55 protein-coding genes and 1 pseudogene (1 of these 56 only partly in view) are annotated in these 56645 nt (G+C 69.3%); 39 read left to right on the forward strand and 17 right to left on the reverse strand.

Annotated elements, in window-relative coordinates:
* On the forward strand, positions 1-122 hold the end of the coding sequence (gene aspS, locus NE2_RS06625) for an aspartate--tRNA ligase (RefSeq protein ID WP_063025022.1). Its footprint begins 1663 nt before the window's first position; the window shows 122 of its 1785 coding nt (coding positions 1664-1785); the start codon falls outside the window, past its left edge; the stop codon is at positions 120-122.
* A gap of 138 nt (positions 123-260) precedes the next feature.
* Positions 261-1235: a DUF389 domain-containing protein gene (locus NE2_RS06630; RefSeq protein ID WP_063024823.1), complete on the forward strand. Its 975-nt coding sequence runs from the start codon at positions 261-263 to the stop codon at positions 1233-1235.
* A 14-nt stretch (positions 1236-1249) separates the two neighbouring features.
* On the opposite strand, the gene NE2_RS06635 is transcribed toward NE2_RS06630, so the two are convergent.
* Positions 1250-2317: a DUF2189 domain-containing protein gene (locus NE2_RS06635; protein ID WP_063024825.1), complete on the reverse strand. Its 1068-nt coding sequence runs from the start codon at positions 2315-2317 to the stop codon at positions 1250-1252.
* Between the two features lie 249 nt (positions 2318-2566).
* Here NE2_RS06635 and NE2_RS06640 point away from each other — a divergent pair, with 249 nt between their 5' ends.
* Entirely contained in the window at positions 2567-3736 is a 1170-nt protein-coding gene (locus NE2_RS06640; RefSeq protein WP_030513960.1) for a phosphotransferase family protein, read from the forward strand.
* A gap of 1 nt (position 3737) precedes the next feature.
* Here NE2_RS06640 and NE2_RS06645 read toward each other — a convergent pair whose 3' ends face one another.
* A complete protein-coding gene (locus tag NE2_RS06645; protein ID WP_084493847.1) occupies positions 3738-4697 on the reverse strand; it encodes a TauD/TfdA dioxygenase family protein in 960 nt (319 codons plus the stop codon).
* 67 nt (positions 4698-4764) lie between these two features.
* Between NE2_RS06645 and NE2_RS06650 the strand changes: the two genes are divergently transcribed.
* The 7 genes from NE2_RS06650 (at position 4765) to NE2_RS06680 (ending at position 13143) form a co-directional block, all read left to right on the forward strand.
* On the forward strand, positions 4765-5355 hold the full coding sequence (locus NE2_RS06650) for a TetR/AcrR family transcriptional regulator (RefSeq protein ID WP_063024827.1): 591 nt from the start codon (positions 4765-4767) through the stop codon (positions 5353-5355).
* Between the two features lie 29 nt (positions 5356-5384).
* Entirely contained in the window at positions 5385-6728 is a 1344-nt protein-coding gene (locus NE2_RS06655) for a replication-associated recombination protein A (protein WP_084493848.1), read from the forward strand.
* A gap of 63 nt (positions 6729-6791) precedes the next feature.
* Complete coding sequence (gene alaS, locus NE2_RS06660) at positions 6792-9458, forward strand: alanine--tRNA ligase (protein WP_063024831.1); 2667 nt, start codon at positions 6792-6794, stop codon at positions 9456-9458.
* Positions 9458-10066: a Holliday junction resolvase RuvX gene (gene ruvX / locus NE2_RS06665; protein ID WP_084493849.1), complete on the forward strand. Its 609-nt coding sequence runs from the start codon at positions 9458-9460 to the stop codon at positions 10064-10066. The genes alaS and ruvX overlap by 1 nt, the downstream gene beginning before the upstream one ends.
* On the forward strand, positions 10059-11789 hold the full coding sequence (locus tag NE2_RS06670; protein ID WP_063024833.1) for an endolytic transglycosylase MltG: 1731 nt from the start codon (positions 10059-10061) through the stop codon (positions 11787-11789). Before ruvX ends, NE2_RS06670 begins: the two co-directional genes overlap by 8 nt.
* A complete protein-coding gene (locus tag NE2_RS06675) occupies positions 11779-12621 on the forward strand; it encodes a shikimate dehydrogenase (RefSeq protein WP_063024835.1) in 843 nt (280 codons plus the stop codon). Before NE2_RS06670 ends, NE2_RS06675 begins: the two co-directional genes overlap by 11 nt.
* Positions 12622-12669: 48 nt before the next feature.
* Positions 12670-13143 (forward strand): B-4DMT family transporter, encoded by a 474-nt coding sequence (locus NE2_RS06680; protein ID WP_167356711.1) that lies wholly within the window; start codon positions 12670-12672, stop codon positions 13141-13143.
* Between the two features lie 60 nt (positions 13144-13203).
* Here NE2_RS06680 and aroB read toward each other — a convergent pair whose 3' ends face one another.
* The 4 genes and pseudogenes from aroB to NE2_RS06700 form a co-directional block, all read right to left on the reverse strand.
* Complete coding sequence (gene aroB, locus NE2_RS06685; protein ID WP_063024839.1) at positions 13204-14340, reverse strand: 3-dehydroquinate synthase; 1137 nt, start codon at positions 14338-14340, stop codon at positions 13204-13206.
* Positions 14341-14999: 659 nt separating this feature from the next.
* Positions 15000-15515, reverse strand: a pseudogene (locus tag NE2_RS36965) (shikimate kinase); the annotation flags it as partial.
* Between the two features lie 56 nt (positions 15516-15571).
* Positions 15572-16792: a chorismate synthase gene (aroC, locus tag NE2_RS06695; protein WP_063019646.1), complete on the reverse strand. Its 1221-nt coding sequence runs from the start codon at positions 16790-16792 to the stop codon at positions 15572-15574.
* 44 nt (positions 16793-16836) lie between these two features.
* On the reverse strand, positions 16837-17409 hold the full coding sequence (locus NE2_RS06700) for a prepilin peptidase (RefSeq protein ID WP_063024841.1): 573 nt from the start codon (positions 17407-17409) through the stop codon (positions 16837-16839).
* Between the two features lie 172 nt (positions 17410-17581).
* Between NE2_RS06700 and NE2_RS06705 the strand changes: the two genes are divergently transcribed.
* The 5 genes from NE2_RS06705 (at position 17582) to NE2_RS06725 (ending at position 20895) form a co-directional block, all read left to right on the forward strand.
* Complete coding sequence (locus NE2_RS06705; protein WP_063024843.1) at positions 17582-18718, forward strand: M24 family metallopeptidase; 1137 nt, start codon at positions 17582-17584, stop codon at positions 18716-18718.
* An 80-nt stretch (positions 18719-18798) separates the two neighbouring features.
* Positions 18799-19362, forward strand: coding sequence for an elongation factor P (efp, locus tag NE2_RS06710; RefSeq protein ID WP_030513974.1), 564 nt, complete (start codon positions 18799-18801; stop codon positions 19360-19362).
* A 99-nt stretch (positions 19363-19461) separates the two neighbouring features.
* Entirely contained in the window at positions 19462-19971 is a 510-nt protein-coding gene (gene nusB / locus NE2_RS06715) for a transcription antitermination factor NusB (RefSeq protein WP_063013411.1), read from the forward strand.
* Complete coding sequence (locus NE2_RS06720) at positions 19971-20228, forward strand: YciI family protein (protein ID WP_030513976.1); 258 nt, start codon at positions 19971-19973, stop codon at positions 20226-20228. Before nusB ends, NE2_RS06720 begins: the two co-directional genes overlap by 1 nt.
* Before the next feature lie 109 nt (positions 20229-20337).
* On the forward strand, positions 20338-20895 hold the full coding sequence (locus NE2_RS06725) for an LppU/SCO3897 family protein (RefSeq protein ID WP_106958471.1): 558 nt from the start codon (positions 20338-20340) through the stop codon (positions 20893-20895).
* A 14-nt stretch (positions 20896-20909) separates the two neighbouring features.
* On the opposite strand, the gene NE2_RS06730 is transcribed toward NE2_RS06725, so the two are convergent.
* Positions 20910-21887: a quinone oxidoreductase family protein gene (locus NE2_RS06730; RefSeq protein ID WP_063024845.1), complete on the reverse strand. Its 978-nt coding sequence runs from the start codon at positions 21885-21887 to the stop codon at positions 20910-20912.
* A 91-nt stretch (positions 21888-21978) separates the two neighbouring features.
* On the opposite strand from NE2_RS06730, the gene NE2_RS06735 reads away from it, so the two are divergent.
* On the forward strand, positions 21979-22551 hold the full coding sequence (locus NE2_RS06735; protein ID WP_233429695.1) for a TetR/AcrR family transcriptional regulator: 573 nt from the start codon (positions 21979-21981) through the stop codon (positions 22549-22551).
* On the opposite strand, the gene NE2_RS06740 is transcribed toward NE2_RS06735, so the two are convergent.
* Together NE2_RS06740 and NE2_RS06745 are read right to left on the reverse strand one after the other, a co-directional pair.
* On the reverse strand, positions 22541-23785 hold the full coding sequence (locus NE2_RS06740) for an ArsB/NhaD family transporter (protein ID WP_063024849.1): 1245 nt from the start codon (positions 23783-23785) through the stop codon (positions 22541-22543). The genes NE2_RS06735 and NE2_RS06740 overlap by 11 nt on opposite strands.
* Before the next feature lie 65 nt (positions 23786-23850).
* Positions 23851-24993 (reverse strand): serpin family protein, encoded by a 1143-nt coding sequence (locus NE2_RS06745; RefSeq protein WP_063024851.1) that lies wholly within the window; start codon positions 24991-24993, stop codon positions 23851-23853.
* A gap of 294 nt (positions 24994-25287) precedes the next feature.
* On the opposite strand from NE2_RS06745, the gene NE2_RS06750 reads away from it, so the two are divergent.
* Entirely contained in the window at positions 25288-25839 is a 552-nt protein-coding gene (locus NE2_RS06750) for a DUF4334 domain-containing protein (protein ID WP_030513982.1), read from the forward strand.
* A 4-nt stretch (positions 25840-25843) separates the two neighbouring features.
* Here the strand turns inward: NE2_RS06750 and NE2_RS06755 are convergent, their stop codons facing one another.
* From NE2_RS06755 to NE2_RS06765, 3 genes are all read right to left on the reverse strand, one after another.
* Positions 25844-26584 carry an HD domain-containing protein gene (locus NE2_RS06755; protein ID WP_063024852.1) on the reverse strand — a complete coding sequence of 247 codons (741 nt, stop codon included), beginning with the start codon at positions 26582-26584 and terminating at the stop codon, positions 25844-25846.
* Positions 26585-26630: 46 nt separating this feature from the next.
* Complete coding sequence (locus tag NE2_RS06760; protein ID WP_063024854.1) at positions 26631-27257, reverse strand: alpha-ketoglutarate-dependent dioxygenase AlkB; 627 nt, start codon at positions 27255-27257, stop codon at positions 26631-26633.
* Positions 27258-27338: 81 nt separating this feature from the next.
* The gene (locus tag NE2_RS06765) at positions 27339-28205 is read right to left on the reverse strand and encodes an alpha/beta fold hydrolase (RefSeq protein WP_030513985.1); all 867 of its coding nucleotides are present in this window, start codon (positions 28203-28205) and stop codon (positions 27339-27341) included.
* 208 nt (positions 28206-28413) lie between these two features.
* Between NE2_RS06765 and pyrR the strand changes: the two genes are divergently transcribed.
* The 14 genes from pyrR (at position 28414) to NE2_RS36675 (ending at position 44795) form a co-directional block, all read left to right on the forward strand.
* Complete coding sequence (pyrR, locus tag NE2_RS06770; protein ID WP_082856957.1) at positions 28414-29076, forward strand: bifunctional pyr operon transcriptional regulator/uracil phosphoribosyltransferase PyrR; 663 nt, start codon at positions 28414-28416, stop codon at positions 29074-29076.
* On the forward strand, positions 29073-30038 hold the full coding sequence (locus NE2_RS06775; protein ID WP_063024856.1) for an aspartate carbamoyltransferase catalytic subunit: 966 nt from the start codon (positions 29073-29075) through the stop codon (positions 30036-30038). The genes pyrR and NE2_RS06775 overlap by 4 nt, the downstream gene beginning before the upstream one ends.
* 109 nt (positions 30039-30147) lie before the next feature.
* On the forward strand, positions 30148-31488 hold the full coding sequence (locus NE2_RS06780; protein WP_063024858.1) for a dihydroorotase: 1341 nt from the start codon (positions 30148-30150) through the stop codon (positions 31486-31488).
* A complete protein-coding gene (locus NE2_RS06785) occupies positions 31488-32003 on the forward strand; it encodes a PH-like domain-containing protein (RefSeq protein ID WP_063024860.1) in 516 nt (171 codons plus the stop codon). The genes NE2_RS06780 and NE2_RS06785 overlap by 1 nt, the downstream gene beginning before the upstream one ends.
* 37 nt (positions 32004-32040) lie before the next feature.
* On the forward strand, positions 32041-33159 hold the full coding sequence (carA, locus tag NE2_RS06790; RefSeq protein WP_063024862.1) for a glutamine-hydrolyzing carbamoyl-phosphate synthase small subunit: 1119 nt from the start codon (positions 32041-32043) through the stop codon (positions 33157-33159).
* On the forward strand, positions 33159-36485 hold the full coding sequence (carB, locus tag NE2_RS06795) for a carbamoyl-phosphate synthase large subunit (RefSeq protein WP_063024864.1): 3327 nt from the start codon (positions 33159-33161) through the stop codon (positions 36483-36485). Before carA ends, carB begins: the two co-directional genes overlap by 1 nt.
* Before the next feature lie 14 nt (positions 36486-36499).
* Positions 36500-36895, forward strand: coding sequence for a hypothetical protein (locus tag NE2_RS06800; RefSeq protein WP_063024867.1), 396 nt, complete (start codon positions 36500-36502; stop codon positions 36893-36895).
* Positions 36892-37716 carry an orotidine-5'-phosphate decarboxylase gene (gene pyrF, locus NE2_RS06805; RefSeq protein ID WP_063024869.1) on the forward strand — a complete coding sequence of 275 codons (825 nt, stop codon included), beginning with the start codon at positions 36892-36894 and terminating at the stop codon, positions 37714-37716. The genes NE2_RS06800 and pyrF overlap by 4 nt, the downstream gene beginning before the upstream one ends.
* 612 nt (positions 37717-38328) lie before the next feature.
* Complete coding sequence (mihF, locus tag NE2_RS06810; protein ID WP_030513994.1) at positions 38329-38649, forward strand: integration host factor, actinobacterial type; 321 nt, start codon at positions 38329-38331, stop codon at positions 38647-38649.
* Between the two features lie 7 nt (positions 38650-38656).
* A complete protein-coding gene (gene gmk / locus NE2_RS06815; protein WP_063013381.1) occupies positions 38657-39238 on the forward strand; it encodes a guanylate kinase in 582 nt (193 codons plus the stop codon).
* 64 nt (positions 39239-39302) lie between these two features.
* On the forward strand, positions 39303-39578 hold the full coding sequence (gene rpoZ / locus NE2_RS06820; RefSeq protein WP_025350704.1) for a DNA-directed RNA polymerase subunit omega: 276 nt from the start codon (positions 39303-39305) through the stop codon (positions 39576-39578).
* 53 nt (positions 39579-39631) lie between these two features.
* A complete protein-coding gene (gene coaBC / locus NE2_RS06825) occupies positions 39632-40849 on the forward strand; it encodes a bifunctional phosphopantothenoylcysteine decarboxylase/phosphopantothenate--cysteine ligase CoaBC (RefSeq protein WP_063024872.1) in 1218 nt (405 codons plus the stop codon).
* A gap of 200 nt (positions 40850-41049) precedes the next feature.
* Complete coding sequence (metK, locus tag NE2_RS06830; RefSeq protein ID WP_063024874.1) at positions 41050-42264, forward strand: methionine adenosyltransferase; 1215 nt, start codon at positions 41050-41052, stop codon at positions 42262-42264.
* 290 nt (positions 42265-42554) lie between these two features.
* Positions 42555-44795, forward strand: coding sequence for a primosomal protein N' (locus tag NE2_RS36675; RefSeq protein ID WP_373862226.1), 2241 nt, complete (start codon positions 42555-42557; stop codon positions 44793-44795).
* Between the two features lie 47 nt (positions 44796-44842).
* Here NE2_RS36675 and NE2_RS06840 read toward each other — a convergent pair whose 3' ends face one another.
* On the reverse strand, positions 44843-45682 hold the full coding sequence (locus tag NE2_RS06840; RefSeq protein ID WP_063024876.1) for an NAD(P)H-binding protein: 840 nt from the start codon (positions 45680-45682) through the stop codon (positions 44843-44845).
* Between the two features lie 73 nt (positions 45683-45755).
* Between NE2_RS06840 and NE2_RS06845 the strand changes: the two genes are divergently transcribed.
* From NE2_RS06845 to NE2_RS06870, 6 genes are all read left to right on the forward strand, one after another.
* On the forward strand, positions 45756-46337 hold the full coding sequence (locus NE2_RS06845) for a TetR/AcrR family transcriptional regulator (protein WP_063024878.1): 582 nt from the start codon (positions 45756-45758) through the stop codon (positions 46335-46337).
* A 99-nt stretch (positions 46338-46436) separates the two neighbouring features.
* Entirely contained in the window at positions 46437-47093 is a 657-nt protein-coding gene (locus NE2_RS06850; protein WP_369817501.1) for a PadR family transcriptional regulator, read from the forward strand.
* A gap of 55 nt (positions 47094-47148) precedes the next feature.
* Positions 47149-48171 (forward strand): esterase/lipase family protein, encoded by a 1023-nt coding sequence (locus NE2_RS06855; protein WP_084493850.1) that lies wholly within the window; start codon positions 47149-47151, stop codon positions 48169-48171.
* Between the two features lie 67 nt (positions 48172-48238).
* Complete coding sequence (def, locus tag NE2_RS06860) at positions 48239-48799, forward strand: peptide deformylase (protein WP_063024880.1); 561 nt, start codon at positions 48239-48241, stop codon at positions 48797-48799.
* Positions 48800-49723, forward strand: coding sequence for a methionyl-tRNA formyltransferase (gene fmt, locus NE2_RS06865; protein WP_063024882.1), 924 nt, complete (start codon positions 48800-48802; stop codon positions 49721-49723).
* Between the two features lie 428 nt (positions 49724-50151).
* Positions 50152-51483 (forward strand): RsmB/NOP family class I SAM-dependent RNA methyltransferase, encoded by a 1332-nt coding sequence (locus tag NE2_RS06870; RefSeq protein ID WP_063025034.1) that lies wholly within the window; start codon positions 50152-50154, stop codon positions 51481-51483.
* A 13-nt stretch (positions 51484-51496) separates the two neighbouring features.
* Here NE2_RS06870 and NE2_RS06875 read toward each other — a convergent pair whose 3' ends face one another.
* Positions 51497-52702 (reverse strand): YeiH family protein, encoded by a 1206-nt coding sequence (locus NE2_RS06875; RefSeq protein ID WP_084493852.1) that lies wholly within the window; start codon positions 52700-52702, stop codon positions 51497-51499.
* Between the two features lie 103 nt (positions 52703-52805).
* On the opposite strand from NE2_RS06875, the gene NE2_RS06880 reads away from it, so the two are divergent.
* Positions 52806-53735 (forward strand): LysR family transcriptional regulator, encoded by a 930-nt coding sequence (locus NE2_RS06880; protein ID WP_063024884.1) that lies wholly within the window; start codon positions 52806-52808, stop codon positions 53733-53735.
* Between the two features lie 9 nt (positions 53736-53744).
* On the opposite strand, the gene NE2_RS06885 is transcribed toward NE2_RS06880, so the two are convergent.
* Both NE2_RS06885 and NE2_RS06890 read right to left on the reverse strand, forming a co-directional pair.
* The gene (locus NE2_RS06885; protein WP_063013420.1) at positions 53745-54476 is read right to left on the reverse strand and encodes an RNA polymerase sigma factor SigF; all 732 of its coding nucleotides are present in this window, start codon (positions 54474-54476) and stop codon (positions 53745-53747) included.
* A gap of 194 nt (positions 54477-54670) precedes the next feature.
* Positions 54671-55084, reverse strand: coding sequence for an ATP-binding protein (locus tag NE2_RS06890; protein WP_227462764.1), 414 nt, complete (start codon positions 55082-55084; stop codon positions 54671-54673).
* Between the two features lie 132 nt (positions 55085-55216).
* On the opposite strand from NE2_RS06890, the gene rpe reads away from it, so the two are divergent.
* Positions 55217-55882 carry a ribulose-phosphate 3-epimerase gene (gene rpe / locus NE2_RS06895; RefSeq protein WP_030514010.1) on the forward strand — a complete coding sequence of 222 codons (666 nt, stop codon included), beginning with the start codon at positions 55217-55219 and terminating at the stop codon, positions 55880-55882.
* On the opposite strand, the gene NE2_RS06900 is transcribed toward rpe, so the two are convergent.
* On the reverse strand, positions 55851-56321 hold the full coding sequence (locus NE2_RS06900; RefSeq protein ID WP_063024886.1) for a hypothetical protein: 471 nt from the start codon (positions 56319-56321) through the stop codon (positions 55851-55853). The two genes, rpe and NE2_RS06900, sit on opposite strands and share 32 nt — an antisense overlap.
* Positions 56322-56645: the final 324 nt, after the last annotated feature.

Genomic DNA, 56645 nt, shown 5'->3' on the forward strand with positions numbered 1-56645 from the left:
CGAAGTCCGGCGGCGGTGTGGACCCGCTGACCGACGCGCCGGCCCCGATCACCGCGCAGCAGCGCAAGGAAGCCGGCCTCGACGTGGTGCTCGACGAGCACGGCAAGCCGAAGACCACGTAGGTCCGATCCGCGAACCGATTCGATCCGAACCCGTGAGCGCCGCCGTGGTTGGGGGCAGCCGCGGCCGCGAACCGGTTAGTCTGCAGATCGTCCGGCGCCACCCGGTGCCGGACGATCTGCAGACGACAGGGGATTGAGGTGCTGCACCTGCGGGCGGTGTGCCCACCGGAGTCGACCGACGCCGCGGTGACCGCGCTGCGGTCCGAGCCCGGCGCCACGCTCATCACCGTGCAGCGCGGCGCCTCGGTCGAACCGCCCGGTGATCTCGTGCAAGCCGATATCGCGCGCGAGTCGGCCAACGACGTGCTGGCCGGTCTGCGCGGGCTGGGCATCGGCGACTACGGCGGCATCATGCTCTCCCCGGTGGAAACGGTGCTGTCGACACCGGCCGACCGCGCGGTCGAGGCGGCGCCGGGCGATCCGTCGGATGCGATCGTCTGGGAGGAGTTGCTCGCCCAGACCCACGAGGAATCGACGCTCAGCCCCACATTCCTGTCGTTCATCACGATCGCGTGCCTGCTGGCCGTCGTCGGTGTGGCCACCGATTCGCCGGTGACGGTCGTCGGCGCCATGGTGGTCGGCCCCGAGTTCGGGCCGCTGGCCGCCATCGCGGTCGCGGTGGTGCGCAGGAACTTTCGCCTCGCCCGCCGCTCGATCCTGGCCTTGCTGATCGGCTTCCCGGTGGCGATGGGGATCGCGACACTGGCCTCACTGGTGTGGGAACAGTTCGGCTGGATCACCGTCGACCGCATCCACGCCATCCGCAACGTGGACTTCATTTACGAGGTGGGGCCGTTTTCGCTGGTGGTGGCCCTGCTCGCGGGTGCGGCGGGGATGATGTCGCTGGTGACCGCGAAGTCGGCGGCGCTGGTCGGCGTGTTCATCTCGGTGACGACGATTCCGGCCGCGGGTTTCGCCGCGGTGGCCGCCACCGTCGGCGAATGGCACAAGGCCTTCGAGTCGATCGGCCAGCTGGGCGTGAACATGGTCGGCATCGTCGTGGCGGGCATCATCGTGCTGCAACTGCGTCCCCATCACGGGCACGCGCTGGGCCCGCCACGTCCGAAGCGGCTGAATGTGCTGGCGCGCTGGTGGTCCGGCGACGACCGCTGAGGCCGGCGGCCGGCTCAGGCGATCAATCCGCCGGTGAGCATCCGGTAGGAGTAGGTGACCGCGATAACTGTGAGCGGTCCCACCACCAGCAGGCCGATGCCGCACAGTGCGGTGGCGACGATCGTCAGCGCGGCGACGGTCAAAGCCAGCAGCAGCGTCGGGACGAAATTCGAGACCACCAGTTGCACACTGGATTTGATCGCGCTGAACGGATCGAGGTCCTGGTCGATGACGTAGTGCAGCGAGAACATGCACAGATAGCCGACTATGAGTGCCGGCACGATACACAACACCGCGCCGACGCAGGCCGCCACGAAGACGAGCAGCGCGGTGATCAGCACGTTGCCGGCGTTGACGAAGCCGAAGAACGACGCGAAATCCGGTGGTGTGCCGTCGGTTTCGTACAACGCGCCGCGAATCATCGCCGCCTGTAGCAGCCAGACCACGACCGCCGCCAGCAAGCCGATCAGCATCACCGGCATCAGCGAGTTCATATGCGTGACGTTCACCACCACCGTCACCATCAGGTAGGCGACGAATCCGACGAGCGTGATCGCGACCCAGGGAATCGGATTGGCGCGGAAGCGATCCCACGCGAAGCTGAGCGCCCGGCCGATATTGAGGCCCGGTGCCGCGGCGTAACCCGGTCCGCCGGGGTATCCCTGCGGTGCGCCGTAACCGGGCGCCCCCTGCGGCGGCATGCCGGTATCCGGTGCGCCCCAGGTCGGATCGGCGGGCGGCGGATAGGCGCCCGGCGGGACGCTGCCGGGAGGACCGTAGGTGGGTCCGGGCTGTCCCTGCGCTCCGGGCGCCACGGGGGGCACCCCGCTCTGGCTGACCGGCGGCGGCTCGCCCGGCGCCCCGCCGTACTGGGAGGCGCCGTACTGCGGTGCCCCGGTGCCCTCGAACTGCGGATATCCCGTGGCTCCGGCCATTTCGGGCCGGCCCGGCGTTGCGGGATGTTCGCCTGTTCCGCCGACGGGCCGTGCGGGACCGGTGGGATGCTGCCCGGGCCGGCTCTCCGGTCGCCGTTCACCGCCTTCACCGGTGTCGCGGGGTGCGGACTGCGGGGAGTCGGTCATCGTCGGACCTTTCGAATCACCTGGGTTCTGGTGCGGCACACTGCAGTTGAGATTTCGACACAACCGGACACGGCCGGGCGTGTCAAGCGACGGGCCGCGGTATCCGGCCGGATCCGCGACCCGGCCGACGATGAGCGTAATGAGCATCTCGGTCCGGTCGCAGCCGCTCGGCGGGGACACGCCGACGACGCGCGAAAGGTTGCCGAACCGCTCGCTGAAAGTGACCTGGAGCGAGTAACTTGGTTTGCGATGACCGCACTATTGGCCGAACGCGCCGCCGAAGTCGTGTCCGCGGCACAACAGTTGCTCACGAAGCGCATGGGTGCTGCGGTGAAGCTGAGCGATCCGATCGAACTCAGTGGCAGTGGCAGGACGACGGTGCTGCGCGTACGCGTAGCGGAGAACTCGTTCTCACTTCCCCGTACCCTGATCGTCAAGCAGGTCCGTGGCGCCGCACAGGAGCGCCGGATCGGCGGTTTGGCGCCCGGGGTCGCGAGTATCGATTCGGCGTTTCTGCGTGAGGCGGTGTCCTACCAGTTCACCACCGCGCTCAGCAGCGAGCACCGTCCCGGCGCCTATCTGCTGGCGCACAGCCTGCCGGATCGGCTGCTGATCCTCAGCGATCTGGGCGAGAACATGTCGCTCACCTCGGTGCTGCAAACCGGCGCCGAACCCGCCACCCGCAACGCCCAGATGGCGTTCGCGCAGGCACTGGGCCGCATGCACGCCGCAACGGTCGGCCGGGAGGCCGATTTCGTGGCGCTGCTGCGGCGGGTGGAGGTGGTGCACCGGGTCGACGGCATCGCCCAGCAGGCCGAGGCCGCCATCGGTGAGGTCCCCGGAATGCTGGCGCGTGAGGTCGGCATCGACGTGCCGGGCGAGATCGCGGAACGCATCGTGCGGGGCAATCGCCTCTTCTCCGCGGGCCGCTTCCGCGCGTTCAGCCCCTCCGACCTGTGCCCCGACAACGTGATCCTCAACGACGAGGGCGCTCGGTTCCTCGACTACGAATGGGGCGGTTTCCGCGACGCCACGCTCGATATCGCCTACGCGCTGGTGTCGTTCCCCGGCTGCCTCTGCGACTTCGAGCTCTCTCGCGAGCGGGCGCATCAGATGGTCGAGGCCTGGCGCTCGGAGGTCGTCGGCGTGTGGCCGGCCCTCGCCGACGACGATCTGCTCGCCGAACGCATCCTCGAGGCTCGGCTCATCTGGGTCTGGCTGACGACGTTCTGGTTCCTGCCCGCCGATCACACCCGCATCGCCGCGGCCCGCGAACACGGACTGTCGGTGCCGCGCTCGGCCGCCCTGATCAATCGCTGGGCCGCCCTCGCGGAGGACGCGCGCTGCACCGGCGACGACACGCTCGGCGACTTCGCCGAGCATGTCTCCGCCACCCTCGAGGAACTCTGGGAGGAGTGACTCAGCGGGCCGGACGCGGCCCGACGATCGAGGCTCGTTCCATGATCCGGGTCTGCGGCCAGTAGTCGCTGGCGGCATAGTGCTGCACGGCCCGGTTGTCCCAGAACGCGACGGTGTCGGGCTCCCAGTGCAGCCGCACCTGGTGTTCGGGGTAGTCGGCCTGGCGGCAGAGCCGGTCCAGCAACTCGCGGCTCGCCTCGGGATCCATGCCGTCGATGCGGTCCACGAAGATCCGGTTGACGTAGAGGTGGCGGCGTCCGGTCGCCTCGTGCGTGCACACCACCGGGTGGCTGACCGGCGGATGTTGTGCTCGCATCGCCTCCTGCGCCTCGGGCGTCTGCCCGCGGCCGAATGCCCGGGTGTAGTCGTGGGTCGCGGTGAGGTCGTCGATCTCGGCGCGGGTGTCGGCATCGAGCGCCTCGTAGGCGGCGTACATATCCGAGAACAGGGTGTCGCCGCCCATCTCGGGAACGGCGACGGCGTGCAGGATCGCGCCCATGGACGGCTGCGGCCGCCACGTCACGTCGTGATGCCAGATGTTCTCGACCCCCGCGATGGTCGGCGTCTTCTCGAAGCGGACCAGTTCCGGCTGTTCGGTGTTGGACGGAATGAACGGATGCACCTCGAGCGTGCCGAAGCGCGCCGCGAACGCGACATGCTGCCCGGCCGTCAGCGGCTGATCGCGGAAGAACAGCACCTTGTACTCGTGCAGTGCCCGGCGCAGTTCGGCGATCACCTCCGCGGGCAGCTCGCGGGTCAGGTCCACGCCGCTGATCTCCGCGCCGAGGGTGACGCCGGCCTGCCGGGCGTCGAAATGCTGCCAGCGCAGCGCGGCCAGGCGGTCACGCTCGGCGACCAGATGGGTGAACGGGCCCGCGATCAGCGGAAATCCGGGCAGTTGGAAAGAGCTCACGCCGTAGTGGGCGACCGGTTCGGTCTCCGTGGCGGTGGTGTGCGTCATGACGTTTCCTTCGGCGATCGGGCGACTGTAGTCAATTGACTACACCGGTATTCGCTACTGTAGCCCGATGTCCGAGAACCCGCCATCGACTCCGCGTCGCGACGACTCCGGCGCCGGACCGGTCGGTCGTGCGGCGGTCGTCGCGGCGGTCACGGAGGCCGCCGCCGACCTGTTCGCCGAGCGCGGCCCGGCCGCGACCTCGATCCGGGACATCGCCGACCGCGCGGGGGTGAACCACGGCCTGGTGTTCCGGCATCTCGGTGCGAAGGACAAGCTGGTCGGGGCCGTGCTGAGCTATCTCGGCGAACAGTCGGGCGCACTGGCCGCCGTCGGACAGCTCACCGCCACCGATCCCCGGCTGCGCCGGCATCTGACCGTGCTGGCCCGCTGCATCCTCGATGGCTATCCGGTCGGTGAGCTGCAAGAACAGTTCCCGGTGATGGCGATGCTCATCGAGAATCTCCGGCCGCAGATGGCCAGCGACCGCGCCGCCGGACTGGCGGTGGCACATCTGGCCGCGTTCGCCATGGGCTGGCAACTGCTCGAGCCTTTCCTGCGCAGCGCCGCGGGCCTGCGCGAGCTGACCGACGCCGAACTGCGCGCGTCGATCGAGGCGCAAGCCGCGCGGATTCTGCGTCCCGACCCCGCCTCGTCCTGAATGTCGGTGCTCATCGGTACCGTCGAGGCGTGAGCGAAGGGTTGTTCGATGCGCCGGAGGTGGAGGAGTCGTCCGGCATCTCCACCGCACTACCGCCGGCGGGCCGGATGTCGCCGCTGGCCGTGCGCATGCGGCCGGCGAGCCTGGACGAGGTGGTCGGCCAGCAACATCTGCTCGGCCCCGGATCACCGCTGCGCCGGCTGATCGAAGGATCGGGCGCGGCATCGGTGCTGCTCTACGGCCCACCCGGGACGGGCAAGACGACGTTGGCCGCTCTCATCTCGACCGCCACCGGCCGTCGCTTCGAGGCGCTTTCGGCGTTGTCGGCGGGTGTGAAGGAAGTGCGGGCGGTCATCGACCTGGCGCGCCGGCGGCTGCTCGCGGGGGAGCAGACCGTGCTGTTCATCGACGAGGTGCACCGGTTCTCGAAAACCCAGCAGGATGCCCTGCTGGCCGCGGTGGAGAACCGGGTGGTGCTGCTGGTCGGGGCGACGACGGAGAACCCGTCCTTCTCGGTGGTGTCGCCGCTGCTGTCGCGCTCTCTGGTGCTGCAGCTGAAGTCGTTGTCGGACAACGATATTCGCACCGTGCTGCGTCGCGCGATCGACGACGAGCGAGGCTTGGCCGGGCAGTACACCGTCACCGAGGCGGCGCTCGACCACATCGTCCGCATCGCCGGCGGCGACGCGCGCCGATCGCTCACCGCCCTGGAGGCCTCGGCGGAATCGTCGCTCGACGGCACGGTGGACGTGGATCTGGTGGAGGCCAGTGTCGACAAGGCCGCGGTGCGCTACGACCGCGCCGGCGACCAGCACTACGACGTGATCAGCGCGTTCATCAAATCGCTGCGCGGGTCGGATGTCGACGCGGCGCTGCACTACCTGGCCCGGATGATCAGTGCGGGCGAGGATCCGCGCTTCATCGCGCGGCGATTGATGATCCAGGCGTCCGAGGACGTCGGCATGGCCGATCCCACCGCCCTGCAGACCGCGGTCGCCGCCGCGCAGGTGGTCCAGCTGGTCGGTATGCCGGAGGCGCAGCTGGCGCTCGCGCACGCGACCATCCACGTCGCCACCGCACCCAAATCGGGTGCGGTCGCGGCGGCCATCGGCACGGCCATGTCCGACATCGCGGCGGGAAAGGCCGGCGCGGTGCCGCCCCATTTGCGCGACGGGCATTACGCGGGCGCGGCGAAACTCGGGAACGTGCAGGGTTACAAATACCCGCACGATCACCCGGACGGGATCCTCGCGCAGCAGTACCCGCCCGACGAACTCGTCGGCGCCGACTACTACACCGCGACCGATCACGGCTACGAGCGCGAGATCGGGCCGCGGGTCACCAAGTTGCGCCGCATCGTCCGAGGTCGCTGAGCCGGGTGCGCGCCGCACGACCGCTGAAAACCGGCTGGACCGCGCCCGGTAGGCTGGATATTCGTGCAGACCCACGAGATCCGACGGCGTTTCCTGGACCACTTCGTCCGTGCCGGCCACACCGAGGTACCGAGTGCCTCGTTGATCCTGCCGGACCCGAACCTGCTGTTCGTCAATGCGGGCATGGTGCAGTTCAAGCCGTATTTCCTGGGCCAGGAGGCGCCGCCGTTCTCGCGCGCGACCAGCGTGCAGAAGTGCGTGCGCACCGGCGATATCGAAGAGGTGGGCGTCACCACCCGCCACAACACGTTCTTCCAGATGGCGGGCAACTTCTCCTTCGGTGACTACTTCAAGGAAGGTGCGATCACCTTCGCCTGGGAGCTGATCAGCAAATCTCAGGAGGAGGGCGGATTCGGCTTCGATCCGGAGCGGATCTGGGTCACTGCCTACGAGAGTGATCCCGAGGCCGCCGAGATCTGGCATCGCGTCGCCGGAATCCCGAAGGAGCGCATCCAGTTCCGCGACGGCAAGGACAACTACTGGGACATGGGCGTGCCCGGTCCCGGCGGGCCGTGCTCGGAGATCTACTACGACCGGGGACCGGAATACGGCGCCGAGGGCGGTCCGGTCGCCGACGAGGATCGCTACCTCGAGATCTGGAATCTCGTATTCATGCAGGACATCCGCGGCGAGCAGAGCCCCAAGCTGGGCTATCCGCCGGTCGGATCGCTGCCGAAGAAGAACATCGACACCGGCATGGGCATCGAACGCGTGGCGATGCTGCTGCAGGGCGTGGACAACGTCTACGAAACCGATCTGCTGCGCCCCATCATCTCCAAGGCCGAGGAGCTGACCGGCAAGAGCTACGGCGTCGAACACGCCGACGATGTGCGCTTCCGGGTCATCGCCGATCACGCCCGCACCTCGGCGATGCTGATCGCCGACGGCGTCAATCCCGGCAACGACGGCCGCGGCTACGTGCTGCGCCGGCTGCTGCGCCGGATCGTGCGCTCGGCCCGGCTGCTGGGTGCCGACAAGCCGGTGATCGGCGAATTCATGAAGGTCGTCAGCGAGCTGATGTCGCCCTCGTACCCGGAACTGGCCACCGATTTCACCCGCATCGAGACCGTCGCCGTCGGTGAGGAGACCGCCTTCCTCAAGACGCTGAGCACCGGGTCGAAGCTGTTCGACGACGCGGTCGCCGAGGTGAAGGCCACCGGTGGGCGCACGATCGCGGGCAGTGAGGCGTTCACCCTGCACGACACCTACGGTTTCCCGATCGATCTGACCCTGGAGATGGCCGCCGAAGCCGGGCTCGAGGTCGACGAGTCGGGCTTCCGCACGCTCATGGCCGAGCAGCGGCAGCGAGCCAAGGACGATGCGCAGGCGCGCAAGCACGCGCACGCCGATCTGTCGATCTACAAGGAACTGGTCGACCGCGGCGCCACCGAATTCACCGGCTTCGACGAACTCGCCACCGAGGCACGGGTTCTCGCCCTCATCGCCGATGGTGTCCGGGTGCCCACCGCGACCGCCGGGCAGGACGTCGAGGTCATCCTCGATCGCAGTCCCCTCTATGCCGAATCCGGTGGTCAGATCGCCGACCGCGGCACCCTCACGGCATCGGGCACAGAGTTGCGCGTCAACGACGTGCAGAAGATCGCCAAGAAGTTGTGGGTGCACAAGACCACCGTCGAACGCGGTCAGATCACCGAGGGCGATGCCGTACTGGCCCAGGTCGATCCGGCGTGGCGGCGTGGCGCCACCCAGGGACACTCCGGCACGCACATGGTGCATGCCGCGCTGCGGCAGGTGCTGGGCCCGAACGCGGTGCAGGCCGGTTCGCTGAACAAGCCCGGCTATCTGCGCTTCGACTTCAACTGGCAGGGCCAGCTCTCCGAGTCGCAGAAGGCCGATATCGAGGCCGTGTCCAACGATGCGGTGGGCTCGGACTTCCCGGTGAACACCTTCGTCACCGATCTGCCCAAGGCCAAGGCGATGGGCGCGCTGGCGCTGTTCGGCGAGAACTACGGGTCCGAGGTGCGCGTCGTCGAGATCGGCGGGCCGTTCTCGATGGAACTGTGCGGCGGTACCCACGTCGAACACTCGTCGCAGATCGGGCCGATCACGCTGCTCGGCGAATCGTCGGTCGGTTCCGGCGTGCGCCGCGTGGAGGCCTTCGTCGGGCTGGATTCCTACAAGTACCTGGCCAAGGAGCGAGCCCTGCTGGCCGGCGTGGCCGCCTCGCTGAAGGTGCCCTCCGAAGATGTGCCGGCCCGGGTCGAGCAACTGGTGGAACGGCTGAAGGTCGCCGAGAAGGAACTCGAGCGCACCAAGGCCGCGGCCGTGCTCTCGCAGGCGGGTACCTACGTCGAGCAGGCGCAGCGGGTCGGCAAGGTGCTGCTGGTCGCGGCCGCCGCCCCCAAGGGCGTCGGCGCGGGCGATCTGCGGACCCTGGCCACCGATATCCGCGGCCGCTTCGGCAGCGAGCCGGCGGTGGTCGTTCTGCTCGGAAATGCCGACGGAAAGGTGCCGTTCGTGGTCGCGGTGAACAAGCCCGCCCAGGAGCTCGGCGTCAAGGCCGGTGAGCTGGTCGGCAGTTTCGGCGCGAGTATCGCGGGCCGCGGCGGCGGTAAGCCGGAGATGGCGCAGGGCGCCGGCTCCGATCCGTCCGGTATCGAGGCCGGCCTGGCCGGCGTGCGCGCACGGGTGGCCGAGATCGCCGCCTGATGGACCATTCCGAGAATTCGGAGCCTTCGGAACCGGAGCCGTCCCGATCGGGGGCGGCTCCGGAAGCCGGGGCCGCCCGGCCGGACGACATCCCGGCCGAACGCCCCGACGCGCGGACCGATCCCGGCCGTGGCCGGCGGATCGGCATAGACGTGGGGACCGTGCGCATCGGAGTCGCCGCGAGTGACCCGGACGGGATTCTGGCGACCCCGGTGGAGACGGTGCCGACCGTCAAGGGTGGAAAACGCGGTCCGGCAACCGATCTGCTCCGGGTAGCCGAGATTGTGCGGGAATACGAAGCGGTCGAGGTTATCGTCGGTCTACCACGCACATTACGTGGGGCCAGCGGCTTGTCGGCGCAGCTGGCCGCCCGGTTCGCGCGACGTTTGCGGGACATGATTCCTGGTGTGCCGATACGACTTTCCGACGAACGTTTGACTACGGTGTCAGCTGCACGTGCATTGCGGGACAGTGGAGTTCGCGCGCGCGGCCGGCGGCAGGTGATCGACCAGGCGGCCGCCGTGTCGATCCTGCAAGGGTGGTTGGACGAACGGAGTGCGGTGTTGAACTCGGCCGGTGCAGACGAGGCCAGGTGGTCGGATGAGTGACCGCTGGTCCCGGGCCGGAGAACGATCGCGCCGGCGCGCCGACGAGCAGCAGCGGCGCTACCGGCGTGGCGGTGCGCATCGCAGCGCCACCGACGAGTGGGACGACTACGAGGACGACGACACCGCCGTCATCCCGCGGTACGTCGATGAGGACGAGCCGGCCGCGCACGACGCCGACACCGCCGCCGGGTACGACGCTCGCTACGATCACGAGCTCGCCGACGCCGGATACGCGGATCCCGATTACGCCGATCCGGAGTACGCCGACGACTACGCCGAACCGGGGTACGAGCGGACCGGCGGCAGCGGCCATCGGTATCGCCGCGACGAGTACGACTCCGAAACCGATATCGAACCGATCTCCGACGACGAGCCGGAACCTGCGCCCACGGCCGCCAGGCGCGGCGCCCGGGCGAGTGCGGCCTCGCTGCAGCAGGCGCAGCGGGGAAGCCGGCGCGGTTCCGGCGGCAAATCCACGGGCAGAGCTCAGGCTCGCGCCTCGGGCCGACCGGCACGGTCGGGCTCGTCCGGTGGGCGCAGCCGCCGCACCCGCGTGGCCTCCCGCAAGGCGGCCGAGCGGCAACGTCGTCGCCGGAATCTGCTCGTCCTGGGGTGTGTATTCGTCGTCTTGTTCGTGGTGGCCGGTGGTTACGCCGGATACAAATTCATCCGCTCGATGGGCGGACCCGAGGATTTCGACGGACCGCCCGGCCCGCTGGCCGTGGTCCAGGTGCACACCGGTGACACCGCCGAACAGATCGCGCAGACCATGGTCGAAAGGGGTGTCGTCCGTAGCAGCGGGGCCTTCTACCAAGCGGCCGTGCGGAATTCGGGCATCACCTCGGTGCAGCCGGGCTACTACGCGGTGCCGACGCACAGCAAGGGTGCCGACGCGGTCGCGGCCCTGCTGAAGAAGACCTCCCGGGTGGGCAACGTGGTGGTCTCCGAAGGACGGCGGCTGCACGACTCCACGGATGTGAACACCGGCGCCCGCAACGAGGGCATCTACCGCAAGATCGCCGACGCCAGTTGCGTCGGGACCGGTGCGGACAAGAAATGCGTCACCTACGAGCAACTCGATGCCGCCGGGGCCACGGCCGACGCGACCGCGCTGGGGGTTCCGGCCTGGGCCGTCGACGCGGTGCGCAAGGTGCCCGATCGCACCCGCCAGCTCGAGGGCATGATCGCGGCGGGCACCTGGGATTTCGATCCGTCCGGCACGCCCGAGCAGATTCTGGCGCAGCTGGTGAGCGAGAGTGCCGCCGGTTACGAGACGACCGGGCTGCTGCAGTCGGGGGCGACCAACAAACTGAATCCCTACCAGACGCTGATCGCGGCCTCGCTGGTCGAACGGGAAGCGTTGCCGCAGGACATGTCGAAGGTGGCTCGGGTGATCGTGAACCGGCTCGCGGTCGATCAGCCGCTGCAGCTCGATTCCACGGTCAACTACACCCTCGACCGCACCGAGGTCGCCACCACGGATGCCGACCGTGCCCGCAAGACTCCGTGGAACACCTACGCCATGCCGGGGCTGCCGGCCACGCCGATCTCCTCGCCGTCGCTGGATGCCATGCGCGCGGTGGAGAATCCGGCGCCGGGACCGTGGCTGTACTTCGTCACCGTCGACAAACAGGGCACCACCATGTTCGCCGAAAGCTACAGCGAACATCTGCGCAATATCCAACGCGCCCAGCAGAGTGGAATTCTCGACAGTGGCCGATAACGGAGCGGGATCGCCGGACTCGGGACGTAAAGCGGCGGTACTGGGCAGCCCCATCGCGCATTCGCGGTCCCCGCAATTGCATCTGGCCGCCTATCGTGCGCTGGGGCTGGACTGGACCTACGAGCGCATCGAATGCACCGGCGAGCAACTGCCCGCTCTCGTCGACAGCTTGGATTCGTCCTGGGTCGGGCTGTCGGTGACGATGCCCGGCAAGGTCGCGGCCCTCGACTACGCCGGTGAGCGGACCGAGCGCGCCGTTCTGGTCGGCTCCGCCAACACCTTGGTGCGCACCGCGACCGGGTGGCGAGCCGATTGCACCGATGTGGACGGCGTGCGTGGCGCGCTACAGGGCGGCGGCGTGGAGACTGTGCGCCGATCGGTCGTGCTCGGGGCGGGCGGTACCGCGCGACCGGCACTGCTGGCGCTGTCGGAACTCGGCGCCGAGACGGTCACTGTGGTCGCCCGCGACGCCGAGCGGGCCGAGCCGACCCTCGCGCTGGCTCGCCGGCTCGGGATGGAGACCGAATTCTGTGGTTTCGACGCCGATCGGGTGCGCGCGGCGTGTGCGCGCGCCGACGCGGTGGTCAGCACGGTGCCGGCCCCCGGTGCGGCGGTGGTGGCCGATGCGGTCGCGGCGGCGCCAGTGGTGCTGGACGCGATCTACGATCCGTGGCCGACCCCGCTCGCGACGGCCGTGCGGCGTGCGGGGCATACCGTCGTCAGCGGGTTGCAGATGCTGCTGAATCAGGCTTACGGCCAGGTCGAGCAGTTCACCGGCCGGCCCGCGCCACGGGCGGCGATGGCGGCGGCTGTGGATCTCCGTGACTTCTAGAACCGGTTCCAATTCGATGACGTCACAACACAGGCTAAGGTGATCGACATGAATTCGTGGGTGTTGCGCGCCATAGTGCTCGGTGCGCTGACCGTCGTACTGCGAACCCTGCTGGGTTTCGGCATGATCTACTGGCCGACCAACGGCTCGTGGATGCGCATCCTGTGCTTGATCGTGCTGGTCGTCGCGGGCGTCGCCTGGGGGCTGATCGACGGTCGCAGTGATCGGCAGGCCAATCCCGACCCGGAGCGCGGCGGTGCCGACCTCACCATGCGCTGGCTGAAGGCCGGTGTGGTCGGTGGTGTGGGCAGCGGGCTGGTGGCGTGGCTGCTGGATTTCGTGCCGAAGTTCGATCTCGGCGACAACGGTCTGCTGTTCGAACTGACCGCCGGCGCCTCGTTCATCGTGCTGATGATCTTCATTCCGGCGATGGTCGGCGTGGCGATCGGCCGTTTCCTGGTGGGCCGGGATCGGCGCAAGAGCGAATCCTCGGTACCCCCGGCGGCGGCCTCCCCGGCCTGATCGCCGAATGATCGGCTCATCCGGGCCGCGGATCCTGTCCGCGGCCCGGATTTTCGTGTTCTAGAGCAGGATCCCGCCAGCGGGGCTGTCCTCGCGGGCGATGGTCGCATACGCCGCGGCCAGAAGCGACGGATCGGGACCCTCCAGGCGGCCCGGCTTGGCCAGACCGTCGAGAACGACGAATCGAACGATGCCCGAGCGGGTCTTCTTGTCGGTCTGCATGGTTTCGAGCAACTGCGGCAGCGCATCGGCGTCATAGGTGGTCGGCAGACCGACGCTTTCCAGAATCGCGCGGTGCCGGTCGGCGGTCGCGTCGTCGAGGCGCCCGGCCAGCCGGCCGAGTTCGGCCGCGAAGACGAGGCCGACCGAGACCGCCGCACCGTGGCGCCACCGGTAGCGTTCCCGCCGTTCGATGGCGTGGCCGAGGGTGTGGCCGTAGTTGAGGATCTCGCGCAGGCTCGCCTCCTTGAGATCGGCGGCCACCACGTCGGCCTTCACCTGGATCGCCCGGCGGACCAACTCCGGCAGCACGTCGCCCTTCGGGTCCAGTGCGGCGGCGGGGTCGCGTTCGATCAGGTCGAGGATGACCGGGTCGGCGATGAATCCGGCCTTGATGATCTCGGCCATTCCGGCGACGATCTCGTTGGGCGGCACCGTCTCGAGGGTGACCAGATCCACCAGTACCGCCGACGGTTCGTGGAAGCAGCCGACCAGGTTCTTCCCGGCCTCGGTGTTGATTCCGGTTTTGCCCCCGACCGCCGCGTCGACCATCGCGAGCAGCGTGGTGGGCACGTGGACGACCTTCACGCCGCGCATCCAGGTGGCGGCGACGAACCCGGCCAGATCGGTGGCCGCACCCCCGCCGAGGCTGATCACGACGTCCTGGCGGGTGAGGCCGATGCGGCCGAGCACCTCCCAGCAGAAGCCGGCGACCGGCAGATCCTTCCCGGCCTCGGCATCCGGGATTTCGATGCGGTGCGCGTCGAGGGTGTCACCGTGCGAGCCGACGACTTGCTCGGCGAGCGCCTGCCGCACCACCTCCGCGGTCTCGGTCAGCGGCGGCTGATGGAAGATCGCCACGGTCCGCACGCCGGGATGGCGGGCGACCTGCTCGACCAGTTCGCCCAGCAGCCCCCGGCCGATGATCACCGGATACGGATCGGCGGTTCGGACCTCGATGCGGGTGGGCTCGCTCATGTGTGCTGCTCCGATTCCTCTAGTGCTCGTCGTAGGCGTGCCCGGCGGGCGCGGGCGCGGCGGGACCGACCGGCCCCGGGTGCCGCTTCGTGCGCGGTCTGCGCGGCGTCACCCGCGAGACGTCCAGCGGGCGAAGGTGTTTCGTCGGGTGCGGGCACCGGCCGCGGCTCCGGTCCGGAGCCGACCGGGCGCACCGGTTCCGGATGTGGTGCCGCCGCCGGGCCGGGATTCCGACTCGCGGCGGGTGGGCCGGCGGCGCGGGTGGCGGTGCGCCGGATTCGTCCTGGTCGTGCATTCGGCTGTGCGGCGGATGGTTTCGCGTCGGTGTCGGCCGCCGCCGGTTCGGGCGTGCGGGCGGGACGCTCGGCGGCGGGGTCGCTGGGCGGCGTGTCGGCCGAGGTGCCGGTCCGGTGGCGGGAGTGCCTGCGGCCGCCGCGACGGGACCGCCGGGCTCGGCGGCGCGGCTGGGTACGGTCCGTCTCGGTCGAATCCGGTTGCGCGGCTTCGGTTTCACCGGGCTCGGGTGCGGTCAGGGGGCCGCTGTCGGCCGCGGCGCGGGTGCGGCGACGGCGCCCGCGCGGGCGGGAACGGCGAGTGCCCGTGGGCTCGGCACTCGTCGAATCCGGTTGCGGCGCCGGTGTTTCGGCCGGTTCGACACCGAGTTTGGCGAGGATGGCACGGACGACGCGGCCGGGACTGCGGCCGTCGGTGCGGATGCGGATGGAGGCCACCTCGCGATACAGCGGGCGGCGCACGCGCATGAGTTCGCGATACTTGGCGCTCGGATCGTCGCCGTTGAGCAGCGGCCGATTCGTCGACGCCCCGGTCCGGCGCAGTCCCTCGGACACGCTGATCTCCAGGTACACCACCGTGCGCCCGCGCAACAACTCCCGGGTCGCCGCAGACAGGATCGCACCGCCGCCGAGGGATACGACGCCGTGTTCGGCGAGGATCGCGCGGCGTACCACGCGTTCCTCGATGCGCCGGAATTCCGGTTCGCCGTCGGTGGCGAAGATGTCGGGGATGCTGCGACCGGTGTCCTGTTCGATCCCAGCGTCGGTGTCGTAGAGCGAGACGCCGAGTTCGCGAGCGAGCTTGCGCCCGATCGTCGACTTACCGGCCCCGGGCGGGCCGATGAGGATCACGCTGGGCCGGCTGGGGTCGCTGCGGACGATCACGACGGCTGTCCCGGGCGCCGGACCCGGGCGGTGCCGCGCGCGGGATCAGCCATTCATGCCTCCGACGCCACGACGCCCGGGATGTGCGGGCGGGTCTGGATGCGCTTCTGGTACGTCGTGAGGTTGTCGACGGTCTCGGCGAGGGAATCGCCGCCGAACTTCTCCAGAACCGCCTGCGCGACGACGAGCGCGACCATGGCCTCGGCGACCACGCCGGCGGCGGGCACCGCGCAGACGTCGGAGCGCTGATGGATGGCCACCGCCTCGTCGCCGGTGGCCATATCCACGGTGGACAGCGCGCGCGGAACGGTGGAGATGGGCTTCATCGCCGCGCGCACGCGCAGGGCTTCACCGTTGGTCATACCGCCCTCGAGGCCGCCGGCGCGGTTGGTGGAGCGCAGCACCCCGTCGGGACCGGGGCGCATTTCGTCGTGGGCGGCGCTGCCGCGCCGCCGCGCGGTCTCGAATCCGTCGCCGACCTCGACACCCTTGATGGCCTGGATCCCCATCAGGGCAGCGGCCAGCCGGGAATCCAGACGCTGTTCACCGCTGACGAACGAACCCAGTCCGACCGGCAGTCCGGTGACCACCACCTCGACGACGCCGCCGAGGGTGTCGCCGTCCTTCTTGGCGGCCTCGATCTCGGCGATCATCGCGGTTTCTGCCTCGGGGTCGAATGCGCGGACCGGGCTGGCGTCGACGGCCTCGAGATCGGCGGCGGACGGCACGAAACCCGGGCGCGCGGCCGCGGTGCCGATCGAGACCACGTGGGAGACGACCTCGACGCCGAGGGCCTGGCGCAGGAACTGCCGTGCCACGGTGCCCGCGGCGACCCGAGCGGCGGTTTCGCGGGCACTGGCGCGTTCGAGCACGTTGCGGGCGTCGTCGAAGCCGTATTTGAGCATCCCCGAGTAGTCGGCGTGGCCGGGACGGGGGCGCGTCAGCGGGGCGTTGCGGGCCAGCTCGGCCAGTTCGGCCTCGTCGACGGGGTCGGCGGCCATGACCTCGGTCCACTTCGGCCATTCGGAATTGGCGATCTCGATCGCGACGGGGCCACCCATGGTGCGGCCGTGGCGGATCCCGCCGATCACGGTGACCTTGTCGGCCTCGAACTTCATCCGCGCGCCGCGGCCGTAGCCCAGTCGTCGCCGCGCCAGTTGCGCGGCGATATCGGCCGAGGTCACCTCGACACCGGCCACCATCCCCTCGACGATGGCGACAAGAGCGGGACCATGAGACTCACCAGCAGTAATCCAGCGCAACACGACCTCCATCTTTCCACGTCACAACGGTTCCCCGGACATCGGTGTCCGCGCGGCTACACCGTGGGCCACAGTGCCGCAACGGTAGCCAGGCACATCGCGGGCCCGTGTGGCACCGTGATCGAGGCGCCGAACACACCATGGCGACGGTCCGAATCTCCGGCCGCGGCCGGGCGGTCGCCGGGATGCGCGGCACGGATCGCGGTGCCGTCTCGGGCGCGCGCGATCGGCTTGCCGTCGGCGCCGGCCGCGCGGGAGGCGCGAGCGGCGACCTGCATCGCGACCAGCGCGCCGACTCCGGCCGAAGCGGTCAGCAGGGGCGCGCCGATCGCGGCCCACACCCAGCAGGACGGCCCGCCCGCCGCCGCGGCAGCGCCGGTGCCGAGCGCCAGTTTCACATCTCCCGCCCCGCACGCCGCCGGCTCGACGAGATGTACCAGTAGGTACGGCACGGCGAGCAGCAGCGCGCCGGCGATCGCCGCGCCGGCACGGCCGGTCGATGCCGCGAGCATCGACACCACCGCCGCACCCGGCAGGGTGAGCACGTCGGGCAGTCGACCGGTCCGGATGTCGATCACGCTGAGTGCGACGCACCAGACGGTCAGTACGAGATAGGCGGTGGTGGTCATGCACTCATCGTCGCTCGCGGCACGCGCCCGCCCGGCCCCGCGAACCTGAAATGTGGACAACCGCAACAGTTGTGAACACGCGACGAGTAACACCGGCTCGCCGCCGGTCGTGGATAGGGTCGCGGGTGACGGCGTGACGGCCTCGCAATACGACAGCGGTAGCGTGGCAGCCATGTCTGCTGATGACGGTGCCCGGCGCCCCGACCACGCTGCGCGTCGGGCCGGGTTGCGAGACCTGTTGGTGGAGAACGGGGTCGATGCCCTGCTGGTGACCGATCTGGTGAATATCCGGTACCTGACCGGCTTCACCGGCTCCAACGCCGCCCTGCTCGTGCACTCCTGGGACGGCACCCAGGTGGGCGAGGACGGGGAGCGGACCGTCATCTGCACCGACGGCCGCTACATCACCCAGGTCGGCGAACAGGTACCCGACGTGCACGCCGAGATCGCTCGCGCCAGTGCGCGCCGGTTGGTCGAACTGGCCGGGGAATGGCAGATCGGCCGCGTCGGCTTCGAAAGTCACGTCGTGACCGTCGACCAGCACCGCGGCTTCGTCGAGCAGGGCAGCGGCCTCCAATTCGTCCCCGCGCCCGGTCTGGTCGAACAACTGCGCACGGTCAAAGACGACTACGAGATCGAGCAGCTGCGGGCGGCGTGCGCGGCCGCCGACGCCGCGCTGGCCACCCTGCTGGAACGAGGGGGACTGCGTCCTGGCCGCACCGAGCGCCAGGTCGCTCGCGAGCTGGAATGGCTGATGTTCGAGCACGGCGCCGACGCGATCGCCTTCGAGACCATCGTGGCCGCCGGCACCAATTCCGCAGTGCCGCATCATCGCCCGACCGACGCGGTGCTGGCCGCGGGCGATTTCGTGAAGCTCGATTTCGGCGCGGTGGTCGGCGGCTACCACTCGGATATGACGCGCACCCTGGTCCTGGGCGAGCCGACAGATTGGCAGCGCGAGATCTACCAGCTCGTATACGAGGCGCAGCGGGCCGGCCGCGAGGCGCTGGCACCCGGTGTGCCGTGCGCGGCGGTCGATGCCGCGGCCCGCTCGGTGATCGCGTCGGCCGGGCACGGCGACCTGTTCGTGCACGGCCTCGGACACGGCGTCGGACTGCAGATCCACGAAGCGCCTCCGGTCGCCAAAACCGCGACCGGTACACTTCTGGATGGCGTGGCGGTGACCGTCGAGCCAGGTGTGTATTTCCCCGGCCGCGGCGGAGTTCGCATCGAGGACACGCTCGTGGTTCGTGCGGGGGGTCCGGAGTTGCTCACCCACACCACCAAAGACCTCACCGTGGTCGACTGACCCCGGCTGCCCCACCGGGCCGGTCCCTACGGCCCGGCCTACAGAACGTCGAACAGTACTAACAAGGAGATCCGAGGACAGTGGCGGACACCAGCGACTTCAAGAACGGCCTCGTGCTGAAGATCGACGGTCAGCTCCAGCAGATCGTCGAGTTCCAGCACGTCAAGCCGGGTAAAGGTCCCGCGTTCGTGCGGACCAAGCTGAAGAACGTGCTGTCCGGCAAGGTGGTCGACAAGACGTTCAACGCCGGCGTGAAGGTGGAGACCGCCACCGTGGACCGCCGGGATATGACCTACCTGTACCACGACGGGTCGGACTACATCTTCATGGACGGCGAGACCTTCGACCAGATCGGTATCGACGAGCAGACCATCGGCAAGGGCGCCGGCTTCCTGCTGGAGAACATGACCGTGCAGGTCGCCACCCACGAGGGCGCGCCGCTGTACGTCGAGCTCCCGGTCACCGTCGAACTCGAGGTCACCCACACCGAGCCCGGCCTGCAGGGCGACCGCTCCAGCGCCGGCACCAAGCCCGCGACGCTGGAGACCGGTGCCGAGGTGCAGGTGCCGCTGTTCATCAACGTCGGCGACAAGCTGAAGATCGACTCGCGCGACGGCGGCTATCTGGGCCGGGTCAACGCCTGATCCTCCGGATCCACCGGCCCGGCGCCGGAACCATGGGCGGCGCGCGCGTATCGGCATTTCGGTATCGCTCGCGCCGCCGTCGACACTGCGAACGGGATAATGGTGATCGTGGCTGATCAGCCCGTGGACAAGAAGTCCACCCACAAGAAACTCGGAGCCCGGCACAAGGCCCGCCGCCGGGCCGTGGATCTGCTCTTCGAGGCCGAGGCGCGCGACATCGACCCGGCCGACCTGGTCGCCGAGCGCCTGGACCTGGCCGGTCGCGACGAACAGGTCGCGCCCGTGAATCCCTACACCCGCACCCTCGTCGAAGGCGTCGCCGACGATCTGGATCGCGTCGACGGCACCATCGAGTCCTATCTGCAGGACTGGACCCTGGGCCGGCTGCCCGCGGTGGACCGCGCCATTCTGCGGGTGGCGGTGTGGGAGTTGTTCCACGCCAACGATGTTCCGCCGGTGGTGGCGGTCGACGAGGCCGTCGAGCTGGCGAAGGAACTGTCGACCGACGATTCGCCCGCGTTCGTCAACGGCGTCCTCGGCCGCATCGTGACGCTGGCCGACCAGGTGCGTGCCGCCGCGGCCGCCACCCGCCGCGACAGCGGGGCGTGATGATCAAATATCTCGTGCTCGCGATGCGCACCTCGGCGTGGTCCGACGCGGTCATCGAACCGCACCGCGAATGGCTGGCCGATGTGCGCGCGCGTGGACAGCTGGACTGCACCGGCCGATTCACCGACGGCAGCGGCGGCGCCTATCTGGTGCTGGCCGAGAACCTCTCGGCCGCACGGGAATTGGTGTTCACCGACCCCATTCACACCACCGGCGCCTCCGAGCTGACAATCCACGAATGGGAGATCACGGGCTGAGTCGTATTCGCGACACACCCGTTGGATTCGGACAAACCCGTTAAATTTCCCGGATGCCCGCCGCGCCCGCATACTGTTCCGGTCACTTGACCTAGAAAAGGTGGAACGGATGCGGTTCAATTCGGCGACAGTGCGTACGGCACTGCGTCTCGCCCCGGCGATCGTCGCGGCGGCGACCCTGGCCACGACCGGTTGCTCGGCGGTGGAAAAAGGTGTCGACAAGGGTGTTCAGGTCGCCAAGGACCACAACAAATCCGACACCGCCCGGGCGAAGGTGGGCGACTGCATCAACGTGATCAACGCCTCGGCCGTCGATTCCGATACCGAACCGGTCGCCTGCACGTCCGACAAAGCCGTCTACAAGGTGGCGCAGGTGCACGATGCCAAGGTCGAGTGCGGGGCAGATTTCACCTCGTACGAGGAAACTCTCAACGGTGGCACGCTGGCGTATCTGTGCCTGGCGCCGAATTTCAAAGCTGGACTGTGCTATGCGGATTCGCCGCTCAGCGGCTACAAGTACGCCGACTGCATGTCCTCGGAGGCGAGTTTCCGGGTCGCCCAGCGCATCGACGGACAAGCCGACGACACGCTGTGTGGACCGGAGTCCGACAGCGTGATCACACTGTCGGACCCGCAGACGACATTCTGTCTGGCACAACCGAAATAAGCCGGGTCCTCCGCTCAGACGGTCCCGGGGCGCAAGACGATCGTGCCGAAGGTCGTGCGCTCGTCGACCCGTCGATGGGCCTCGGCCGCATCCGCCAGCGGTAGCACACTGTCGATCAGCACGGTGAGATCACCGGTGGCGGCGAGTTCGAACGCCGCCGCCCGCTTCGCCGCCACCCCGGCCAGCCACTGCGGGCCGGAGCATCCGGTGAACGTGAGCCCGCGCATGATCAGGTCCATCGTCGTGACCTGGGCGGGAGCGCCGGACAGCCAGCCGTATCCGAGCATCCGGCCCCGCAACGGGGTCATGACATCGAGGACGGCCGCGGAGCTTTCGCCGCCGATCGAGTCGAAAACCACGTCCACCGTGGCATTTTCGAGGCGTTCGCCGAGCCGGCGCGGCCAGTCCGCATCGCGGTGGTCGACGACCGTGTGCGCGCCGAGTTCGCGGGCGCGCTCGGTTTTGGCCGCGCCGCCGGCGGTGGCGATGATGTGTGCGGCGCCGGACCGGGCGGCCAATTGGGTGAGGTAGCCGCCGATTCCGGTGGCCGCGGCCTCGATCAGGACGGTTTCGGTGCCGGTGAGTGCCGCCGCCTCGAGCAGGGCCAGTGCCACCGATCCACTCATCGCCACGGCCGCGGCGGCATCGCTCGCCAATCCGTCCGGTACGCGGACCGCGGATTCGGCGGGGGCGCACATCCATTCCGCGTAGCTGCCGAAGTCGTTGCGCGCCAACAGGACCCGCTGCCCTTTCCAGTCCGGGTCGACGTCGTCGGCGACGGCGGTGACGACCCCGACCGCCTGGGTTCCGAAGACCGCCGGGGTCGGCGTCGGTGTCGGGAACATGCCTGACCGCAACATCGTCTCCGGGTACAGCACCGGGATCGCCTCCACCCGGATCAATACCTCGCCGGGCTGCGGGCTGGGCTCGTCCACCTCGCGCGCGACGAGGACCTCCGGTCCACCGACCCCGGTCATTACGATTGCCTGCATATCGACCTCATAACTTGACTAACGGTCCAGATACTTCGTCCGGAAGAATATGGACCGTCGGTCAATTTTGTCAACGGGACTGGAGTGCACAGTGGCGCAGCAGCGCAGAGAACGAGCCGATGCGGCGCGCAACCGTCGCGCGATCCTCGATGCGACGCGGGCGCTGCTGGCCGAAGGTGGGGCCGAGGCGGTGACCATGGACCGGGTGGCCGCCGCGGCGGGAGTCGGCAAGGGCACGGTATTTCATCGTTTCGGCTCGCGCGCGGGACTGTTGCACGCGATGGTCGCCGAACCGGCCGAAACACTGCGGACGGCGATCACCGACGGCCCGCCGCCGCTGGGCCCCGGCGCGCCCGCGGGGGAGCGGCTGCTCGCCTTCTTCGATGCGATGGCCACGATGGTCGCCGACAACGTCGAACTGATGGTCGCGGCCTACCGCAGCGTGCCCCCGCATCCGCGCACGTCCGAATTCCACGCCACCTGGGCGGAGCACATCACGAAGCTGCTGACCGAGGCGCGTCCGGATCTCGACGCCGAGGGGGTCGGCCACCTGCTGTTCGGCATGCTGGGCAGCGATTACGCCCTTGCCGCGGTGCGCGAGGGGCAGAGCGAAAGGCTGCGAGAATCCGTGCGGCAGGTGGTGCTCGCGGTGGTCAGCCCGTGAGCAGAACGCCGCCCACCGCGCCCGCGGTCGCGATCACGGCCAGCGCCAGCCCGGTGCAGACGAACCGGACCGGCGGCACCCGGACCGCGTGGGAGCGGCAGAACTCCAGGCACAGCAGCGTGGCCAGCGAGGCCCACGGGGTGGCTATCGCGCCGACGTTCGTGCCGATCAGCAAGGACAGCAACTGGTTTCGGTGGTCGGGCGGTATCACCGCCTCACCGGCGGTGTAGGCGGGCAGGTTGTTGACGATATTCGACAGGCCGAGGCCCGCTCCGGCAGCGCGATAGGCCCCCGCCGTGCCGGAATCGGTGCCGATGAGCGCGGCCATCAGATCCGAGAGCCCGTACCGGCCCAGGGTCGGGATGACCAGGAACAGTCCGATCACGAAGATCAGCAGCTGCCACGGGATCAGCGACGGACGCAGCGCGCTGCGGTCGAACACGGCGAATCCGGCGATCGCGAGGACCGCCGCGGCGAGTGCGGCGTAGCCGATGTGGTCGCCGACGAAGGGAATCGCCAGGACGAACAGCGCGCAGGCGCCCCCGGCCGTCGCGAACAGCGCGCGGTCCCGGGTGCTGCGCAGCCGGATCGGGGCGGGCGCCAGGTAACGATCGGTGCCGCGCCGGCCGCGTCGCCAGTACCAGATCCACAGCGCCGCCATGGTCGCGATGAGCGAGATCAACTGCGGCAGCCACATTCTGGCCGCGAAGCCGGTGGCATCGAGGCCGATCCGGTCGGCGGCGAGCAGATTGGTGAGGTTGGATACGGGCAGCAGCAGACTCGCGGTGTTCGCCAGCCACAATGTGGTCATCGCCAGCGGCAGCGGTGGAATGCGCGCGGGCCCGGCCAAGGCCAGCATGACCGGTGTCAGCAGGACCGCGGTGGTGTCGAGGTTGAGCACTATCGTCGTCAGGGCCGCGAAACCGACGCAGAGCACGAACAGCGCCGGATAGCGTCCCCGCCCGGCGATCGCGATCCGATGGGCGATGACGTCGAAAACCTGTGCGCGCCGGGCCAGGTGGGCCAGCACGATCACACTGCCGAGAAACAGCAGTAGCGGTCCGATCCGGCGCATATTCGCATCGGCGTCGGCCCGGGGCAGCCATCCGGTCAGCACGCACAGCATCCCGGCCGCGAGGACGGCGATGCGGATCCAGTCCAGCAGACGCGGTGCGGCGGCTTCCTCCGGCTCCGTCTCGTGCGCGCTGCGTTCGGGCGCCACCGGTTCGGACATCCGGCCATCATCGCACCGTGGCGCAGACCCGCGCGTGCCGGACCGCCCGCGTCTGCTGGGCCGGTTCACGGCGTGGGGGTGGCGACCCAACCGGCCACGATCGCCAGTCCGGTGGGACGGTGGACGCCGAGGAAGCCGAAGGGCCGGTCGAAGTTCACTGCGATCATCAGGGCATCGGCCGGCGCCGGTGGCATGCCGGTCGGTTCCATCAGAACCCCGGTGACGGCCGCGGCCGCGAAACCGTCGGCGGTGAATCGGGCGCAGACGTCCTGGGCCGCCGCGGTCACCCGGAGCGCGACCGGTGAGAGGCCGGGGAAGGGGTTGTCCGTCGCGGTGGTCGCCGCGGTCAGTCCGAACAGCTCCGGATCGCGCAGTAGGTCGTGGGTGGATCGAACAGCGAAGGGCGGCACCTGGATTTGCAGGGTGTCCGATACTGCGGTCACCGTCCGCACCTCGAGCCCAGGGGCGATGGTGCCCAGGCCGGGCCGGTGGGTTTCCACCGAACCGTCGAGTGCCCCCAGCCCCGCGGCCAGTACCACCGGAGCGCTGTCCCCCTCCTCGCCGAGCAGCAGATGCACATCCAGATCGGACGCCCCACGCACCACGACGCGTGAAACGGGTGTGCCGGCCGTCAGCACGGCGGCGTCGCCGAGGCCCGTGCTGTACCGGGCGAGGGCGGGGCCGCGGTGGCCACGCCACGGGCCGCTCGACGGTTCCAGCACATCGGCGTGAAAGCTCTGCCGCCAGGCGGTGCGGGCGACGACGGCGGTCGCCAGCGCGACCGCCGTCGCCGCGCCGATCCGGGCGGGGAAGCGATCGATCAGGCCGTCGGTATGGCGACGTGCCCACTCGTCCAGTCCGTCCTGTCCGCGCAGCGCGGCGATCGTGCCCGGAGGCAGCGTCTGGATCCACTCGTCGCGTAGCGCGATATCGTCACGCACCCACACCCCGAGTGCCGCGCGCACGGATTCGGCGGCCTCGATCCGGCGCAGCAGGGTGATCGCGGCGTCGTGAGCGGATGCGGCGGGAAGGCCGGTCGCCGCGGTGAGTTCGCCGCGGGCCGGTTCGCCGGCCGCCGCGGCCAGTAGTGCGAGCAGCGGCCAGATTCCGCATCCGGACAGGACGAAATCCTCGGAACCCGCTGCGGCACACCATTTTCCGGTGAGAGTGTTGGCGGCGGCCACATCGGGTGCGAGGCTCGGCTGCATGGGCGAAAGCCTACCGACGGGTGCCGACAGCAGTGCGCCCCTGCCGGGGTGTACGTGGGCGGCAGGGGCGCGTCCGGATCCTTGTGGCCCGGACGATCGGCCGAAACCGATCTGCCGACGAGTCTGGTTCCTCAACCGCACTCGAGGTCCAGGCCCGCGGTGCGTGGTCTGCGTCACGCAGGCGCGAACACTGGCCGAAACTACGTCTTCGTGGCCGAACGTGTTGAGGCGTCGCGGCCGTTGTGTGTCATCCTTCCGGGGCGGAACGGTCCGCGAGAGGTCCAGGAGGTAGGGATGGCTGGTGCCGGTACGGCCCGTCTGGCGGAACTGCGCGCGGGTCGCACGACCCCGGAGCAGGCGTGGCAGCTGTACGACAGCCTGCCCGAGGTCGCGGTCACCGAGATCACCACCGGCCGCTGGACCGGCGACGAACTGGACACCGGACATCCGTGGGCCGGTGTGCTGGTCGAATCGGGTTGGTACGGAAAGCAATTCGATTCACCGGACGAGGTGCAGCCGCTGCTGTTCGCCGGGCCGGACGGCCGGGTATTTCCGGTCGACCCCCGCCGAGTGCCGCTGGGGCTGGCCGGAACACTGCCGTCGGCGGGATTCCGGGCCGCGCGGCGCATGCTGCCGGCGTTGCGCCCGCTGCTGCGGACCCGTACCGCTCGTGCGCGCCTGCGCGAGATCGAATTCCGCGGCAAGGTCAGCGCGGCCATGATCTACGACCACCTGCCCATCATCGACATCTTCCGCCGGGTCGACGAGGACACCCTGCTCGGTGTGATGGATATGCGCGGGCTGAACGACCCCTACTTCTTCATCCTGCGCCGCGACCGCTCCTGATCGCTCAGTCGTCCCCGGCGGCGAGGATCACCTCGAAGCGGGCGTCGGCGGTGTCGAGTTGCTCGAGAATGTGCTGCTTGACATGCGGCGCCAGCGGCGTGTCCGGGCGGGTGATCAGTTCGCGGTAGACCGCGGTGAGCGGCCGGTATTTGGTGGCGAGTTTCGACATGACGGCCTGTTCGTCGGCGTAGAGGATGCCGACGCCGTTGTCGGTGAAATCGGAGATCTTCACCACCCGGGCCCACGGATCGCGGTCCAGGCTCGCGGCGACGTGGTCGCGGTATCGGATGTGCCGGTCCTCGTCCGAATCGTGTGCCGGGTTGGTCACCGCCGCAACGAGATTCGATACGCGCTCGCCGAACCGCTGGGTCAGCACCGCCAGCGCTGCGGCGTTCAGGTCCTCGTCCGGCTCCGGCGCCCCGCGGAGGGCGACCAGGTCGGCGGCGTGATCCTCGACGGCGTCGTGCAGGAGGCCGACGAGCACCAGGTCCGTGTCGTGCACCTCGTAGTGGCTCACGATGCGGATCGCCACCCGCAGTAGATGATTGAGGTACGGCTCGCGGCCGTAGTTGTCGCCACGGTGCAGGTCGGCCACGAATTCGAGTGCCGCCTCGACCCGTTCGGGGTCGGGCAGTTTGCGCTGCGACTCCAGCAGCAGTCGTTGCCGCAGCCCTTCCTCGCCGTGCACATCGCTGAGTGTGTGCAACTGCATGGCCGCCAGAATTCCCGCCCCGATGGACTCCATCCGCCCAATCTAGCGGGACGAGGTGACAATCCGCCGTCGCCGGGTTTCAGCGAACCCCGTGCGGGCGGAATTGGATGCTGATCCGCGGACCCACGGGCCGCCGCGTCTTCGGCACCGCATGTTCCCAGGTGCGCTGGCAGGAGCCGCCCATCACGAGAAGATCGCCGTGCCCCACGTGATAGCGAATGCTCGCGCCGCCGCCACGCGGACGCAGCAGCAGGGCCCGCGGCGCGCCGATCGACAGGATCGCGACCATGGTGTCGTGGGTGGAACCACGGCCCCCGGTATCACCGTGCCAGGCCACACTGTCTTCGCCGTCGCGGTAGTAGCACAGTCCGGCCGTGTGGAACGGTTCGCCGAGTTCCGGGCCGTAATGGCCGCTCAGAGCCGCGCGGGCGTCCTCCAGGATCGGGTCCGGCCAGGGCTCGTTCTCGCCGTAATGGCGCAGCAGGCGCGGTACGTCCACCACGCGGTCGTACATCGGGCGGCGGTCGGCTCGCCACGGGACGCGAGTGGCCAGCCGTTCGAACAGTTCGTCGGCCCCGCGCAACCATCCCGGAAGCAGGTCGACCCACGCGCCCTCGGTCAGCTGCGTGCGGCGCACGCCGTCCAACGGCCCTAGCTCGATGTCGCCGAAGCCGTCGAACAGCGATCTCTGCAGCGGTGCCGACATGCGTTCGAATCTACGTTCTATCGAACATATGTTCAAGCATCGGGTCGCGCCGCTGCTCGGGGCCGATCCGGGCGGTTCGGATCAGCTCAGGTGCGCGCGCACGAAATCGACCACCGCATCGGAGAATTCGTCGTTGACATCGCTGGCCGCGGTATGGGCGGCACCGGAGATCTCGACGTATTCCATCTGCGGCACCAGCGCGCGGAAGTCGGCGACCCCCTGTTCGCTGACCACGTCCGACAACCGTCCGCGCACCAGCAGGACCGGGATCTCCAGCGCGCGGGCGGCATCCTCGAGGTCGCTGGTCTGCAGTTCGATGTCCTCCGGCCGGCTCGACATCATCGCCGGATCCCAATGCCAGTACCAGCGCCCGTCCTCGCGCAGCCGCAGATTGCGCCGCAGGCCCTCCGGGTTGCGGGGCCGGCGGCGGTGCGGCAGGTATTCGGCCACCGCATCGGCGGCTTCCTCGAGGGAGGCGAAGCCCTCGGGATGGCCGCCGAGGAAGTTCATGACCCGTTCCACGCCCTTGTGCTCCGGGCGCGGCACGACGTCGACCAGGACCAGTCCGGCGATGCGCTCCCGGCCCGGACGGGCGGTGGCCAGCAGTGCGGTCAATCCGCCCATGCTCGCGCCGACCACGATGGCGGGCCGGTCGAGTTCGGCGAGAATGTCGAGGAGGTCGGCGGTCATCGCCGTGCGCGAGTAGTCGCCGTCCGGCGCCCAGTCGCTCTCGCCGTGCCCGCGGGCGTCCAGCAAAATGGCGTGCATTCCCACCTTCGCCAGCGCGGCGCCCGATTCCTTCCACGAGTGCCGGGTCTGGCCGCCGCCGTGCAGGAAGACCGCCAGCGGGCCGTCGGCCGGCCCCCAGCTCTCCCCGGCCAGGGCGATGCCGCCGTGGCCGCGGAAGGTGATCCGGCGGGGCTCGGTGAAGTCGGCTTCGTTGCTCACCCTTCGAGCATCCCACATCCGGTTTACGCTGTATGAAACAGTCCCGGCCAACGGTTGTGCCGTTCGCGTGATGTGTCGGCATAGCCGCAGGTGGCGGGGCTCACAGCGGGACCCCCGCCGTCGGGAGGCCAGGGCGGCGCTGCTACGCTCAGGCATCGAAAAGACATCCTTTAACGGACCGTCCGGTGAGGCGGGGAAGGAGGTCGGCATGGCCGTGCCCGAAGAGCGCGGCGGCCGCGTCGCGCCCGAAGAACGGGCCGCCAGGTCGAGCGCTGCCGAATATTCGCAGCGGCACGACCCCGAGTGGGTCCGCGCCGGGCGTGAACTGTTGTCCGCCTCCGATGTCGGCCGGACCATCGCGCGCATGGCGCATCAGATCATCGAGAAGACCGCGCTGGATTCGTCGGATCCCGAGGCGCCCCGAGTGGTGTTGATCGGCATCCCCACCCGCGGCACCACCCTCGCCGCACGGCTGACCGATCGCATCGAGGAATTCTCCGGCGTGCGTCCCGCGCTCGGTTCGCTCGACATCACGCTGTATCGCGACGATCTGCGCAACCGTCCGCATCGCCCGCTGGAACGGACCTCGGTCCCCGAGGGTGGCATCGACGACGCGCTGGTCGTACTCGTCGACGACGTGCTGTTCTCCGGTCGCAGCGTGCGCTCGGCGCTGGACGGCCTGCGCGATCTGGGCCGTCCGCGCGCGGTGCAGCTGGCGGTACTGGTCGATCGCGGCCATCGCGAACTGCCCATCCGCGCCGACTACGTCGGCAAGAACGTGCCCACCTCGCGCAGTGAGGACGTCTCCGTACTGCTCAGCGAACACGACGGTCACGACGGCGTGTATCTGCATCAGGGGGATGAGCGGTGAGGCATCTGCTCTCGGTCACCGATCTCGACCGCACCACCGCCACCGAACTGCTCGACGACGCCCAGCGCTTCGAACAGGCGCTGCTCGGCCGCGAGGTCCGCAAACTGCCCACCTTGCGCGGCCGCACCGTGATGACGGTGTTCTTCGAGAACTCCACCCGGACCCGGGTCTCGTTCGAGGTCGCCGGCAAATGGATGAGCGCCGACGTGATCAACGTGAGCGCCTCGAGCTCCTCGGTGTCGAAGGGCGAATCGCTGCGCGATACCGCGCTGACCCTGCACGCCGCGGGCGCCGACGCGCTGATCGTGCGGCATCCGGCCTCCGGGGCGGCCCATCAGATCGCGCGCTGGTTCGGCGAACTGGACGCCGGCTCGGGTGGATACACCGGAACCGGGCCCGCGATCGTCAATGCCGGCGACGGCACGCACGAACATCCCACCCAGGCCCTGCTGGACGCGTTGACGCTGCGCCAGCGACTGGGTGAGCTGACGGGCAAGCGCATCGTGATCGTCGGCGACATCCTGCACAGCCGCGTCGCGCGGTCCAACGCCTTCCTGCTCGACACCCTCGGCGCCGAAGTGGTGCTGGTCGCGCCGCGCACCCTGCTGCCGGTCGGGGTCGAGCAGTGGCCGGTGCAGGTCTCGCATTCGCTCGACGCCGCGCTGCCCGGCGCGGACGCGGTGATGATGCTGCGCGTGCAGGCCGAGCGGATGAACGGCGGCTTCTTCCCGTCGGCCCGCGAATACTCCATCGCCTACGGACTGAACGAGCGGCGCATGGCGCTGCTCGACGACGACGCGGTCGTCCTGCATCCGGGCCCGATGCTGCGCGGTATGGAAATCGCGTCGGCGGTGGCCGATTCCCCGAAAGCCGCAGTGCTGCAACAGGTCACCAACGGTGTGCACATGCGCATGGCGGTGCTGTTCCGCCTGCTCGTCGGCGCGGGGGAGGCCGTCGCATGAGCGGAAGAGGGCCGGAGGCGGCAGCCTGCGTAACCCCGCAGGCCCCCGCTCATGCGCATCGACACCGCATGAGCGTGAGCATGAGCTTCTTCGTGGAAGGTGAGGGCGCGTGAGCGATCTGGTTATCCGGGGCGTGCGGCCCTACGGCGAGGGTGAGCCGGTCGACGTGCTGGTGCGCGACGGCGTGATCGTCGCTCTCGGCGCGCGATCCGGCGACACCGTCGACGGCGTCGAGGTGGCCGGCGATGCCGAGGTGCTGGAGGCCGGCGGCCGGATCCTGCTCCCCGGTTTCGTCGATCTGCACACCCACCTGCGCGAGCCCGGCCGCGAGGACACCGAGACCATCGAAAGCGGTTCGGCCGCAGCGGCATTGGGTGGCTACACCGCGGTGTTCGCGATGGCCAACACCAATCCCGTGGCCGACACCTCGGTCGTCACCGATCATGTGTGGCGGCGCGGGCAGGAGGTCGGGCTGGTCGATGTGCATCCGGTCGGCGCGGTGACCGTCGGCCTGGCCGGCAAGCAACTGGCCGAGATGGGCACCATGGCCGCCGGCGAGGGCCGGGTGCGGATCTTCTCCGACGACGGGCACTGCGTCTACGACCCGCTGATCATGCGCCGCGCCCTCGAGTACGCGAAATCGCTCGACGTCCTGATCGCTCAGCACGCCGAGGAGCCGCGGCTCACCCAGGGCGCCGTCGCGCACGAGGGTCCGAACGCCGCCCGGCTGGGCCTGGCCGGCTGGCCGCGCGCGGCCGAGGAGTCGATTGTCGCCCGCGACGCGCTGCTGGCCCGCGACGCCGGGGCCCGGGTGCACATCTGCCACGCGTCCACCGCCGGCACCGTCGAGCTGGTGAAATGGGCCAAGGCGCAAGGGATTTCGATCACCGCCGAGGTCACTCCGCATCATCTGCTGCTCGACGATTCGCGGCTCGAGACCTACGACGCGGTGAACAAGGTCAATCCGCCGCTGCGTGAGGCCTCCGACGCCCAGGCGCTGCGCAAGGCCCTGGCCGACGGAGTGATCGACTGTGTGGCCACCGACCACGCCCCGCATGCCGAACAGGAGAAGTGCTGCGAGTTCGCCGCCGCCCGTCCCGGCATGCTGGGGTTGGAGACCGCGCTGTCGATCATCGTCGAGACCCTGGTGGCTCCGGGCCTGCTCGACTGGCGTGGCGTGGCGAAGGTGATGAGCGAGAATCCGGCCCGCATCGCCGGACTCGACGATCAGGGCCGCCCGATCGCGGTCGGCGAGCCGGCCAACCTGACCCTGATCGACCCGGACGCGTCGTGGACCGTGCGGGCGCGGGAGCTGGCGAGCATTTCCGACAACACGCCGTACGAGGCGATGACCCTGCCCGCCAAGGTCGCCGCCACGATGCTGCGCGGACGGATCACCGCCCGCGACGGCGTGGTGACGACCGCCCTGGCGGGGAGAGTGGGGCAATAATGGATCGAACACTGTGGGTGATCGGGCTGGCGGCCCTGTTCGCCCTGTTCCTGTGGCTGATGTATCGCTCCTGGCTCGTGCGCGCCCGGAAGCAGGCATCCTCGGTCGGGGAGTTGCCCACGGTGCCGGCGGATCTGGGCGCGCAGGTGCTCGAGCCGACGACCGGGCTGTACACGGGAACCACGCTGGCTCCGAGCTGGCAGAACCGCATCGTGGTCGGAGATCTGGGTTTCCGGGCCACGGCGGAGCTGACCCGCTTCGAACGCGGGATCCTGCTGGAACGCGACGGTGCGGAGGTGATCTGGATTCCGCAGGAGTCCATCACCGCGGTCCGCACCGAACGCGGCCACGCGGGCAAGGTGATGACCGACAATGGTGTGCTGGTTATTCGCTGGAAACTGCCGACGGGAACCGAAGTCGATACCGGGTTCCGCGGCGACGACAAGACGGTTTATCCGGCCTGGACGGCCATATCCGCGACGGGACAGACCGGCGCGGCGACGGGAGACGAATAAACGTGAAGGCTGGATTTTTCGTGAACGAGGTGAGCGAATGAGCGACCGCGCCGCGGTGATGGTGCTCGAGGACGGACGGGTATTCCGGGGCCGGCGGTTCGGCGCCGAGGGTGAAACGCTGGGCGAAGCGGTGTTCTGCACCGCGATGACCGGCTATCAGGAGACCCTGACCGATCCCAGCTACCACCGCCAGATCGTGGTGGCCACCGCCCCGCAGATCGGCAACACCGGCTGGAACGACGAGGACGACGAGTCGAATCGGATCTGGGTGGCCGGATACGCGGTGCGCGACCCCGCCAAGCGGGCGTCGAACTGGCGCGCCACCACCACCCTGCAGGACGAGCTGGAGCGCCAGCACATCGTCGGCATCGCCGGCATCGACACGCGCGCACTGGTGCGTCATCTGCGCATCCGCGGGTCGATGAAGGCGGGCATCTTCAGCGGTGACGCCGCCGCGGCCTCGACCGAGGAGTTGCTGAGCCGGGTCACCGGTCAGGCCTCGATGCTCGGCGCCGATCTGGCCGGTGAGGTCTCCACCGACGGCGTGTACACCATCGAGCCCGCCGGTGAGCACCGGTTCACCGTGGTCGCGGTCGACCTGGGTATCAAGACCAACACCCCGCGCATGTTCGCCGAGCGCGGCATCCGGGTGCACGTGGTGCCCTCCGGCGTCACGCTGGACCAGATCAAGGAGCTCGAGCCCGACGGCGTCTTCCTGTCCAACGGCCCCGGTGACCCGGCCACCCAGGACGACGCGGTCGAGCTGACCAAATCCGTTCTGGGCGAAGGACTTCCGCTGTTCGGAATCTGCTTCGGCAACCAGATCCTGGGCCGCGCGCTGGGCCTGGGCACGTACAAGATGAAGTTCGGCCACCGCGGCATCAACGTCCCGGTCATCGATCACGCCACCGGCGCGGTCTCGATCACCGCGCAGAACCACGGCTTCGCGCTCGAGGGGGAGGCCGGACAGCGCTTCGAGACCCCGTTCGGCACCGCCGAGGTCAGCCACACCTGCGCCAACGACGGCACCGTCGAGGGGGTGCGCCTGGTGGACGGTCGCGCGTTCTCGGTGCAGTACCACCCGGAGGCCGCCGCGGGGCCGCACGATGCCGCCTACCTGTTCGACCGCTTCGCGGGTTTGATGGAGGAAGCCTGATGCCACGTCGTAACGACCTGCACCACATCCTGGTCATCGGCTCCGGGCCGATCGTCATCGGCCAGGCCTGCGAATTCGACTACTCCGGTACCCAGGCGTGCCGGGTGCTGCGGTCCGAGGGCCTGCGGGTGTCACTGGTGAACTCCAACCCGGCCACGATCATGACCGACCCGGAATTCGCCGACTCCACCTACGTCGAGCCGATCACACCGGAATTCGTCGAGAAGGTCATCGCCAAGGAGCGTCCCGACGCCATCCTCGCGACCCTGGGCGGCCAGACCGCGCTCAACACGGCGGTGGCGCTGCACGAGAACGGCGTGCTGGAGAAGTACAACGTCGAATTGATCGGCGCCGACTTCGAGGCCATCCAGCGCGGTGAGGACCGGCAGAAGTTCAAGGACATCGTCGCCAAGGTCGGCGGCGAGTCGGCCCGCTCCAAGGTCTGCTACACCATGGACGAGGTGCGCGAAACCGTTGCCGAGCTGGGCTTCCCGGTGGTCGTGCGGCCGTCGTTCACCATGGGTGGCCTGGGCTCGGGCATGGCCTACAACGACGAGGATCTCGACCGCATCGCCGGCGGCGGCCTGGCCGCCTCGCCCACCGCCAACGTCCTCATCGAGGAATCGATCCTCGGGTGGAAGGAATACGAACTCGAGCTGATGCGCGACGGCCGCGACAACGTGGTCATCGTCTGCTCGATCGAGAACGTGGACCCGATGGGCGTGCACACCGGCGATTCGGTGACCGTCGCCCCGGCCATGACCCTGACCGACCGCGAATATCAGAAGATGCGCGATCTGGGTATCGCGATTCTGCGCGAGGTCGGCGTCGACACCGGCGGCTGCAACATCCAGTTCGCGGTGGATCCGCGCGATGGACGCCTGATCGTCATCGAGATGAATCCGCGCGTCTCGCGCTCGTCCGCACTGGCCTCCAAGGCAACCGGTTTCCCGATCGCCAAGATCGCGGCGAAGCTGGCCATCGGCTACACGCTCGACGAGATCGTCAACGACATCACCAAGGAAACCCCGGCTTGTTTCGAGCCCACGCTCGACTACGTGGTCGTGAAGGCGCCGCGGTTCGCGTTCGAGAAGTTCCCGGGCGCCGACCCGACCCTGACCACCACCATGAAGTCGGTCGGTGAGGCGATGAGCCTGGGCCGCAACTTCTCCGAGGCGCTCGGCAAGGTGCTGCGCTCGCTGGAGACCAAGGCGGCCGGCTTCTGGACCCAGCCCGACGGCCGCTGGACCGACGTCGCCGAGATCCTCGACGACCTGCGCGTGCCGACCGAAGGCCGGCTCTACCAGGTGGAGCGGGCGCTGCGGCTGGGCGCGAGCGTCGAAGACGTCGCGCAGGCCTCGGGCATCGACCCGTGGTTCGTCGCCGAGATCGCCGGACTGGTCGAGTTGCGCGCCGAGATCGCGCAGGCGCCGGTTCTGGACGAGCCGCTGCTGCGCTACGCCAAGCACAACGGCCTGTCCGACCGCCAGATCTCCGTGCTGCGACCGGAACTGGCAGGCGAGAACGGGGTGCGCGAGCTGCGTCACCGCCTCGGCATCCGGCCGGTGTACAAGACGGTCGACACCTGTGCGGCCGAATTCGAGGCCAAGACGCCGTACCACTACTCGAGCTACGAACTCGATCCGGCCGCCGAGTCGGAGGTCGCGCCGCAGCCCGAGCGCGAGAAGGTGATCATCCTCGGCTCCGGCCCCAACCGAATCGGCCAGGGCATCGAATTCGACTACTCCTGCGTGCACGCCGCGCAGACCCTGTCGCAGGCCGGGTACGAGACCGTCATGGTCAACTGCAACCCCGAGACCGTTTCCACCGACTACGACACCGCCGACCGCCTGTACTTCGAGCCGCTGACCTTCGAGGACGTGCTCGAGGTGTACCACGCCGAATCGGAATCGGGCCGGGTGGCCGGAGTGATCGTGCAGCTCGGCGGCCAGACCCCGCTCGGTCTGGCGCAGCGGCTCACCGATGCCGGAGTGCCCGTGGTCGGCACCTCCGCGGCGGCGATCGACCTGGCCGAGGACCGCGGCGAATTCGGGCACGTGCTGGTCTCGGCCGGACTGCCCGCGCCGAAGTACGGCACGGCCACCACGTTCGAGCAGGCCAAGGAGATCGCGGCCGGAATCGGCTATCCGGTGCTGGTCCGCCCGTCCTACGTGCTGGGTGGGCGCGGTATGGAGATCGTCTACGACGAGAACTCGCTCGAGGGCTACATCTCCCGCGCCACCGAACTCAGCCCCGAACATCCGGTGCTGGTCGACCGCTTCCTGGAAGACGCCATCGAGATCGACGTCGACGCGCTGTGCGACGGCGAGGAGGTCTACCTCGGCGGCGTGATGGAGCACATCGAGGAGGCCGGTATCCACTCCGGCGACTCGGCGTGCGCGCTGCCGCCGATCACCCTGGGCCGCAGCGATATCGAGGCGGTGCGCCGCTCGACCACCGCACTGGCCAAGGGCATCGGCGTCAAGGGCCTGCTGAATGTGCAGTACGCGCTCAAGGACGACGTGCTGTACGTGCTCGAGGCCAATCCGCGCGCCAGCCGGACCGTGCCGTTCGTCTCCAAGGCGACCGGCGTGCAGCTGGCCAAGGCCGCCGCGCGGGTGATGCTGGGGACGAGCATCGCCGAATTGCGCAAGGAGGGTATCCTGCCCGCCGAGGGCGACGGCGGTCATGCGCCGATGGACGCGCCGGTCGCGGTGAAGGAAGCTGTCCTGCCCTTCCACCGGTTCCGCCGCCCGGACGGCACCGGTATCGATTCGCTGCTGTCGCCGGAGATGAAGTCCACCGGCGAGGTGATGGGCATCGACGCCGATTTCGGTACCGCCTTCGCCAAGAGTCAGTCCGCGGCCTACGGTTCGCTGCCGGTCGCGGGCACGGTGTTCGTCTCGATCGCCAACCGCGACAAGCGGGCCATGGTGTTCCCGGTCAAGCGGCTGCACGATCTGGGCTTCCGGATCCTCGCCACCGACGGCACCGCGGAGATGTTGCGGCGCAACGGGATTCCGTGCGAGCGGGTGCGCAAACAGTCCGATCCGGTGCCCGCGTCCGCCAACGGTGATCTGATCGAACCCTCGATCGTCGATCAGATCAAGGACGGCGAGATCGACATCGTGTTCAACACGCCTTACGGTAACTCCGGGCCCCGCGTGGACGGCTACGAGATTCGTACCGCCGCGGTGGGCGCCAACATTCCGTGCATCACGACGGTTCAGGGTGCGGCTGCAGCCGTACAGGGCATCGAAGCAACCATCAACGGCGGTATCGGGGTGCGCTCGCTGCAGGAGCTGCACGCCGTATTGCGCGGCTAAGAGGAGAGATAACGGTGGGAGCCATCGGTTTCGGCGCGGGAGTCCGGCCCCCGGGGGCCGGACGGGCGACGACTCGGCGGATTCGGGGATTCGGTGCGGCGGAGGCCGCGCCGCCCGGAGGCGGTGACATCCGCCGGATGCGCAACGTCGGCGGCTACAGCACGGTCGGTTTCCGGGCGATCCCGCCGATCGGCCGCAAGCCGGCGCCCGACGCCGACGCCGACGCCGAGGCGGAGGCGGACGCGCTGACGGACGCGGTGCTCGCCCGGGCGGACGAGGTGCTCGCCCAGGCCGACGAACTGCTCGCTTACGCCGGTGAGGAGGCATACGCCGAATCCGGGTCCGCCGGTGCGCAGACACCGCCCGCCCCTACCGGGGACGAACTGGCGGGCGCCGGGGCGAGCCGGTGACGCCGTTCGGCCTGCGGCTGGCCGACGCGATGGGCCGGCTGGGCCCGTTGTGCGCCGGCATCGACCCCCACCCGCAGTTGCTGCGTGCCTGGGGGCTCAGCGAGGACGTCGAGGGCCTGAAACGGTTCTCCGACATCTGCGTCGAGGTGTTCGCGGGCCGGGTGGCGCTGGTGAAACCCCAGGTGGCATTCTTCGAGGAGTACGGCTCCGGCGGCATCGTGGTGCTCGAGGACACCATCGCCGCGCTGCGCGCGGCCGGCACGCTGGTGCTGGCCGACGCCAAGCGCGGCGACATCGGCTCCACGATGGCCGCCTACGCGCGGGCCTGGCTGGGCGACGGTCCGCTGGCCAGTGATGCGGTGACGGTATCGCCGTACCTCGGCTTCGGTGCGCTGTCTCCCGCCCTCGACGCCGCGCGCTCGGCCGGTCGCGGCGTCTTCGTGCTGGCAGCCACCTCGAATCCGGAGGCGGTCCAGGTGCAGCGCATCACCGCGGCCGACGGTCGCAGTGTCGCGCAGATCATGATCGACGAGGCCGCCGGCTGCAACGCCGGGGCGGAATTCGGATCGGTCGGCGTCGTAGTCGGCGCGACCCTCACCGAACCCGTCGACGTGAGCAAACTCAACGGTCCCGTCCTGATGCCCGGCGTCGGCGCGCAGGGCGGGGGAGCGGAATCGATCCGCGCGCTGATCCCGTCCGACCGGTTCGCGGCGGTGGTACCGAACGTCTCCCGGGAACTGCTCGACACCGGGCCTTCGGTGGCGGCGATGCGCACCAAGATGCACAAGCTCGCCGACGAATTCGCCTTCCTCCAGGCCTGATTCATTCCGCCCGGGTTCGCGAGCCGTCGCACCCGGGCCGGATTCGCTCATGTCCACCACGGGCGTCGCGCGGGAGCCGGCCACCTCATCGGAAGGCGACCGGTCTGTTTGCATTTGCGGCCCGTTCGCGCGCATCCGTGCTCGTTCCCGGGTGGAAGTTACACACGCGTGTTTTTCCGGCTCAGCGGCCCTTCCGGGGTGCCTTAAGGCCCCTTCACGCACATCGCCGACCGGTGCCGAGAGTGCTCGCCACGCCGCGCCACGCCGCGACACGCTGGGGAAAAATTCGCGACACGCGGAGAATTTTCAGAAAGTTCCAGGTCGCGCGATTACGGGTCGGTTACGGTCGCATCCGGCCGGACTCGAATCCGGCGGGGAAGCCGTCGGAATCGGGATATGCCCAGGTCACCGGCATGGTGAAGAAAATCTCCGGACCGGTGCCATGACGTGGCGCAATTGGCCGCGCGACCTGCCCGGTAACGGGCTCGAATACCTGAATCGGGCGCTGACCTGGGGGGTGGGTTCGCAATCGGCGCGCCGCGTGGGTACGGTCGCTGAGACCACCGGGTTACCGGAGGTAGATCTAGCAATGAACGATGAGACGGAGGAACCGTGGCCCTTCCCCAGCTGACTGACGAGCAGCGCGCCGCTGCTTTGGAGAAGGCGGCTGCCGCTCGCCGCGCTCGGGCAGAGCTCAAGGAGCGCTTGAAGCGTGGCGGCACTGACCTGAAGACGGTCCTGAAGGACGCCGAGACCGACGAGGTCCTCGGCAAGATGAAGGTATCCGCGCTGCTGGAGGCCCTGCCCAAGGTCGGCAAGGTCAAGGCGGCCGAGATCATGAGCGAGCTGGAGATCGCGCCGACCCGCCGCCTGCGGGGCCTGGGCGACCGGCAGCGCAAGGCGCTGCTGGCGAAGTTCGACTTCGAAGCCTGATCCGAGGGTGGTCGAACACACTCAGAAGGGTCGGCTGGTAGTACTGGTCGGCCCCTCGGCCGTCGGCAAGTCCACCGTGGTCCGTTGCGTCCGGGAACGGCTGCCGGAACTGGTGTTCAGTGTGTCGGCCACCACCCGGGCCCCCCGGCCCGGGGAGGTCGACGGCCGCGACTACCGGTTCGTGACCCGCGCCGACTTCGACGCCATGATCGAAGAAGGCGAACTACTCGAATGGGCCGACATTCACGGCGGCCTGCAACGGTCGGGAACCCCGGCCGCACCGGTGAAGGCGGCACTGGCCGCCGGGAAACCGGTCCTGGTGGAGGTGGACCTCGCCGGCGCCCGCTCGGTCCGAGCGGCGATGCCCGAGGCGCTGCTGGTCTTTCTGGCCCCGCCCAGCTGGGAGGAACTCGTGGCCCGGCTGACCGGCCGCGGCACCGAATCACCCGAGGTGATCGAGCGCCGGCTCGCCACCGCGAAGACCGAACTCGCCGCCTGTGACGAGTTCGACATCGTGATCGTGAACGACGACGTGACCACTGCCTGTGAGCAGTTGGTATCGTTGTTCGTTAGCACAAATTCGAGATGACCGCGGGCGATCCGCGAACTCCTCTCGAACAGCAACTCTCCATCGACCCGCAGGAGCCTCCCTAGTGAGCGACACCAAGACCGTGCCCGCCTACGACACCCCGGTCGGCCTCACCAACCCGCCGATCGACGAGTTGCTCGAGCGCACGTCGTCCAAGTACGCGCTGGTCATCTACGCGGCCAAGCGGGCGCGTCAGATCAACGACTACTACAACCAGCTCGGCGACGGCATCCTCGAGTACGTGGGTCCGCTGGTCGAGCCGGGCCTGCAGGAGAAGCCGCTCTCGGTCGCCATGCGCGAGATCCACTCCGACCTGCTCGAACACACCGAGGGCGAGTGACCCTGCGGTCGTAACCCGCTGTCTCTCCACCGGACCGAAGAGGCTTGATTCAGATGCGAATCGTTGTCGGCGTGGGCGGCGGGATCGCCGCCTACAAGGCGTGCTCGCTGGTGCGCAAGTTCACCGAGACCGGGCACCACGTCCGAGTCATTCCCACCGAGTCCGCGCTGCAGTTCGTCGGTAAGGCCACCTTCGAGGCACTGTCGGGCAATCCGGTGCAGACCGGGGTGTTCGCCGACGTGCCCGAGGTGCCGCATGTGCGCATCGGCCAGGAGGCCGATCTGGTGGTCATCGCCCCGGCCACCGCCGATCTGATGGCGCGCGCCGCCTCCGGCCGCGCCGACGATCTGCTCACCGCCACACTGCTCACCGCCCGATGTCCGGTGCTGTTCGCTCCCGCGATGCATACCGAGATGTGGGAGCATCCGGCCACGATCGCGAATGTCGCCACACTGCGCGCCCACGGCTCGACCGTGATGGAACCGGCCTCCGGGCGCCTCACCGGCGCCGACACCGGTCCCGGCCGGCTGCCCGAGCCGGAGGAAATCTTCGCGCTGGCCTCGCTGCTGCTCGAGCGCTCCGACGCCCTGCCGCGCGATCTGGAGGGCCGCCGCGTCGTCGTCTCCGCCGGTGGCACGCGCGAACCGCTGGATCCGGTCCGGTTCCTCGGCAACCGCAGTTCCGGCAAACAGGGCTACGCGATGGCCCGCGTGGCCGCTCAGCGCGGCGCCCAGGTCACCTTGATCGCCGGCAACACCATCGGCCTGGAGCCGCCCGCCGCGGTCGAGGTCGTGCACGTGACGACCGCCGAGCAGATGGGCACGGCCGTCGACAAGCACTCCGTCGGCGCCGACGCGGTCATCATGGCCGCCGCGGTCGCCGATTTCCGGCCGGCCAACGTGGCCGCCGCGAAAATCAAAAAGGGTGCGCACGAGCCGAATTCGATCGAACTGACCAAGAATCGCGACATTCTGGCCGGACTGGTGCAGGCGCGCCGCGATGGGCAGCTCGGCGGCCTGGCGATCGTCGGTTTCGCCGCCGAAACCGGTGACGAACACGGCGACGTCCTGACCCACGCGCGGGCGAAACTGGCACGTAAGGGCTGTGACCTGCTGGTGGTCAATGCCGTCGGCGAGGGTAAGGCGTTCGAGGTCGACAACAACGACGGCTGGCTGCTCGGCGCCGACGGCACCGAACAGTCGCTCGACCACGGTTCCAAGGCGCTGCTCGCCAGCCGGGTACTCGATGCACTGGGCCCACTGTTGCGTTGAGCCCCAAGTGATTCGGCCGTGCCGCCGTGGTGGCGACGCGGTCCGCACAGCCGTGGCGGCCGCCGCGGAGGCCCGAACGCCGGTGCTCCGCCCGGCCGTGGCAAGTTTGGAATAGTCTGAGGTAAAGGGTTGTGCGGTGACGCGATGCCGCTACTGTCGCATCCCGACATGAGAAACCCGTTGAGGGAGAGGGAACAACTGTGCGCACGTCCGGTAGCCGGCTATTCACGAGTGAGTCCGTCACAGAGGGTCACCCGGACAAGATCTGTGACGCGATCAGCGATTCCATCCTCGACGCGCTGCTCACCGAGGACCCGCACAGCCGGGTGGCGGTCGAAACCCTGGTAACCACCGGTCAGGTGCACGTCGCCGGTGAGGTCACCACCGAGGCCTATGCCGATATTCCGACCATCGTGCGCGAGAAGGTGCTCGAGATCGGTTACGACTCGTCGGCGAAGGGCTTCGACGGCGCCTCCTGCGGCGTGAACGTCGCCATCGGCGCGCAGTCGCCCGATATCGCCCAGGGTGTCGACCACTCGCACGAGGCGCGTGTCGGTGGCTCCGACGACGAGATCGAGCGCCAGGGCGCCGGTGACCAGGGCCTGATGTTCGGGTACGCCACCAAGGAGACCCCCGAGCTGATGCCGCTGCCGATCGCGCTGGCGCACCGGCTCTCGCGGCGGCTGACCGAGGTCCGCAAGTCCGGCGTGCTGCCCTACCTGCGCCCGGACGGCAAGACCCAGGTCACCATCGAATACGAGGGCGACCGTCCGGTCCGGCTGGACACGGTCGTGCTCTCGACGCAGCATGCGGCGGATATCGACCTGGACAACCTGCTCACGCCCGATATCCGCGAGAAGGTCGTCGACGCGGTCCTGGCCGATCTGGAACTGCCCAACCCGCTCGACACCTCCGATATCCGGCTGCTGGTCAACCCCACCGGCAAGTTCGTCCTCGGCGGACCGATGGGCGATGCCGGCCTGACCGGGCGCAAGATCATCGTCGACACCTACGGAGGTATGGCCCGTCACGGTGGTGGCGCCTTCTCCGGTAAGGATCCGTCGAAGGTGGACCGCTCTGCGGCCTACGCCATGCGCTGGGTGGCCAAGAACGTCGTCGCCGCCGGCCTGTCCGACCGGGTCGAGGTCCAGGTGGCCTACGCGATCGGTAAGGCCGCCCCGGTGGGCCTGTTCGTCGAGACCTTCGGCACCGAGCAGGTCGACCCGGCGCAGATCTCGAAGGCGATCAGCGAGGTCTTCGACTTGCGCCCGGGTGCGATCATCCGTGATCTGGACCTGCTGCGGCCGATCTACGCGCCGACCGCCGCCTACGGCCACTTCGGCCGCACCGACATCGACCTGCCGTGGGAGCGCACCGACCGCGCCGACAAACTGCGCGCGGCCGCCGGTCTCTGATCGGGTTTGCGCCTGCCGTGGCGGAAGCGGTAGCACCGACGGCGCCCTCCGTTCCGGCGGAGGGCGCCGTTTGCGTGCCCGGGTCGTCGCCCGCGGCGCCGCCATCCTCCGACATCCCTGAGGCTTCGAATATAGCGCCGGAAGAGAACACTCCCGACGTGGCCCGTGAATCACTTCCCGCCCCGGAATCCGTTGCGGTGAAGGAATTATCGCCGCATTCCGAACACGACGCAGCGGAGCCGGCGCCGCTCGGCGAACACGGTTCGGACGCGGTGGACGACGCGGATCCGCTGACCCCGGCGAAGGGGGCCGGTGAAACCCGGCTCGACAAACCGATCGCCCGGGTGCTGCCGTTGCTCGAACCCGCCCATCTGGACCGCGATTTCGACTACTCGGTGCCGCCGGAGATGGATGAACTCGCCCAGCCCGGGGTACGCGTGCGGGTGCGATTCTCCGGCCGCCTGGTCGACGGATACATCCTCGAAAGGCTCACGCGCACCGAACATTCCGGAAAGATTCAGCCGCTGCAGCGGGTGGTGTCCGGCGAGCGCGTTCTCACGCCCGAGATCGTTCGCCTGGTATCGGCCGTGGCCGCCCGCTACGCCGGAACGCGCGCCGATGTGCTGCGGCTGGCGATTCCGCCGCGGCATGCGCGCACCGAGGCGGCCGAACCGAAAACCGTGGAGCTGCCCGAGATTCCGCCCGATTTCCCGGCCTGGTCGCACTACGTGCACGGCGGTTCGTTCCTGTCCGCGCTGCGCCGGGGCAGCGGCCCGCGCGCGGCCTGGCAGGCGATGCCCGGGGAGCGGTGGCCGCGCCGGCTCGCGGAATTGGCGGCCACCACGGTCGCGAGCGGGCGCAGTGCGATCGTGATGGTTCCGGACCAACGCGATCTGGACCGGGTCGTCACGGAATGTGCTGCTCTGGTAGGGGATTCGGTGGTGGGCCTGTCGGCCGGGCTGGGGCCCGCGGCCCGGTACCGGCGCTGGCTCGCGGTGCTGCGTGGCACGGCACGGGTCGTGGTCGGAACGCGCAGTGCGGTCTTCGCGCCGGCGCGGGAACTGGGCTTGATCGTGGTGTGGGACGACGGCGACGACACCTATGCCGAACCGCGCGCACCCTATCCGCACGCCCGTGAGGTCGCGATGCTGCGTGCCCACGACACCGGCGCGGCCTTCGTGGTGGCCGGGTTCGCGCGGACCGCGGAGGCGCAGGCCATCGTCGAATCCGGATGGGCGCACGACCTGATCGCCGACCGGAAGACGTTGCGCGCCGGCACTCCTCGAATCCATGCGCCGGGCGACAGCGATATCGCCTTGGCGCGCGATCCGATGGCGCGCGCGATCCGCATCCCCGGCACCGCCTTCGCCGCGGCGCGCCGGGCCTTGGCCGCCGGTGACCCGGTGCTGGTGCAGGTCCCACGGCGCGGATACGTGCCGGCGCTGGCGTGCGCGACATGCCGCACCCCGGCCCGCTGCCGGCACTGCAACGGCCCGCTGTCGCTGCCGGAGAACGGAACCTGGGGCAGGCGAGACGGCCGGCGGGCCGTCGATTCCCGGGGCGGGGCACAGTCCCGGCGTGGATCGGCGCGGTCGGCGGATGATGCGACGGCGGCCGGCCGAGTCGGCGAGACATCGGCCGGGGATCATCGAGCGGAACATACCGGCCCACGGCGTCCGGAGTCCGCACCCTCGGACACGGCTGCGGGCGAACGCCGGCCCGCGGCAGTTCCCTTGGGCAGCAAGGGTTCCGGCGATATCGCCCAGAGCCCGAGCTGTCGCTGGTGCGGCAAGGTGGAACCGGCCTTCCGGTGCGGCGCGTGCGGTTCCCGGGTGCTGCGGGCGGTGGTGATCGGTGCCCAGCGCACCGCGGAGGAATTGGGCCGTGCCTTTCCCGGGGTGCCGATCCGGGGTTCCGGCGGCGCCGCCGTGCTGGATTCGGTGCCGGAGGGCCCCCAGGTGGTGGTCGCGACCATCGGAGCCGAACCCGACGTGCCGGGTGGGTACGCGGTGGCGCTGCTGCTCGACGGCTGGGCGCTGCTCGGCCGGGCGGACCTGCGTGCCGCCGAGGACGCGCTGCGGCGCTGGATGTCGGCCGCCGCCCTGGTCCGCCCCGCGGGTGAGGTCCTCGTGATGGCCGAACCGTCGCTGCCGACCGTGCAGGCTCTGGTGCGCTGGGATCCGATCGGCCACGCCCGACACGAACTCGCCGCTCGGACCGAGGTTCGCTTCCCGCCCGCGGTGCGCCTGGCCGCCGTCGACGGCACGACCGTCACCATCGGCGAACTCCTCGGTGAGACGGCACTACCGGACGGTGTCGAGGTGCTGGGCCCGGTGCCGCTGCCGCCCGGCGCCCGCACGCCGTTCTCCGGCGACGCCGCGCCCGCCGAGGTCGAACGGATGATTCTCCGGGTCGACCGGCGAGCGGGCTCGGCGTTGTCGCGCTCGCTGGCCGCCGCCCTCGCAGTGCGCAGCAGTCATCGCTCGGACGGTCCGTTGCGGGTACAGATCGATCCGGTCGACATCGGCTGACGCACAAACGAATTCGGCGTGCCGGGGCACGGGGCGCGGGGTGATGTTCAGCGGAACATGTCGATATTGCGTCGTGCCCACGCCGAGAAGGGTCGCGGTGCACGGCCGAGGACCGCCTCGACATCGCCGCTGACCCGCAGTTCCTCGGGCATCGGCGCACCGATGATCGCCAGGGTCGTGTCGGCGGCGTCGGCGGGCATCACGGTGAGCAGTTGCGCGCGCGCCTGCTCAGCTGTCTGCTCGACGAAACGCACCGGCTCGCCGAGCGTTTCGGCCAGGTCCCGCACCCGATCGCGCGGAGATTCGGGCGCGGGACCGGTCAGCACGTAGGTCCGGCCGGCGTGACCGGGCTCGCGCAGGGCGGTGGCGGCCACGGCGGCGATATCGTCGGGGTCCACGAAGGGGATCGCGACATCACCGAACGGCGCGGTGACCGTCCGCTGCGTGCGCACCGCGTCCGCCCACATCGCTGCGTTCGATTGAAAACCGCTCGGCCGCAATATGGTCCATTCCAGTCCCGAGTTCTGGACGGCAACTTCGACCTGCTTTCCGAACTGTCCGTGCGAGGCGCTGTCGGGCCGGGTTCCGACGCCCTGTGACGACAACAGGACGATTCGCCGCACACCCGCATCGCGTGCCGCGGTCAGCACTCCCGGCACATCTGCGGCCAGCGATCCCGGCGCGAGTAGCAGGAACAGCTGTTCCGCACCATCGAGGGCCGCCGCGACCTCGCCCGTATTCGTCAGATCGGCCGCAACGTGCCGCACGCCGTGGGGGAGGTGGTCGGGACGGCGGCGGGATACGGCGGTCACCTGCTCGCCGGCTTCGGCGAGCATCCGCACCAACGGTCGTCCGACATTGCCGGTCGCTCCGGTTACCACAATCATCCGCACCCCTAAGTTAGTTGACTGACTAACAAGACCGTACGGCATGACCTTCGATATGTCTATAGTCAGTTGTATGACTAACTCACTCGACAGCAAGCGGTCCGGCGGTAAGCGGGAACGGCTCGCCGCCGCGGCCGCCGAGGTCTTCCATCGGCAGGGAGTGGAGAAGACGACGATCGCCGACATCGCCCGGGCTGCCGAGGTGCCGGTCGGCAACGTGTACTACTACTTCAAGACCAAGGATCAGCTGATCCAGGCGGCAATCGGGGCTCACGCCCACAGCCTGGAGGGCTTCCTTGCCGAACTCGACCGGGAAGCCCGGCCGGCCGATCGGCTGCGGGCGTTGATCCGGTCCTGGGTCGACCAGCGCGATGTCGCCGCCCGGTTCGGGTGCCCCTCCGGCACCCTGGCTACCGAACTCGACAAACGCACCGACGGTCTGGAGCGTGAGCTGGCCGAGGTGATGGGCGTCCTGCTGGACTGGGTGCAGCGGCAATTCGAGCAGATGGGCCGCGCCGACGCGCGCGAACTGGCCGTCGCGCTCATCGCCTCCTATCAAGGAATCTCCTTGCTCACCAACACTTTTCGTGATCCGGAGCTGATGCGCGCGGAGGGCGACCGGCTGGAGCGCTGGATCGATTCGCTCGCCGCCTGAACCGCCGCGCCCGCTGTGGCGCGTTCCATACTTGTCAAAGATGCATTGCCGATATATCGTTGATTGCGTCAACGTAAGACGATGCCCGAGGAGGCAATCATGGAACGCATGGAGAACATGGACAGGTTCGGTCGCGGCCGCCGCCGCGGACCCCGGCCGGATCCGCAGGAACGCGGCGGACACGAACAGTTCCGTCGCCACCCGCGCGGACACGGCTTCGGGCCGTTCGGCCCGGATTTCGGACCCGGATTCGGTCCGGGCGGCCATGTCGGTCGCGGTCGCGGCCGTGGTGGACGCGGACGGCGCGGAGATGTCCGCGCGGCGATTCTGCTGCTGGTACAGGAACGTCCGATGCACGGCTACGAGCTGATCCAGCAGATCCGCGAGCGCAGCGACGACATCTGGCGGCCCAGCCCCGGCTCGATCTACCCGGCACTGTCCCAGCTCGAGGACGAGGGCCTGGTGATCATCGAGAAGGTGGCCGGTCGCAAAACCGCCAAACTCACCGACGCGGGCGCCGAGTACGTCACCGAACATCGCGACGAACTGGGCGATCCCTGGCAGGACGTCCGCGAGGGCGTCGGCGACCAGGCGCTGGACCTGCGCGAGCTGGTCGGCCAGCTGATGGGTGCGGTCGGGCAGGTCGCCCGCGCCGGCACTCCGGAACAGGCCGGTAAGGCGGCCGAGGTCCTCACCGAGGCCCGGCGCTCGATCTACCGGATCCTCGCCGACGACGACACCACCGCGGCCGAGTGAGACGAATACCGTTGGCCCGTCGCGCGTACCGATCCGGACGGCGCACAATCGGAATATGGGACGAGGTCGGAAACATCGAGACGGGGGCCTCGCCTGGCGTAGGGCGTTCGCGGCGGTGGCGGCGTGCGGGGCGGTGTTCGGCGGCAGTGCGAATGCCTGGGCCGAACCTCCCGCATCGCCGCCGCCGGACACCCGCCCGGTGGTGGTCCCGACCGAATGGGGACCACCGCAGGGCAACCATCTCACCGCCTCGCGCTATCTGAAAGCGCACCCCGGCGCCACGCCGTGGGGCACCAACGATTTCACCTGCCGGCCCAGCGCCCGGCATCCGCGCCCGGTCATCCTGGCCCACGGGACCGATGCCACCGCCTATACCGACTGGGGCGGTATCGGACCGCAACTCGTCGCCGCGGGCTTCTGCGTCTTCGCGCCGGACTACGGGGGCAAACCGGATGCGACCAGTTACGGCACCGAAGATCTGTGGGCATCATCGCGACAGTTCGGCGCCTTCGTCGACCGGGTACTGTCGGCCACCGGCGCCGACAAGGTCGACCTGGTCGGATTTTCCCAGGGCGCCAACATCACTCGGTACTACATCGACAAGCTCGGCGGCGCTCCCGAGGTCGATCAGTGGATCGGACTCGCCTCGCCCAGCTACGGCGGCCAGATGTACGGGCTGGTTCCGCTCGCCGATGCCGTGCCGGGTCTGTGGAACGCCTATCGGCAGGTCACCTCGCGCGCCGCCGTTCAGCAGGCCGAGGGCTCGCCGTTCATGCGCGAACTCAACGCGGGCGGCGACACGGTCCCCGGTGTGCGGTACACCACCGTCGGCAGCCGCGTCGACGAGATGATCCAGCCCTACACCAATATCGCCCTGACCGGTCCGGGTGCGCGCAACATCGTGCTCCAGGATCTGTGCCCCATCGACCTGACCGGGCATTTCCACATGGTGTACGACCCGTTCGTTCAGCAGCTCCTGCTCACCCTGCTCGACCCCGAGCATGCGCCGCTGCCGCAGTGCGCCTGTGTGCCGCTGGGCACCGGAATCGGTGAGGTGATCCTGGGCGCGCATTCCTGACGAAACGGATTTCCGGCCGCCCGTAAAATGGGGCGACCGCAATGTCGTCTCGCCCGGGAGTGTGCCTGTGACAATCCAGCCCGTTCGCCTGTTCGGCGATCCCGTCCTGCGCGCCCGCGCGGACGAGGTCGACGCCTTCGACAGGGAACTCGAGCAGCTGGTCACCGACCTCACCGACACCATGCACGCCAGTCGCGGCGTCGGCATGGCCGCCCCGCAGATCGGGGTCGGCCTGCGGGTGTTCGTCTACGACACCGGCGATGCCGCCGGACACGTGGTGAATCCGGTCTTCGAGGTCCTCGGGACCGACGAGCAGACCGGACCGGAGGGCTGCCTGTCGATTCCGGGGCTGCGCTACGACGTGACCCGTGCCCACCGCGTGGTGGCGCGCGGGGTCGACAGGCACGGTGAGCCGGTGAAATTCGAGGCCGAGGGTCTGCTCGCGCGCTGCGTGCAGCACGAAACCGATCATCTCGACGGCGTGCTGTACCTGCAGCGGCTGGAACCGGCCACCCGCAAACAGGCCATGCGCGCAGTGCGGGAATCGGAGTGGTTCGCCGCCGGTAAGACGGTGATGTCGGCGGCCGAGGTCGCCGGCAGTCGTGCCGAGTCCGGGCGGGGCGAGTAGATGCGCCTGGTGTTCGCGGGGACTCCCGAACCGGCCGTTCCGTCCCTGCGGCGGCTCATCGAATCCGAGCGCCACGAGGTGGTGGCGGTGGTGACGAGGCCGGATGCGGTGGCCGGGCGCGGTCGCAAGGTCACGCGCTCGCCGATCGGGCGGCTGGCCGACGAATACGGTATTCCGGTGCTGACCCCGCGCAAACCCTCGGAGCCGGAATTCGTTGCGGCACTGACGGATCTGTCGCCCGACTGCTGTCCGGTGGTCGCGTACGGCGCGTTGCTGCCTCGGGTGGTGCTCGACATCCCGCGGCACGGCTGGGTCAATCTGCACTTCTCGCTGCTGCCCGCGTGGCGTGGGGCGGCGCCGGTGCAGGCAGCGGTCCTGGCCGGCGACGAAATCACCGGCGCCTCGACCTTCCGTATCGAGGAGGGCTTGGACACGGGGCCGGTCTACGGCGTGGTCACCGAACGCATCGGCATCACCGATACCGCCGGATCCCTGTTGGAGCGGCTGTCGATCTCCGGTGCGCAGCTGCTCGAATCCACCCTCGACGGCATCGAGGACGGCACCGTACAGGCCGTGCCGCAATCCGGTGAGGGCATTTCCTATGCGCCCAAGGTAGAGGCCGACGAAGGCCACATCCGCTGGGATCAACCGGCGCTGGCGGTCGGCCGCCGGATTCGCGCCGTCACTCCGGCGCCGGGCGCGTGGACCCAGATCGACGGTAAGCGACTGAAACTCGGGCCGGTCGAACTGGTCGAGGACCAGCTGCCCGAGCGGGTGATCGAGGTGCGCAAATCCGGTGTCTACATCGGCACCGCCACCACGGCCGTGCGCTTGGATCAGGTGCAACCCCAGGGCAAGCGGATGATGCCGGCCCTGGACTGGGCCCGCGGCGCCCGCCTGCAGCCCGGCGCGGTGGTCGAGTGACCGGCCCACGTCGAGGAGGCGAACGACCCGACCGCGACGGCCGGACGGCCGACGATGCGCGCCGAGGAAAAGACCGGGCGGACAACGGCTCTCGGCAGCACGGCGACGCGGGGAGAAGTTCGGGCAGCCGTGGCGGTGACGCCACGCGGGGTCGTCGGGGCGAGGGGCGCGATTCGTCGGAGGACCGCGGCCGCCGCTCCGGCGCGAGTGGTGATCGCGGTGCCGGGCGCGCCGACGCCGGATCCGGACGAGCCCACGGTGCCGCCCCCGGAAGGGCCGGCGCTGATGCGTCGAAACGGGCCTCCGAGAATAGATCGGCAAGGAAATCCGCTGCGGGGCAGCAGAAGTCGTCGCGACGCGAGGCCGGCTCCGGTTCCGGGCGGCGGACCGGTGGCTCCGCAGCCCGGACCCAGGGACGCCGTGGTGTGGTGGGTGACGCTCCCAGGCTCGTCGCCCGGGATGTGCTCCGGGCGGTTCGCGAGCGCGACGCCTACGCGAATCTCGTGCTGCCCGTCCTGCTGCGGGAATACGGATTGTCCGGGCGCGATGCGGCTTTCGCGACCGAGCTCGCCTACGGCTCCTGCCGGGCGATGGGGGTCCTCGACGCCGTGATCGCCGACTGCGCGGGACGTCCCATCACCGAGATCGACGGCCCGCTGCTCGACGTCCTGCGCTTGGGCGTCTATCAACTGCTGCGGACCCGAGTGGGATCCCACGCCGCGGTGGATACGTCGGTCGATCTGGTGCGCACCGAATCCGGCAGCGGCAAAGCCGGTTTCGTGAACGCGGTGCTGCGCCGGGCCGCGGCCCGCACACCGGAGCAGTGGGTCGAGGATCTGGCGCCCGCGGATCCGATCGGCCGCATGGCATTCGAATTCGGGCATCCGGTCTGGATCGCGCAGGCCTTCGCCGATGCGCTCGGTGCGCGGGCGGGGGAGCTGCGCGATCTGCTCGCCGCCGACGACCAGCGGCCGATCGTGCACCTGGTGGCGCGGCCCGGCGATATCACCGCCGAGGAATTGGCCCTGGTCAGTGCCGGTGAGGAGGGGCGTTGGTCGCCGTATGCGGTGTACCTGGACAGTGGCGATCCGGGGCAGCTGGAAGCGGTGCGTGAGGGAATGGCCGCGGTGCAGGACGAGGGCAGCCAGCTCGTCGCGTTGTCGCTGACCCGGGCGCCGCTGCTGGGCGAGGACGGCGGGCGCTGGCTCGATCTGTGCGCCGGCCCGGGCGGTAAGACCGCGCTGCTCGGCGCCCTGGCCGATATCGATCGGTATCGGGTGGATGCCGTCGAACCCGCCGAACACCGAGCCGATCTGGTGCGCAAGGCGACTCGCGGCCTCCCGGTCACCGTCCATGTGGTCGACGGCCGCGACTCCGGGCTGGAACCCGGCTACGACCGCATCCTGGTCGACGCACCGTGCACCGGTCTGGGCGCGCTGCGCAGGCGACCGGAGGCGAGGTGGCGGCGCACCCCGGCCGATGTGCGCGACCTGACCACCTTGCAGAGCCAATTGCTCACCGCCGCATGGGATCTGCTGCGCCCGGGCGGTGTGGTGGTGTATTCCACTTGTTCCCCGCACCTGCCCGAAACCGTCTCGGTCGTCTCCGATTTCGTCCGCCGCTCGAACGCCGAACAACTCGACACCCGAACGCTGCTGCCGGGCGTCACCGATATCGGCGACGGTCCCGCCGCCCAGCTCTGGCCGCACCGCCACGGCACCGACGCCATGTTCATGGCCGCGCTGCGCAAACCGCTCTGACACCGCGGGCCGCTCAGCCCGCGAGAACCGCACCGGCGAGGGCGACGCCGGCCACCCAGACGGTCGACAGGAGCGCCAGGATCAGCGGGCGCGGCCCGACTCGGCGCAGGGCGGCCAGGCGTACGCCCGCGCCGAGGGCGAACATGGCGGCGGTGAGCAGAGCGGTCTGAAGCAGTTTGGCCGTGGCGAGTGCCGATTCCGGCAGGAGCCCGGTGGTGCGCAGTGCGGCGCAGGCCAGGAAGGCCACGACGAACAGTGGAATCAGGGGCGGCCTGCGGGTGCCGGGCGCGGCGTCCTCGCGCCGCCGGACCTGCCAGCCGATGACCGCCAGTACCGGTGCCAGCAATACCACGCGCGCGAGTTTCACCACGACCGCGACGGTCAGTGCGGCACCGCCGATGGCGCCTCCGGTCGCGACGACCTGTGCCACCTCGTGCACGGCACCTCCGGCCCAGATCCCGGCGGTGCGATCGTCGAGCCCCAGCACGCTCGCCAGCAGGGGCAGCGCGCCGATCATGATCGTGCCGAAAACGACCACGAGGGCGATCGCGGTGAGCACTTCCTCGTCCTCGGCGTCGACCACGCCGTCCACCGCCGCCGCGGCGGCCGCACCGCAGATGGAGAATCCGCACGCGATCAGCAGTCGCTGCGTCCAGCTCAGCCCCAGTAGCCGGCCCATGAACATCGTGCCGCCGATTCCGAGGGCGACGATCGCGACGACCACCGCGATCACCGCGGGCCCGAGCCCGAGGATGTCGGCGAATGTCAGCTGCAGACCGAGCAGCGCGACGCCGATACGCAGCAACCGCTTCGCCGAGAACTGCAACCCCGGCTGCACCCGCTGCGGCAAGGGGACGCAATTGGCGAGGACCGCCCCGACCACGATGGCGAGCAGTAGCGGACTGACCGTCGGCGTGAACTGGGCGATGCCCAGCACGAGAGCTGTGATCGCGACGGTCAGGGCCAATCCGGGGACGATGCCGGCCCCGGCTGGCGCACCCGACCGCTGGGCTCGCCCCGCGAATCCGGTCGGTCCGAGCCGCGCTCGCCGGCGGCGTCGTGGCGTGCGGGCCGAGGTCTGCGTGCCGGAGGATTCGATACCGCGCTGCGGACCGGCCGCGCGGTCGGTATCGCCGGTTCGGTCCGGCGCGCCGGGCCCGGTGCTACCAGGCGCTTCGTCGGCGGACCCGGCCGCTCGCGAGGAGTCCAGACTTGTCATGACGACAACGGTCTCGCGAATCGGTGGGGTCCGGTAGCGGCCGAAAAGGCATCGGACTCATATCGCGGTGATATGGGCTGTGCCAGATGCATATGATTACGGTATGGCCGATATCCGCCCCGACCTGGCTTTCCTGGAGCTGCTGGTCGCCATCGACGACCACGGCAGTCTCGGCGCCGCCGCACGCTCGATCGGCATGGCACAGCCGAACGCCAGCCGCGCGGTACGGCAGTGGGAGCATCGGCTGGGCCTCGCCCTGCTGCGGCGCTCACCGCGCGGCTCCACGCTCACTCCGGCGGGGACCGTCGTCGTGCACTGGGCGCGCGAGGTGCTGGCGGATGTGGACCGGCTACTCGATGCCGCCGCCGCGCTGCGCACCGATCAGGAGGCCGAACTCACCGTCGCTGCCAGCATGACGGTCGCGGAATGTCTGCTGCCGGGGTGGCTCGGCGCGTTCCGCCGCGGCCATCCGGATGTGAAAGTCCATCTTCAGGTGCATAATTCGCGTCAAGTGTGCGATCGGCTGGTGGCGGGGGAATGCGATCTGGGATTCGTCGAATCGCCGGCCGTGCCCGAGGGATTGCCGCATGTGACCGTGGCGCACGATCGCCTGCTCGTCGTGGTCGATCCCGGGCATCCGTGGGCGCGGCGCCGCACCCCACTCACCGTCGCCGAACTGGCCGCGACACCGCTGGTGGTACGTGAACCCGGTTCCGGCACCCGCAGCACGCTCGATGTCGCATTGGCCGAATATCCGCGTGCCGAACCGCTTCTGGAGCTCGGCAGCGCCGCGGCCATCCGCACCAGCGTGCTCGGCGGTGTGGGGCCCGCGGTCCTCAGCACCCTCGCGGTCGGCGATCAGCTCGAGCGCGGCGAACTGCGCGCGGTCGCCGTCGAGGGCCTGGACCTGCGGCGCACCCTGCGCGCGGTGTGGCGTCCACCGCGCAAACTCGGCGGGCCGGCCGGGCAACTGGTGTCGGCCATCGTGCATGCCCAGCGCGCCACGACACCGCGAACGTCCGCTCCGGCGTAACCGCCGGCCTCACTCGCGGGCGCTCTGCTCCCGCAGCCGCGCAAGCGTTTTCGCGAGAATCCGGGATACGTGCATCTGCGATATCCCCATCCGCTGCGCGATCTGGGTCTGCGTCATCGATTCGAAGAACCGCATGGTGAGAATGCGGCGTTCGCGTTCAGGCAGGCCCGCGAGCAGCGGCCGGATCGCCACGTATTCCTCGACCCGGTCGAACTGCGACTCCTCTTCGCCGAGAGTGTCCAGCAGCGAGGCCTCGGTATCGCGGCCCACCGATACCGCGTCGATGGAACTGGGCTGATACGCGTTGCCCGCGATGACGGCCTGGGTCACCTCGTCGGGATGGATGTCGAGTTCGGCGGCGATCTCCTTGGCGGTCGGAGAGCGGCCCAGCGACTGCGAAAGCGAATCGATCGCCGAGCCGATGCGCAGATGGGTCTCCTTGACCCGCCGCGGCACCCGCATCGCCCAGGTGTTGTCGCGGAAGTAGCGCCGCACCTCGCCCATGATGGTGGGCACCGCGAAGGACAGGAAGTTCGAGCCCCGCGAGACGTCGAACCGATCGACCGCGTGGACCAGCCCGACGCGGGCCACCTGCGTCAGATCGTCGAACGGCTCGCCGCGACCGCTGAATTTGCGGGCGATGTGGTCCGCCAACGGAATACAGCGATTGATCAACTCGTCGCGCAATTCGGCGCGGCGGTCCTCACCGGCCTCCGACAGCGCCTGGAACAGCAGGTTCACATCGTCGTAGCCGGAGACCGAACCGGTGACCTCGGCGACCTCGTCGCCGTCTTCGTCGTCGTCCGGGGTGTTCTCGCTGTTGTGCGCGCGGCCGTCGCCGTCCTCGGCGCCGGTGTCGTCAGGGGATCCGCTCGCGGCCGTACCCGCGGTGTCCTCGGCGTCGTCGGCCTCGAACACGCTGTCGTGCTCGGCCACTACGCCTTCCCCCGGACCCGGCGAAATTCCACCACCGTCGGGTATCCGGAAATCGCCGAATCGAAGGGTTCCTGCGCGACCTCGATCCCATCGGTGAGGGTCCGCAGCACATGCCAGCCGAAGCTGCGCTGGTCGGGCAGTTTCGAGGTGGCCGCGATTCCGGCCACCCGGACGAGAAGATCGGTGTCGCCGACGGTGAAGCGGCACTGCAGGGTGCTGCCGGGGACGGCGAGTTCGATCAGCGTCGAGCACGCCTCGTCGACGGCCAGCCGGATGTCGGCGACCTCGTCGAGTGTGAAATCGCTGAGCAGGACCAGTGTTTCGGCCAATCCGCGCACGATGGGCAGTTGCGACACCGTGGCCGCTACTCCGATTTCGACGGGTGTGCTGCGCAGTCCCTCTTCAGCCGACATGTTGATCACCCTACGAAGGCTACCCAACTTCGCGTCGCGCAATCGTCGACAGTGCCGAAAACCGGTGTGATCGACCCAGTACACTCACGCGCTGTGTCCACCTCGAATTCCCACTTTCACCGGCCGTCGCCGATGATCGCACCGTCCATCCTGTCCGCTGATTTCGCTCGTCTGGCGGAGGAGGTACGCGCCGTCGAGGGAGCGGACTGGCTGCACGTCGATGTGATGGACAACCACTTCGTACCGAACCTGACCCTGGGTCTGCCCGTAGTGCAGAGTCTGCTGAAGACCACCGACATCCCGCTGGACTGCCATCTGATGATCGAGGATCCGGCCCGCTGGGCGCCCCCGTACGCGGAGGCCGGTGCCTACAACGTCACCTTCCACGCCGAGGCGACCGACGACCCGGTCGCGGTGGCCCGCGATATCCACGCCGCCGGCGCGAAGGCCGGATTGTCGGTGAAACCGAATACACCCATCGAGCCGTATCTGGAAATTCTTCGCGACTTCGACACCCTGCTGGTGATGAGCGTCGAGCCCGGATTCGGCGGGCAGTCGTTCATTCCGCACGTGCTGGAGAAGGCGCGCGCGGTTCGCCGGCTCGTCGACAGCGGCGAATTGCGTCTGGTCGTCGAAATCGACGGCGGCATCAATATGGACACCATCGAAGCCGCCGCCGAGGCCGGGGTGGACTGCTTCGTCGCCGGTTCCGCGGTCTACGGCACGGACGATCCGGCCGCGACCGTGGAAGCCTTGCGCGAGAAGGTCATCGCGACGGAGCAGGCGGCACGGCGCTGAGCCGCGCGGCCTCCACGACCGCGGCCATGGGGACCACCGCGTCGAGATGGTCGGGCGTCTGCACCCAGATCCGATAGCCGGTCCGTTCGTCCTCGGCCGAGGGCAACACCACGTGACTGCCCGCGCACGCGACGGTCGTGTACAGCCGGAACAGTTCGGCCGCAACGGATGTGCTGACGCCGGCGGAGCACGACGGGCCGGTGATGAAGGTCCAGCGCCGCGCGCGCGGATGGTGAACCACGGGAGTGACGAGTCCGGACTGGGTGAGCTGGCGCAAGACCCGCTCACCCAGATCGGCCGGCATGGTGACCGCACCGAATTGCTGCCCGACTTCGAGAACGATGTGCCGGGCCGCGTCGTCCACCGTCGCGGGGAGATGAAAAATGCGGCGATACCGCTCGCAACGATCCGTGAGAGACGTATCGATCACTGTGGTCACGCCACACCCCCATGAGGTTGTTGTCCCGAACTGTCGGCATCGAATGAACTGTTGGAATCAACTGCATAACAATATTGCTACCGAATTCGCCCTGGTGCAAGCGCCGGGGTTGAATTCGCAGTCACGTGGGTAACAAATCGAATTCGGCCGCGATCCGGGCCGGTAGAAGCCGGATATTCGACCGGTGAAAACGTGAATTGAATTCCATTTCTCCGGAAATTGCCGACAATTCCTTTTCGGTATCCGGGGTACGGCCGAATCGCGGGGACGCCGATCGGCCCGCTCGGCGCGCCGCCGAGACGGCGTCCGGTTCAGTGCATATTT

This window comes from Nocardia elegans NBRC 108235, from assembly GCF_001612845.1.
In the GTDB taxonomy this organism is placed as follows: domain Bacteria; phylum Actinomycetota; class Actinomycetes; order Mycobacteriales; family Mycobacteriaceae; genus Nocardia; species Nocardia nova.

Excerpts from the sequence above, each read along its gene's own strand:
- carB (WP_063024864.1), top strand. The coding sequence starts at position 33,159 with ATGCCACGTCGTAACGACCTGCACCACATCCTGGTCATCGGCTCCGGG.
- NE2_RS06730 (WP_063024845.1), bottom strand. The coding sequence starts at position 21,887 with ATGCAGGCAATCGTAATGACCGGGGTCGGTGGACCGGAGGTCCTCGTC.
- NE2_RS06750 (WP_030513982.1), top strand. The coding sequence starts at position 25,288 with ATGGCTGGTGCCGGTACGGCCCGTCTGGCGGAACTGCGCGCGGGTCGC.
- NE2_RS06700 (WP_063024841.1), bottom strand. The coding sequence starts at position 17,409 with ATGACCACCACCGCCTATCTCGTACTGACCGTCTGGTGCGTCGCACTC.
- rpe (WP_030514010.1), top strand. The coding sequence starts at position 55,217 with ATGATCGCACCGTCCATCCTGTCCGCTGATTTCGCTCGTCTGGCGGAG.
- NE2_RS06785 (WP_063024860.1), top strand. The coding sequence starts at position 31,488 with ATGGATCGAACACTGTGGGTGATCGGGCTGGCGGCCCTGTTCGCCCTG.
- NE2_RS06890 (WP_227462764.1), bottom strand. The coding sequence starts at position 55,084 with ATGTCGGCTGAAGAGGGACTGCGCAGCACACCCGTCGAAATCGGAGTA.
- NE2_RS06635 (WP_063024825.1), bottom strand. The coding sequence starts at position 2,317 with ATGACCGACTCCCCGCAGTCCGCACCCCGCGACACCGGTGAAGGCGGT.
- NE2_RS06875 (WP_084493852.1), bottom strand. The coding sequence starts at position 52,702 with ATGACAAGTCTGGACTCCTCGCGAGCGGCCGGGTCCGCCGACGAAGCG.
- NE2_RS06640 (WP_030513960.1), top strand. The coding sequence starts at position 2,567 with ATGACCGCACTATTGGCCGAACGCGCCGCCGAAGTCGTGTCCGCGGCA.
- NE2_RS06725 (WP_106958471.1), top strand. The coding sequence starts at position 20,338 with ATGCGGTTCAATTCGGCGACAGTGCGTACGGCACTGCGTCTCGCCCCG.
- NE2_RS06740 (WP_063024849.1), bottom strand. The coding sequence starts at position 23,785 with ATGTCCGAACCGGTGGCGCCCGAACGCAGCGCGCACGAGACGGAGCCG.
- NE2_RS06645 (WP_084493847.1), bottom strand. The coding sequence starts at position 4,697 with ATGACGCACACCACCGCCACGGAGACCGAACCGGTCGCCCACTACGGC.
- aroB (WP_063024839.1), bottom strand. The coding sequence starts at position 14,340 with ATGAGCGAGCCCACCCGCATCGAGGTCCGAACCGCCGATCCGTATCCG.
- NE2_RS06755 (WP_063024852.1), bottom strand. The coding sequence starts at position 26,584 with ATGGAGTCCATCGGGGCGGGAATTCTGGCGGCCATGCAGTTGCACACA.
- NE2_RS06720 (WP_030513976.1), top strand. The coding sequence starts at position 19,971 with ATGATCAAATATCTCGTGCTCGCGATGCGCACCTCGGCGTGGTCCGAC.
- NE2_RS06745 (WP_063024851.1), bottom strand. The coding sequence starts at position 24,993 with ATGCAGCCGAGCCTCGCACCCGATGTGGCCGCCGCCAACACTCTCACC.
- NE2_RS06845 (WP_063024878.1), top strand. The coding sequence starts at position 45,756 with ATGACTAACTCACTCGACAGCAAGCGGTCCGGCGGTAAGCGGGAACGG.
- NE2_RS06680 (WP_167356711.1), top strand. The coding sequence starts at position 12,670 with ATGAATTCGTGGGTGTTGCGCGCCATAGTGCTCGGTGCGCTGACCGTC.
- carA (WP_063024862.1), top strand. The coding sequence starts at position 32,041 with ATGAGCGACCGCGCCGCGGTGATGGTGCTCGAGGACGGACGGGTATTC.
- NE2_RS06760 (WP_063024854.1), bottom strand. The coding sequence starts at position 27,257 with ATGTCGGCACCGCTGCAGAGATCGCTGTTCGACGGCTTCGGCGACATC.
- NE2_RS06840 (WP_063024876.1), bottom strand. The coding sequence starts at position 45,682 with ATGATTGTGGTAACCGGAGCGACCGGCAATGTCGGACGACCGTTGGTG.
- NE2_RS06850 (WP_369817501.1), top strand. The coding sequence starts at position 46,437 with ATGGAACGCATGGAGAACATGGACAGGTTCGGTCGCGGCCGCCGCCGC.
- pyrR (WP_082856957.1), top strand. The coding sequence starts at position 28,414 with ATGGCCGTGCCCGAAGAGCGCGGCGGCCGCGTCGCGCCCGAAGAACGG.
- ruvX (WP_084493849.1), top strand. The coding sequence starts at position 9,458 with ATGGACCATTCCGAGAATTCGGAGCCTTCGGAACCGGAGCCGTCCCGA.
- coaBC (WP_063024872.1), top strand. The coding sequence starts at position 39,632 with ATGCGAATCGTTGTCGGCGTGGGCGGCGGGATCGCCGCCTACAAGGCG.
- aroC (WP_063019646.1), bottom strand. The coding sequence starts at position 16,792 with ATGGAGGTCGTGTTGCGCTGGATTACTGCTGGTGAGTCTCATGGTCCC.
- NE2_RS06705 (WP_063024843.1), top strand. The coding sequence starts at position 17,582 with ATGTCTGCTGATGACGGTGCCCGGCGCCCCGACCACGCTGCGCGTCGG.
- NE2_RS06855 (WP_084493850.1), top strand. The coding sequence starts at position 47,149 with ATGGGACGAGGTCGGAAACATCGAGACGGGGGCCTCGCCTGGCGTAGG.
- NE2_RS06670 (WP_063024833.1), top strand. The coding sequence starts at position 10,059 with ATGAGTGACCGCTGGTCCCGGGCCGGAGAACGATCGCGCCGGCGCGCC.
- NE2_RS06880 (WP_063024884.1), top strand. The coding sequence starts at position 52,806 with ATGGCCGATATCCGCCCCGACCTGGCTTTCCTGGAGCTGCTGGTCGCC.
- nusB (WP_063013411.1), top strand. The coding sequence starts at position 19,462 with ATGGTGATCGTGGCTGATCAGCCCGTGGACAAGAAGTCCACCCACAAG.
- NE2_RS06650 (WP_063024827.1), top strand. The coding sequence starts at position 4,765 with ATGTCCGAGAACCCGCCATCGACTCCGCGTCGCGACGACTCCGGCGCC.
- fmt (WP_063024882.1), top strand. The coding sequence starts at position 48,800 with ATGCGCCTGGTGTTCGCGGGGACTCCCGAACCGGCCGTTCCGTCCCTG.